Raw genomic sequence first — 57,671 nt, forward strand, 5'->3', positions numbered from 1 at the left:
TTAAGTTCAATCATGACTCGAAAACTATCGACACTAATTACTCTACCAATTAGTTGCTCTTGCATCATCTTCCACCTCGGATTCTTTGGTATCCGAATACAATTTTTTTAAAGTTGTTGCTACTTTTTCACGGTACTCCATTTCGTGGAAATTCGGCATAATCTTCTTTGAAAAAAGCTTAAAATCACCCAAATATGGTCCTGACAAAATTATAACTCGTGGATCATCTAGTTCTAAAAGGCGTTTAATCATCTCGTTTTCAGTCCCGTTGTAGTCAACGATTATTAATGTGAAACTCGGTATTGATAACGCTTGGTATATAATGTCATTTATATGTTCATCAAAAAAGCTATATCCGACACAAAATAATACTGACTGTGGTTGAGTAATAACTGCAGCGAATTGCCTAAATAGTTCCGAGTACGGGAAATCTAGTGAATATCCTTTTTTATGAGCCGTCGGGTATATAATGATATCTCCAGCTGCACTTAAATTGCTTCTTATCCAATCAATATGCCGTTCGACTAATCCATACTGATTTTGTGCTGAATTATCTTCGCGAACCCAACTGATTGAGCCATGAAGTTTGTAATATTTTATCATTCGTTCGATACGTCTTACTTTGCCTTCTGTGGTATTTCCTGGATAATATAGGTCATATTCATATACCTCTGGCTTAAAAGTTCGTTTATGAAAACCACTAAATCCGTTCGTATAATAAATACCTAACTCATCAAATGAATTCTCGAACGCCAAATCATAATTTGTTGTAAAAATATTTGCTCTTCTTAAGTTAAGAGGACGTTGCAAAAGAGATTTTATAAAACTATTATGGTAAGTGTACTTTCCATTTGCATACATTTCCTCTCTGGACTGATCATCAGGAGGTCGGGATTCAAGGCTATCAAGATCACATAATTTGAACAACTCTGTTTTAATCTTTACAATTAGTGCTTCTATTCTTTCAGTTGTTATTTCAATATACTTTTCTTCGCCTATATAATTGTAATTAAATCCCTTTATGACATCTCTGGAATGCTCCTGAACAAACTGTAACGCTAGTAAATAATCCAATAATTTTTCCAAGGGAACTTTTATTTCAAAAGGTTCATTTTCTTCTCTTTGAACGTTCTCAGAGTTTTGGTGCTGTTTTATTAAATGGACAAATAACGCATAAAGCTCCTCATCATCCTCCTTCAAAGCATTCTCAATTGCTATTGGAAAGTTACGTATTGATGTTGTTCCCAAATGTAAAGATGCTCCAGTGCCAAACAAAAAGCTAACATTATCTAACTGTAAATAGTTCATTAATAGCAATCTGATTTTGTCTAACAACTTTTCAGGACTCTTGCTATGTTGCTGTTCAGAGAAAAATTCCTCAACCCAATTCTTTGAACCTACATAGAGTTTACTTCTTTTTAATTTTCCAAGGTCATTGTCATCCATACTCAAACCTCCTAGTTCAGATTCTTACCTAATTCTAATACAAGAAGTACTTTTAAGAATTATTCTTCGATTTTGTGTTTCTTGCAATAGCACTTTCTATAATGAAATATGTTGCATTAAGCTCTGAGAATTAAACCCGCCGTAATTATTAGAGACATTTACTACGTATTCGACAACCTTTGCATTAATCCTGCCAGTATATGTATTTAAAATAATGCATTTTGAATACAAATAAAGCCTAAAAAACCAAGTACATCATGGCTTTTTAGGCTTTATCACATTTTATTTTACTTACCAAATATTGATGTATGGGACAATGGCCTTCTCCGACTTGATGTTGCAGTTGCGGTTTCTGATGTAGTACCACCTTGAGCCACAGAAAATATATCTACTATCTATTCACATTTAGTGAGGTTGTTGATTTCAAAGGGTTTAGTAATATGACTTTCTCCAGATAATATCTCAATTTCAACATCCCAATAAGGATAAAATTGACATTCAAATAAGCATTAAAACAAATAGTTTAGCCGTTATTTGTGATAAGGTTCCCCTCGTTTGATCTTCAACTGCCGTTAGCCAGATTACTGCTGACAACCTTTTGCAAGAAAGTAGACCAGTCCCTATCGAGCGTTCGAACGCCTACGTGAATAACAGATAATTTCAATGATTCTCTACGGTTGCTACATGACTTGTTGACTCCATGTTAATTTCACTCACGGTATTGAATGCACAAAGAGTACATCGCCTTATTAGCGATGTACTTGGAGTCACAACCTACATGTCAATTACTCCTTCTCTTCGTCACCAGTCACAATCGGATTCTCACTGTAAGAAATCCAGTCACTCCAGCTGCCTGCATATAGTTTCACTTGCTCAAAGCCCGCTTCTCGAAGCGACAGAACATTCGGACATGCTGACAGGCCGGAGCCACAGTACACAATGACTTTGTTCGCAGGGTCTAGGTTTCTGAAGCGCTCACGATGCTCATCTGAGGACTTCCAAGTTCCGTCATCGGATGCTCCATCCTTCCAAAAGGCAAGCGTAGCACCGGGAATACGACCAGCGACTGGATCAAATGGTGCCTCAACACCAAGATACTGTTTCAAATCTCGGGAATCTACAAGTGTTACATCATCTCGTCCTATCGAAGCTCTTACTTCATCTACATCTGCTAACCAGTCATTACGTAGGTTGACTTCGAATGTACGTGAAGGGGTTGTTGTCACTTCAGACGTTATCGGTAGTCCGGCGTCTTCCCAAGCTGTGTAGCCGCCATCGAGGATATACACCTGTTCATGCCCTAGATAGTTCAGAATCCACCATAATCGTGTCGCTTCTGGTCGAACCGAATCATCATACACGACAATCCGAGTCGTCTGATCTATGCCAAGTTTACCGAATTTGTCAGCGAGACGCTCTGGGTCAGGCAATGGACTTCTACCCCCATGCTCCCTGGGCGGATCAACCAAGTCTTCCTTGAAATTAATAAATACGGCACCTGGAATGTGATTTTCTGTATAAGCGTTCAGCCCATGTGATGAATCTCCGGGAGCAAAACGTACATCTGCGATAACGAGATCATCTGAACCGAGCTGCTCGAACAACCATTCCTTTGTTACTAAATTAGACATATGAGAATCCTCTCCCTTTATTTAGATAGTGAATTCCAAGTCCTCTTCCGTCTTAATATCATAGATGGCAGCATAGATTTCATTCTGTATCTTGAGCAGGCCGACATCATCTCGCTTACGGGGATGCTGACTAGGGATATTGAAGATCGAATGAATGATACCTGGTCTTGGCGAAAGCAACACGATCCGATTTCCTAGAAATACGGCTTCTGACACATCGTGGGTCACGAATACGACCGTCTTCTTCTCTTCTTTCCATATGCGTAGCAGATCATCCTGCAGTTGTAACCGGGTTAAATGATCTACCGCTCCGAACGGCTCATCCATCAGCAGCACCTCAGGGCTTCCAACTAGTGCTCTTGCTAATCCAGCACGCTGCCTCATTCCCCCAGACAAATGATGGGGATACTTCGAACCGAACCCCTCTAGCCCAACCATTGCCAAATATTTGTCAACACGTATTTTTCGCTCTTCTTTCTTGACTCCACCAATTTCAAGCCCAAGTCCTACATTCTGAGATATGTTTCTCCATGGATATAACGAAGGATCCTGAAATACAACCCCAAGCTTGCGGCTCGGGCCATCTAGCTTCTTGCCATCGAACAGAATATCGCCTTCCGTAGGCTGTTGGAGTCCTGCCAGCATCTCGAGCAATGTGCTTTTACCGCAACCGCTTGGACCTAGAATACAGAGAAATTCTCCTTCGTTCACCGTTAGATTAATATCTTTTAACGTCACCGTAGGAACCGTACCTTCATACACCTTGGAGACGCGTTGCACTGTATAACCAGCCATGAGAAGACCTCCTGTCGAACTTATTTTGTCGGTATATAACGGAGATCTACGATAGCATTAACGTCGTAAATCTCGTCCTGAAAGCCAAGTTCCTTCTGGATCCGCTGCGTTTCATTCAGATCGTCAATGTTGACATCTGGATTATTCTCCCACAGTACGTTCTCACGTTCTAGCGCCGTGTCCAACGCCTCCGCATCTACATCCATATTCGCTAAATAGTAAGCTTTAAATTCATCTGGGTGACTCTTTGCGTACTCTTGTGAATGGAAGTAGGCACGTAGCAGCTTCTTTAATAGCTCTGGCTTTTCCTTAATAAATGCATCTCGTGATGCCAGTACACCGGTGTGGAAGTTCGGAAGGTAATCCCAACCTGTTGCCAACAATTTGCCCTTACCTTCCTTTTCAACTAATGAAGCGAAGGGCTCATGGATGATCGTTGCATCTACCTGACCCGTTTCCAGACTTGCATAAGCCGATTGATGCGTACCATTTGCAATGAGTGTAACATCATCAGCGCTGATCCCATGTTCCTGCAGAATAACTCTCGTGTATACTTCTAGCCCACTACCATTAACTGCGATGCCCACTTTCTTACCTTTCAGATCTTCAACACTTTTAATGTCTGAGGATGCAATCAGATAGAATGGCCCCTTCGTACGGAACATCGAGGAGACGATCTTGATAGGAGCCCCTTTACCCGCTGCTATAATCGCAGTTGTCGTTGCCACGTCCACCACATCAATATCCCCACTGATAAGTCCCGTTACAGGGTCTTTCGTGCTAATAAATTCAACATCTAATCCTTCTTCTTCAAAAAAACCTTTCTCCGCACCAAAAGATACAGCCAGTCCACTTGCTCCGCTTAATGGAGCATATCTAATTTTCTCCAACTTCACCGTTGCTGGGGAATTAGCATTTCCCGATTCATTGCTACTGACGTTATTATTGCCATCAGCACATCCGGCTAGAATTGAAATCATTAATATTACAGTCAGTAACGCGATTGATTTATGTTTATAGGTTTGTTTCATCGTTAACTCTCCCCCGAAAATCTTATGATTCTCTATTTAAGATGCCTTCCATTTCAGAAATACCTTCAGCTCTAGCAGATCGATTAAAGCAATGATCAGAATGGATATGACGGTTACAAGTACTACAATCGCAAAACCTTGCGCGGTATTATAGAGCGAAGTTGCATTAACTAATAAATTACCAAGCCCTTCTTTCGATGCAAGCATCTCACCGAACAGTGCTCCCACAAGACCACCTGCCGCCGCAATTCGTAACCCCGCGAATATCGTAGGTGCCGCGGAAGGTAAGATAACCTTTGTAATCGTCTGAAGCTTGGATGCTTCAAATACTTTAGCTACCTTAAGATGATTATCCGCTGTCTGTTTAATGCCTGTCATCGTATTTAAAGCGATGGTGAAAAAACAGAATAAAAATACAACACCTATCTTGTGCGTAGCTCCAATTCCAAGCCATAGCGCTAACAAAGGAACAATCGTTACTTTTGGAATCGCCATGAGCGCCGATAAGTAGGGACGAAAGAACGCTTCTGCCCATGGAACCAGCACGAGAAACATACCAATCCCAATGCCAGACACGACAGATATTCCATAACCAATGAGGAATTCCGCTAAGGTCACATATAAGTGCTTCCAGACGTCACCCGCCGCGAATAGTTCTATCAACTCCATGAATACTTGAGAAGGAGCAGGCAGATATAGACTACTTATCGTTTCGCTCTTCACTAGCAGTTCACAGATGCCTAGTATAACCAGCAGCAGAACAATCTGCCCAAGACGTATTTTCTTAAACTGGCGAGAGTTTCTGTTGCTCATTTAACTTCACTCCTCTACCTGCTGCTCGAATCGGTTGGCAGGTCGATCCAGTCCAAGATGATCTCGGAATGTGCTACCTTCATATTCGGTACGGAATATGCCGCGCTCCTGAAGCTTCGGTACAACTAGATCCAAGAATAGGTCAAGTCCACCCGACATATAGGGCGGGCATACGTTAAAGCCATCTGCAGCTTCCTCTACGAACCATTCTTCTATAACGTCTGCAACTTGCTCCGCGCTACCCACTATCAATAAATGTCCTCTAACAGTGACAGTGAAATAATAGAATAAATCACGAACCGTTAGTTCATCGAATCCTGTAGCTTTACGGGCAAGCTCAGCCCAATGCTGTGCAACATCAGATGATGAGAGATCCGGCAGCAGCGCATCCAACGAGTAACCCGTTAGATCAATTCCTATTTTTTGCGACAGCGGAGTAAGATCATAATCTGTCACAACGAGTGAATTCAACTCATTATACTTATCTCTAGCTTCCTGCTCTGTTCTTCCCACGATGGGTACAAGACCAGGGAGAATCTTCAATTCGTTAGATGTTCTTCCGTACTCTGGAAGCCGTCCTTTAATTTCTTTGTAAAATTTCTGCGCTTCCTCTTTCACATTCTGACCGGTAAATACGATGTTAGAATATTTAGCTCCGAGTATTTGACTCCGAAGAGAGGTTCCCGCAGTTACAAGTGGAAGTTGACCTTGTACCGGGCGAGCAACATTAAGTGGGCCAGCAACGGAGAAGTGCTCTCCAGCATGGTTCAAGGGATGAACCTTACTTCCATCTGCAAACACACCCGTTTCTTTATCCCGCGGCATCGCATCGTCTTCCCATGTATCCCACAGACCCGTTACCACATCAATAAATTCTTCAGCATAGTCATAGCGTTTCGCATTATCCCAATGCTTCTCACGGCTGAAGTTCAGCGCGGCACGTGGGTCGGAACCTGTAACAATGTTCCATGAAGCCCGTCCACCGCTTAGATAATCTAACGATGCCGTATAGCGAGCAATATTATAAGGTTCTGCATAGGTCGTATTCACAGTAGCTATCAATCCAATTTTTTCTGTAACTGCGGCTATATATGAGAGCATAGTGAGTGGTTCCAAACGCGACATCTGTGAAGGAAATAAATATTGCATATCGGCACTCGTCGCCAGTCGATCACCAAGGAAGAAGAAATCAAACTTTGCCTTCTCTAGCTTCTTCCCTACTTCGCCAAGAAAAAGAGGATCATATGCGCCATCGGTCCGCCCTTCAGGCAACCTCCAGCCTCCCGGATGATAACCTGTTCCGAATAGAAATAAACCAAGATGCAATTGACGTTTCTGTTGTTTTTCGCTCATGTGATGTTGACACCTTCCTGAGTCTTATTTTTGTGATATTACAATTTCATTTAGTAGCTTACTGATCAATTAAGATATCTTATTAATAAGTAAAGTTACCACATTGATTTAGTCGGTTTAATGAGAATAAAAAATCACCAACTTGACTGTAACCCCTAATCCTGCCGCAAGTCCTACTATCGTTGGACGTATAAAGCTGTGAATCATCACTTTTACTTAAAACTGTTCTGTTATATGATCAATTTCTTTCAATTCTTCTATGGTTAAATATTCATTAACCTTATCCAGCGTGTCGCGAATATGTTCTGGTTTGGATGCTCCAATTATCGCCGAGGAAATGCCAGGTTTGCTTAATACCCATGATAGTGCGAACTGAGGAAGTGTTAAGCCTCGTCGGTCTGCCAGTGGCTGAAGTACATTAACTAATGCCAGAGCATTGCTCTGATTCAAAAGCACCTTCAGTCGTTCTTCACCATGAGCCAAACGTGAGTCTACTGGAGCAGCAATGCCTTCACGGTACTTACCTGATAGAATCCCTCTTCCAAGTGGACTGTATACGATTACCCCAACCCCTTCAGACTGCGCAAACGGTAAGATTTCTTGCTCAATCCCTCTCGTAATTAAACTGTATTCTGGTTGAATAGTCTCGAATCGGTTCAGATTGTGTAGCGCACTTATACCGTGAGCCTTAGCAATCTGCCAAGCCGCATAATTCGAACAACCTATATATCTAATTTTCCCTTGTTTAATCAAATCGTCGAGTGCTCGTAACGTTTCTTCAATTGGCGTATCAGGGCTGAACCGATGAACCTGATAGAGATCGATATAGTCGGTCTGCAGGCGCTTCAAACTACTCTCAAGTGCCCGGTAGATGTGATAGCGACTCTGACCTCCGTCATTCATTCCTGAACCCATACTTGAGTTAAATTTAGTAGCTAATAAGACCTGATTTCGTTTAGCCTTTAGAATATTTCCGAGAACCTCCTCAGATTCTCCTAATTGTGACAACTTCCCGGTATCCATACCTTTCCCGTACACGTCGGCAGTATCAACCAGATTAATTCCCTTATCCAAAGCGAGGTCTAATATATTGGCTGACTGCGCCTCATCGATCCAGCGTCCGAATGCCATTGTTCCTAGACTAACCTCTGACACCTTTAGACCTGTTCTTCCAAGTTTTCTATATTTCATGTTGCCCCCCTATGTATGTATCGAAGAGTATAAAATCTGTCTTTCTATCTTTTAATCATTTAATTCCGATAAACTAACTAGAGTATAGCATTTGCATATTTTATACGTCAATCTATTTTATTAATCACGAGATTAATCGTTACGTGTTGAACGATTTTGAGAACTGCTTGACGAAATTTACTATTATCTTTCAGCTCGTCGTTATCTCAGCGTGACATACAGGGATTTTGGAGACAAAAATCAAAGAATAGATTCTATCAATTCAATTACGATACGGGGTTTTAAAGTACATTTCTACATACAAATAAAAAGAAGGGCGTACTAAGACAGAATCATGTCTTAGAACGTCCTTTTTATCTTTAACATTTTCTAAAGTTTCATATCTTACTGAACGGTATCACGAATACTCTTAATGTATTCTTCGTTACCATCAGTATTGTACTTGGACTCATGTGAACGCGTCGCTTCCTCTATATCCCCGAATCCCCATGAAGTGCTTGGAACATCCGGGAAAGACGGCGAGATGTTCATTAAAGGTCCACGGAACATCATATGGTTTACCATCGTTACCGCTTCTCTACGAGTAATACTGTTTCTCGGCTTAAATGTTCCATTAGGATAACCAGTAATCAATCGATTCCGATATAACGCTTCGATTGACGATGAAGACCAACGATCCATTGCATCAGCAAAATGCGTTTCAATTGGCTGGGATATCTCTAGCTTCAGAAATCTAACCATAACCACAGCCAGCTCTTCTCTTGTTACAGGAGCATTGGGGTGGAAGCTTCCGTCAGTATATCCCGTAAAGATATTGTGACGTGTCACCGTCTGGATATACGAGCTCGCCCAGAACTTCTGAGGAACATCGGAATACTTCATCGTAACGTCTTCATCGTATTCACCGATAAGACGCGCAATAATCGTTGCCAATTCAGCACGAGTAAGAGATTTTTCCGGCTTGAATGTATGATCTGGATAGCCTAAGATGTAGCGGATATGTTGAATATTCCCGAAGCGGTTGGAGAACAGCATTACCTTCACGGACGCTATAGCATTCAATGGATGCACGAGTTCTCCTTTAACCACAAATTGGCCGTTAATCGATACAGCTTTCTCAGCAGAATTACTTGTCGGGAATTTAAGGCGGATTTGGTGACTACCACTTTGACCGGTTGCCAAATCCTTTACTTCCCAAGTTATCGTGTTCCCCTTTACAATTCCTCCATCGCCATCGATCACCATAACATTGTCAGGTAACGTTATTATGATTTGTCCCGAAGGCAACAGTTGATTCGCTTCATTTTTATAGATAATCACGAATGGAGCTTCACTGCCTTCTTCATAAGTACTGCGCTCAGTCACAATATTTATCGATACATCCGGTTTAGAGACTACCATTGGAGGAGTTATACTAGTATTATTCGATCCCCCGGTTTCGCCGTTGTTCCCGGAATTACTCGTGCTGCCAGAATCTTTAGTGATCGGTTTCATCTGAAAGTCCCAACGGACAATGTCATTGTCGATTCCAATGACTACACTACGATAATCTTCGTAACCTGTAGCCTTGGCTTCTATGATGTAATCCGTATTGCCATACACCATGTAGGCATAGTTCCCATTCGAATCGCTAAATTGCGGGTTAGCGTTATTAGCAGGCGGGAATCCCAGAAGCTCCGGCAATACAACGGATGTACCTGGCGTAATTCCTTTATTGCGATTTCTCTCCGTATTGGCATATTTCAGGATAACTTGAGCATTCGCAATCGGAAGATGGGTCAAGCTGTCCGTAATGATACCGAACGGATCGATCAACTCTTCATTTATGTTCATTTCACCATTTTTACTGATGCTTATCTGTTTCCTAGCAATAACGATATAGTCCCTCACGACACCTTTTTCTGTTTTTACATCGTAATAATACCGAACTTCCAAATCGTAAGCTGTTCCTGCCGTCAAGCCCCCGGCAACGAACCCTCCATTTCCATCGATTGAGAAGCCATCGCTTTCACTTGGTACAGCAACCGTTCCTTTCGACGATGTAACATAATTCGATCCATCTTTAAGGAATACGGCAAACATCGGGTGTACTTCAGCAGTATCGCGAGTTACGAAAGTACCGAAGTCAATCGGTTGAACGGTACCAACCAGACTTTTGCCAGCGACGATTCCCGCAATTGTCTGATCGGATACAAACTCTTGCCCTAGACCAGTGATATCATCGTTAACCATAGCTTTTTGGAGATAAGTTACGACTTTTTCATTACTACCTGTTCCTATTGTTCTCGTCACACTTATCCAATAATCTTTATTCCCTTCCGTAACAGGGATAGAATACTTTCCATCAGCATCCGTTGTAGATGTATGTCCAGGAATCGGAAGACCATCAGCATCCAGAAGTGTTACGATTGCCCCTACTACCGGTTTATGATTCTCACCATCTGTAATTACGCCAGAGACGACAGCCGGTTCAAAAACCATTGTAATCGCTGCAACTGCATGAATTCCATGCACAAGATCGTGAACAACCGCCTTAACTTCAATCCTAACGGGATTAATGCTGTTTATTGCTTCCGATTTGAAGATGATTGTTGCAATGCCGTTGTACGTTGTAACTCTTGAAACAATCACATTACCTAAATTGTCTACAAATGTTCCTTTTGACGTCAATGTGTTTTCAATCAATGCGCTGAAGTCCACATCCACATTCGATATCAGATTTCCGTGATTGTCTGTAACTATAGCCGTCAGGACGGAAATAGATTTGCCATCTGCGACAAGCATATCTGGGCTTGCCTTCAAGTTGATGAAATAGGAAACCGCTACTTGTGTATTTACAGTGAATTTACTGTTGTCGGTCCCTATGTTGCCACTCGGATCGGTACCTTCCACCGTTACCGAATACTCACCATCCATAAGCGGTGCGGTCGGTGTAAATGTCCAATTGCCTGTCACTGAATCAACTACCATTGTACCTGGTACTGTATCTCTAGCCTTGTCGTACACTGCTACTGTCACTGTTACACCCGGGTCACTTGTACCCGTTACAACGGTGTTCTTGTTGTTCGTCGTCACTCCGTCCGCTGGTCCGACAATCGCTACGTTAGGCGATTGTGTATTCACCGTGAACGTGATGTTGTCCGTTCCTTTGTTGCCACTCGGAGCGCTACCTTCCACTATTACCGTATAATCACCATCTGTAAGCGGTGCAGTCGGTGTAAACGTCCAGCTTCCCGTCGCTGGAACAACGACTATTGTACCTACTATGGGATCTCCATTCTTGTCTTCCACGGTTACTACCACAGTTGTACCTGGCTCACTTGTTCCCGTGACAACGGTGTCTGGGTCGTTCGTCGTCGCACCGTCTATTGGACCGATAATCGCCACGCTCGGTGCTACAGTATCCACCGTAAACGTGCTACTATCCGTTCCTTTGTTACCACTTGGATCTGTAGCTTCCACCGTTACCGTGTACTCATCATCGACGAGCGGTCCGGTCGGTGTAAACGTCCATTCACCTGTTGTTGGATCAACCACTGTTGTACCTACTATGGGATCTCCATTCTTGTCTTCCACGGTTAATTTCACCGTTGTACCTGGCTCACTTGTTCCCGTGACAACGGTGTCCGGGTCGTTCGTCGTCGCACCGTCTATTGGACCGACAATCGCCACGTTCGGTGCTACCGTATCCACCGTAAAGATGCTACTATCCCTTCCCTTGTTACCAATTGGGTCTTCGGCTTCAACCGTTACCGTATACTCACCATCCGTAAGCGGTGCCGTCGGTGTAAACGTCCAGTTGCCTGTCGCTGGAACAACAACAATTGTACCTGGTACTGTATTTCTATCCTTGTCATACACTGCTACTGTCACGGTTACACCCGGGTCACTTGTTCCCAATACTATGGTGTTCTGGTTGTTCGTCGTCGCACCATCTATTGGACCGACAATCGCCACGCTCGGCGCTACCGTATCCACTGTAAACGTGCTACTATCCGTTCCTTTGTTACCACTTGGATCTGTAGCTTCCACCGTTACCGTGTACTTACCATCGACGAGCGGTCCGGTCGGTGTAAACGTCCAGCTTCCTGTCGCTGGAACAACGACTACCGAACCAGGCACGGGATCTCCATTCTTATCTTCCACGATTACTGTCACGGTTGTACCCGGGTCACTTGTTCCCGTGACAACCGTGTTCTTGTCGTTCGTCGTCGTGCCATCCGCTGGGCCGACAATCGCCACGTTCGGCGCTACCGTATCCACCGTGAACGTGCTACTATCCGTTCCTTTGTTACCACTTGGATCTGTAGCTTCCACCGTTACCGTGTACTCATCATCGACGAGCGGTCCGGTCGGTGTAAACGTCCAGCTTCCTGTCGCTGGAACAACAACAATTGTACCTGGTACTGTATTTCTATCCTTGTCATACACTGCTACTGTCACGGTTACACCCGGGTCACTTGTTCCCAATACTATGGTGTTCTGGTTGTTCGTCGTCGCACCATCTATTGGACCGACAATCGCCACGCTCGGCGCTACCGTATCCACCGTAAACGTGCTACTATCCGTTGCTTTGTTGCCACTCGGATCGCTACCTTCCACTGCAACCGTATACTCACCATCCGTAAGCGGTGCAGTCGGTGTAAACGTCCAGCTTCCTGTTGCTGGAACAACGACTATTGTACCTACTATGGGATCTCCATTCTTATCTTTCACGGTTACTGTCACGGCTGTTCCTGGGTCACTTGTTCCCGTCACCACCGTATTCTTGTTGTTCGTCGTCACTCCGTCCGCTGGACTGACAATCGCCACGTTCGGCGCTACGGTATCCACCGTAAAGGTGCTACTATCCGTCCCTTTGTTGCCACTCGGATCGCTACCTTCCACTGCAACCGTATACTCACCATCCGTAAGCGGTGCAGTCGGTGTAAACGTCCAGCTTCCTGTTGCTGGAACAACGACTATTGTACCTACTACGGGATCTCCATTCTTATCTTTCACGGTTACTGTCACGACTGTTCCTGGGTCACTGGTTCCCGTCACCACCGTATTCTTGTTGTTCGTCGTCACTCCGTCCGCTGGACTGACAATCGCCACGTTCGGCGCTACCGTATCCACCGTAAATGTGCTACTATCCATCCCTTTGTTGCCACTCGGATCGCTACCTTCCACTGCAACCGTATACTCACCATCCGTAAGCGGTGCAGTCGGTGTAAACGTCCAGCTTCCTGTGGCTGGAACAACGACTATTGTACCTACTACGGGATCTCCATTCTTATCTTTCACGGTTACTGTCACGGCTGTTCCTGGGTCACTTGTTCCCGTCACCACCGTATTCTTGTTGTTCGTCGTCACTCCGTCCGCTGGACTGACAATCGCCACGTTCGGTGCTACCGTATCCACTGTGAACGTGCTGCTCGCTGAACCCTCGTTCCCAGCCGTATCGCTTACTTGAGCTGTGACCAAATACGTGCCATCTGTAAGCGCCGAACTCGGTGTAAACGTCCAGCTACCCGTCGCCGGATCAACTACTGTCACGCCTGTTACTGCATCTCCATCCTTATCATTCACCGTAATCGTTACGGTCTTTCCAGGGTCACTTGTTCCCGTCACAACGATGTTCTTGTCGTTCGTCGTTGTACCATCGACGGGGCCAACAATTGCCACATTAAGTTTGTACTGATTTTCTACAGGGAAATGACTCAACCATTCTAGGTTTCGTTTACTTCCGGTTTTCTCCCTTACATCAACGTTTGCAATCGTCGAATCGTAGTCCAACTGCACAATATTCCCAAATGGTACACCCTCTGTAGGCAGATGGGGGCCTGCCAACGTCAGAATAAGTGTTTTGCCAGTAACATCCGAGCTATCTACTATAATATTAGATACATCTATAAGTTCGATCTGACTGTCTATTCCAATCTTCAATGCACTTGCCAAGGTTGCTACGGTACCTTGTAATTCAACTTCAGATGCGAAACTCACTTTCACCTTGTTACGAGCACTGTCGTTGACAACAACAGCCCTGATGGGCGCCATTTGATTAACGACACTAAAATCCGTCAGTTGCTTCATTGAATGGTGTCCCGTACCCAGACCACTTGTGGATACGTTGGTAATTTTTCCTCCAGTAGACGGAATATTGTAGTTTATCGTAACAGTCGCTCCTGCAGGAATTGCAGAATTCAAAGTCAATAGAAGTTTCTTAGAATCAGAAGCATCTGAAGTGACTCCGGTTACCGCTACCGGAGTCCTACCTAATCCATTATCGTAATATAAACTAAACGAACCCGGAACGATGTTATTAGTTAGGACAGGAAAATCAAAATTCACCTCCACCGTCTTTCGAGCCTGATTATTTACAACCATGGCACCCTTAGGAATGAATGGATAGTCATCTATCAGGATCGTTTGGTTTATCATTAGATTGGTTACAACATCTTGAATACTACCATTTACCTTTATATACTCAAGTTGAACATCAAATCCATGGGGAACAACCTCGCCATTAGCCAATTCTAGCAGGAGCGGTTCATCTGGCGCACCACTTCCTCCAACGATGATTGTAGGTACCCTGATAGAGCTACCTGGGTTATCCTTGTCGGGAATAAGAATCGTAAAACCTCCCGTATTCCATGTGCTCGGAGTGTTAGTATGCCAGTTTTCAGGTTGATTAGTAACCAATGGGTAAATAGCATCTTCACTAAGGAGGACTTTGACATGATTGGGATTGCTGACATCCGCCCCAGCACTTGAAATAGTCGGCGGAGCAATATCAGCGGCAAAATCAACTGGCTCATAAGCGTAAGCCCCGCCACCATATACTCCATTTCCAAAGTGATCACCCACAATTGCTTTAACATTCGAATCATTAACAGCTGTACTTAGCATATTTGAAATTTGAATTGTAGCGATACCATTCTCATCAGACATAACAGTTGCGTATCGCATACTACTTCCTTCTGAATTGACTCTTCTCTGTTCACCTTTTAGCGAGATACGGTTATCGTCCGTCCGCGGCTTCAACGCAACCGTCTTCGTTTTACCATCCGTTGTTGTAAAAGTATAATTTTTAATTGTCCCTTCTTTGAACATAGAAAAGGTCACCGGATACGGCCCCTTGTTCCAGGTTGTCCCATCATAATTTAGGAGTTTCGCCTTTACGATTCTTGATGTCGTTGAAGTTACAGCTCCATAAGTCACGAAGTCAGTGCTTGTGATCTCAATCATAGGAGGTGCAACAACATAGGTGTAATTCGTGTTTTGAGGCTCAATGGGTAAGTCGTTATTGGTGAGGTACCACTGTAATATATCATGCTTCTCAAAAGCCGAGGCCGTTGCTGCTGTAAATCCGACATACGCCTCATCTTGCTCCAAATATTCTCTCAGGCCGATGCCCGATTTTTTAATTTTTAATTTACTTGCACTAAAATTCGCATCTTTACCCAAGTACACTTCCATCGTATCTGTGGGACCATTATATACGATCCATGTATGATAGATTTCTCCGTTATACAATGGGTAGGCATTGTTCGTGGCCCATGTCCCGCTATCAGCGGTTTTTAAATTAGCGATCGCAGCAGTCTCTCCCACTGCCGGAGTCCCAATAATGTTTGGATTTGAATTAGTATCTATCGATGCAGGAAAAGGTGTGCCTTTGGGACTCGTCGTTGACACGCTGTGGTCCATATTTCCATTGGCCACAATGGCGATATGACTCGTATCGTATAGATCTGCCTTCCCTGTTCTTGAACTATTGGGAGCGCTTCCAATGTTCACACTTATCGCCTTTGGATCTCGCGGAGCGCTCGGGTTGGCGAAGGTATCGAATTCGATCCCAAAGCTTCTTGTAAGACCACCGTATCCCATCCCCCCTCCCTTAGCTCCAGCTTCCTTGGAAAGCGTCTGAATCGAAAATACTAATCCATCACCAGCGGCAAATTCGTTTGTCGCAGGATCACTCATTCGAAAGGAAAAATAAGTGCTGAATGAACGTTCCTTACCAAAGGAAATTTGATCACCGTAAAAGGCGCTACCGACCATATTCGCTAAGTTCGGTGTCAACCGAAGCACATTCCTGCTTGAACTATCAGTCACAAGAGCTGCAACTCCGTTTCTTTGCAACCACTTTTCGTTCGTTTTCCCTGGTATATTACCGTCAATATCAATTGTAGAGCTGAAATCATCGTGTTTAATAGTCAGAAATCTAGTCTCAGGTGTAGCTGCGCTTACTTGCTCCGGATAGAATCCAGCCGAGGTAAATGCAAAAATGGTTACTAACATTAGTATAGCGATTTTTCTTAATCCTCTATTCAATTCAACACACCTTCCTTTGATAGTTAATAGTTTCTGGCTCATATCGTGTATAGTTCAAAATACCTTGGTCGCCAAAGGACCGATTTAGTAAGAGTGTACGTGTCAGTTCATTTCTTTCTTTCATCGGACAGGTCTTAGTCCCTATTAGTAGATACATTGATCTATTTACTAGCAAGAATAATTTACTGAGCGCAAACGTTTGTCCCGATAGTTCCACTTAAACATATTTGGTAATATTTTGTCTATATGTTTCACGAATTTTGTTGAAATTTGGTGTGTCTAGGGGACTAATAGGCTTCAATAAATGTTAATTATTCCATTAAATATGGTTTCATGTTTATGAAATTACAATTTAGTTATAGATTGAATGCGCTAGGCTCTACCGTTTATACACGTCCAACTATTTTCACTAATCATTTGTGTAAGCGCTGCTGGAAGAAAGGTATTGTTAGGTTTGAGTCTGCCAGATTAATCAGATTGCAAACGTAAAAAAGAGTACTACCCAGACACGCCAAGGTAATACTCTTGATTTAAACATGAATATTGAACAAGATCATCTTCTATCACTTACAAGTTACAGGTCGAACATCCCTATACATTCTGCTCACTTATACCCAAGATAGGGTCGAAGGTAAGCATCTTTGTTGCTATTTTATCAATGAAGAATCGATCATGGCTTACCGTAATAACGGCTCCAGGGAAATGGATTAGCGCTTGCTCCATGACTTGAATGCTAGTCAAATCTAAGTGATTGGTAGGCTCGTCCAAAATAATGACAGCTGCTCCTGAGAGGAGGCATTTGGCTAGAGCTACTCTAGCTTGCTGTCCACCAGATAGATTCCCAATGACTTTACTTAAATCCATTTCCGAGAATTGCAGCATCGATAGAAATTTGTTCACTTTTTTTCGTGTAGCATTCAGACCAAGCCCAGAAATATTAACCGCATGGCTTACGGTATCTTTGAGATCAAGCTCATCCCACATTCGGTTAAAATAGGCATAACTGACCCCCCTCTCCCAGATCACCTCGCCGGAGTTCGGGTGTTCCTGTCCCGTAAGTACCTTAATGAGCGTTGACTTCCCGCTTCCGTTAGGTCCCACAATGACCAGTCGATCTTCCTTCTGAACGTCGAAACTTATGTTCTCGAATATCGACCGATCATCATAAGTCTGTCCAATTCCCTTCACTTCACATAATCTGTCTGGGAAACGTAAATTTTCATAAATATCGGTAATCAGTACATTCACAGGATGAGGCTCAACTTGTTTCTTCATATCCGCTAACTTACGTGAAAGTCGGTCTTTCGATGTTTTCTTGCTCGAACGATTATCGATGGCTTCGGACTCCATAATGAGAAGTTCTTCCTCCCATTCGAACTGACGATCCAATACTTTCTTGCGCATCTTCTTCTTCCGGATGTAATCGGTATAATTACCTTCGTATTCTTGAAAATGATAATTCTCAATCTCAATTGTACGCGTAACGACTCTATCAATAAATTGCCGATCATGCGACACCAGAATCATGGCGCCCTTGAAACGATGTAACCATTGCTCTAACCATACAAGCCCTTCTAAATCCAAAAAGTTTGTCGGCTCATCAAGCAACACAACATCTGGCATCTCAATTAGAATTTTGGCTAGCGCTGCGCGGTTCCTCCAACCTCCAGATAACTCATCAACAGGCTGATGACGTGACCGATCATCGAAACCAAGTTTGGTTAGCACCGTGTCAATTTCAACAGAAACATTCCAACCATCCAAATGCTCCATTTGTTCAAAAAGCTCCGCTTGCCGCTCTAATAATTGATCCATCTGAGCACCATCCGTTACTTGCCCCAATTGTTCCCCTATTTCCTTCAGTTCTTGTTCGATAAGTGCAACCTGTTCAAAACAACATTCTAACTCCTGCTGAACAGACAACCCTCCGCTCAGTTCTGAGAATTGAGAGAAATAACTTATTTTAACCTGTGGATCTAATTCAACTTTTCCCGCTGTAGGCTCTTCTTTACCCATAATTAATTTGAAAACAGTAGACTTACCTGCACCATTTCGCCCAATCAGCCCAATCCGTTCCCCTTTGCTAACCCGAAAGTAGATATCACGAAAAATTAATGTATCTTCATATTTCTTAGTTACATTCTCCAGACGAATTAAGCTCACGTTCTCTCACCCCTATATTTCCTCTATACAATCTAATAAATGTTGTGTATGGCAAAGTGAACGCTGTGAACACTCATGCGTGATTATAACACTAGATCTCTATTCACACATAACTTCAAACCCCAAATTTAATAATATATCTCCAAAAAATAGAGCAGAAATACACGGTTTTAGAGGAAAAAGTATGCTCTTATTCCAACCTCAAAGACCTACTAAGTCACCGTTAGCTCAAAAACGACCAAGTGGATACTATCCACTTGGTCGTTAAGGTTTGATTATGGAATATCGGTTATGCGTTATCGATTATTCCTCATCAAATAAGATATATTTTTCGATTCAATAAGTTATTCTGTCACGATATCATAGATAAGGACAGGTGGCTCCGCATGGTCGCTAATTCGAATATTTTCATAAATTTTAGATACGATGTCGTCTACATTTTCTCGGTTAGCATGAATGGTTAGCAATGATTCTCCCACTTTTACGGAATCCCCAATTTTCTTGTTCAGCATAAGGCCAACGGCTAGATCGATTTCTGATTCTTTTGTCGCCCGTCCCGCGCCTAACAACATAGCTGCAATACCAATCTCATCCGCTACAATTTCAGCCACTACACCAGCTTCTTTAGCTGGTACTTCGATTAGATATTTCGCTTGTGGTAATTTCTCCGGATTGTCTACGACCGACGGATCTCCACCTTGGTTGGCAATAAATTCCTTGAATTTATTTAAGGCTTTACCATTACTTATCACTTCTTTAAGCATATCTTCAGCTTCTTCGAGCGAGCTTGCTTTATTCGCTAAGAACACCATTTGTCGACCCAAGGCAAGACATAGTTCTTCCAAATCTTTTGGGCCTTTTCCTTGTAATGTATCAATCGCTTCTTTCACTTCTAGTGCATTTCCGATAGCAAAACCGAGGGGTTGACTCATATCAGAGATAACGGCCATCGTCTTACGGCCGACATTATTTCCGATGCCCACCATAGCATGTGCCAATTCCTTAGCATCTTCTACAGTCTTCATAAATGCACCAGCACCCGTCTTCACATCTAGAACAATAGCATCAGATCCAGCAGCAATTTTCTTACTCATAATAGAGCTAGCGATGAGTGGTATCGAATCGACCGTCGCAGTTACATCACGCAGGGCGTATAACTTCTTATCTGCCGGTGTAAGATTGCCCGATTGACCAATGACCGCTATCTTATCCTTGTTCACAAGGTTCACGAATTCTTCTTTATCAATCTCAACATGGAACCCTGCAATGGCCTCCAACTTATCGATTGTTCCCCCAGTATGACCTAATCCACGACCTGACATCTTAGCAACTGGAATATCCAGTGCTGCAACAAGTGGAGCTAATACTAGTGTCGTTGTGTCTCCCACTCCGCCTGTAGAATGTTTATCTACCTTCACGCCTTCAATCGCCGACAAATCAATCGTATCCCCTGAATTCACCATAGCCATGGTCAGATCAGCGCGTTCTCGCACCGACATGTCTTGGAAATAAATAGCCATCGCCAAGGCACTGACTTGATAATCTGGAATCTCATCTTTCGTATAGCCTTCAATAATGAAATTGATCTCTTCTGTCGTTAGTTCTTTACCATCGCGTTTTTTTGCAATAAGATCGACCATTCTCATCGGATATTCTCCTCACATTTGCTTTTTATGTTGTGTCTGATTATAGAGAAATAACGGTATCAAGAGCTACTTCCATCATGTCGTTGAAAGTGCTTCGGCGTTCTTCTGAACTTGTCTCTTCTCCAGTCAATAAGTGGTCACTGACAGTTAATATAGTCAGAGCATTGACACCATACTTCGCTGCCAATGTGTATAGAGCGGTTGTTTCCATTTCAATAGCCAACACACCATGACCCATTAATTTCTCAACAATGGATTTGTCATCTCGATAGAATGTATCGGAACAGAAGATATTACCTACATGCATTTTCAACCCTTTTGCTAAACCACGTTCATAGGCTGCCTTTAACAATGAGAAGCTAGCAATGGGTGAGAAATCATAACCTCCAAAAACATGCCGATTCACACTTGAATCTGTACATGCCGCCTGCGCTAGAATAACTTCACGAACATGGACACTCTCCTGCATGGCGCCACAAGTACCTACACGTACCAAGTTCTTCGCACCATATTCCTGAATTAATTCATTGACATAAATACTAGTCGAAGGAACTCCCATTCCAGTTCCCTGTATGGATATTCGTTGACCTTGATAAGTACCCGTAAAACCTAACATACCTCGAACCTGATTGTAGCAAATGACATCTTCTAAGTATGTCTCAGCGATAAATTTAGCTCGTAGTGGGTCTCCTGGTAATAATACAGTTTCAGCAATTTCGCCTGGTTTGGCTCCAATATGTGTACTCATGTATATTTGTCTCTCCTTCTACTTGGTTATTTCAATTCAGATAAGAAGCTGGTGCCATGCTGCGGCATCGTAACTGCAAAATTCTCCGCAATGGTTGCACCAATGTCCGCAAAGGTATCCCGTAAGGGTAGCTCCTGCCCTTGTTTAAACCGTGGAGAATAAGCTAAAAGCGGTACAAATTCACGTGTATGATCCGTCCCCCGATAGGTCGGGTCATTGCCATGATCTGCAGTAATGATCAGAAGATCATCGTCTGTCATCTTAGCGAACACTTCTGGCAAACAGGTATCACAATCCTCCAAAGCTTGACCATACCCACTAGCATCTCGACGATGTCCATAGAGCGCATCAAAATCGACTAAATTTAAGAAGCTAAAACCTTGAAATGATTCATCAAAAGTGGCAATGAATTTATCCATACCATCTGAATTAGAGACTGTACGAACAACTTTCGTGACTCCTTCACCATCAAAAATATCTGATATTTTTCCTAGTGCAATGACATCATAACCTGCATCTTTTAATGTATTCATGACTGTCGGACTAAAGGGTTTCAATGCATAGTCATGACGGTTGGAAGTACGTTTGAAATCTCCTACTTCACCCGTAAAAGGTCTCGCGATGATTCTACCTAACATATACGGATCATCTAAAGTGATCTCTCTGCAAAATTCACAAATCTCATATAGTTCCTTTAACGGCACAACATCTTCATGTGCTGCAATTTGCAGCACAGAATCCGCAGAAGTATAGACGATTAAAGCACCTGTCTTCACGTGCTCTTCTCCAAGTTCCACAATAATTTCTGTGCCACTAGCTGGCTTATTTCCAATGACTTTGCGGCCCGTTTTCTCTTCAATCCGTGTAATTAATTCATCAGGAAAACCATGCTCAAAGACGCGAAACGGCGTATCAATACGGAGTCCCATCATTTCCCAGTGCCCTGTCATGGTGTCTTTACCACTGGACGCTTCTTGCATCTTCGTGTAATAAGCGAGGGGTTGATCCGCTATAGGCACTCCTTCTATTTCCTTAATATTAGATAATCCGAGTTTAGACATATTCGGCATTTTGAGCCCTCCGCATTCGCGGGCAATATGTCCTAAAGTGTCCACATCAAAGTCATCAAATTGAGCAGCATCTGGTGCTTCACCGATTCCTACCGAGTCCATGACTATGAGATGAATCCGTTTAAATGTTGTCATTGTATGATTCATTCCTTTCTTATAAGATCATCTCTATAACTTCTATTATAAATGTTACTCTCATTACCACCTAATCGTTGATGCCAATATCATTCTAATGAATGAATATGCCCGCCACGGTTGCGGATAGGATACTTACTAATGTTGCTCCGTATAGCAATTTAAGTCCAAAACGAGCCACAACATTCCCTTGCTTCTCATTCAACCCTTTCACAGCACCCGAGATAATACCGATGGATGAGAAATTTGCGAACGATACAAGGAACACAGAAACAATACCAACGGTCCGTGCAGATAACTCGGAGTGTTTACCAAGTTCAAGCATGGCGACGAACTCATTCGATACCATTTTTGTAGCCATAATACTCCCAGCATCCACTGCTTCTTTCCATGGCACACCCATCATAAAAGCAAATGGCGCAAAAACGTACCCGAGTAGTTGTTGAAAGGACACACCGAAGATGCCACTAAAGAGCCCATTAATCATTGCGATGATCGCCACAAATCCGATCAACATCGCTGCAACCACAATAGCAACTTTGAAGCCATCCATGATATATTCCCCAAGCATTTCAAAAAAGGATTGTTTCTCCTCTTCCTGTACCTCCAGAATATCCTCTTCTTTCTCGACGATATACGGGTTAAGAATAGAAGTGATAATAAACCCACCAAACAAATTCAGAACAAGAGCAGTTACTACATACCTAGGTTCAATCATAACCATGTATGATCCAACGATGGACATGGATACCGTAGACATTGCAGATGCACACAAGGTGTACAGCCGATGTTTCGGCAACAGATTGATTTGTTTTTTGACAGATATAAATACTTCAGATTGCCCTAGAACAGCAGAAGCAACTGCATTGTAGGACTCCAACTTACCCATACCATTCACTTTACTTAGAACAAGACCAATATATCTAATAATAAACGGTAACACTTTGACATACTGTAATATTCCAATCAGGGCAGAAATGAACACAATAGGTAATAAAACAGATAAAAAGAACGTTGATTGACCCTCGTTGAGGATCCCACCAAATACAAAGTTAACACCTTCCGTCGCATACTCCATCAATTTCTCAAAAACACTTGAAAAAGCTTTCACGACGACAGATCCAACAACGGTATTTAATAACACAGCAGCTAAAATGATCTGTAGGATAATCATCAGTATCAACGGTCGATAGCGAATCTTCCTTCTATCATTACTCGCAATGTAAGAAAGTCCAAAAACAATTAGGATACCAAGTATAGTAATTAAATATCTCATGATGTTATGCTCCTAACAATCAATTGTAATATGTTTCATTTCTATATGAACCGCTTTCATTACATTTATTCGTACCCTAATTATTTCATCATATCCTTAGATCGAAAAGCTCCCGGTAAGAGCTGCGCTATGGTCCATTCTTCTGTGTTCCCATGAAGATTCGTCAAATAAATTTGGGTATTCTCATCACAAAACTCTGCTAATACTTGCCGACAGGCACCACAAGGTGAGACAGGTCCTTCCGTATCCGCTACGATAGCAATAGCCTCAATAACATGTTCTCCTTCTGAGACTGCTTTAAAAATAGCTGTTCTTTCGGCACAATTCGTTAATCCAAACGAAGCATTCTCAATATTACAACCTGTGTATATACGTTTGTTACTAGTTAATAAGGCAGCTCCCACCGCAAAATTGGAATAAGGGATATGAGCATACTTGCGTGCTTCTATAGCTTCTTTAATTAACTGTTCCTTCATTATTATTCCCCCAGAAGTGCTGTCCTATGATAGACAGCACTGGTATCCATTTCAAATATAGTATTAATAAGACGAAGTTGATTGATCACCTTCCATTATTTTCACACCTGAACTCGCACCTATTCTGGAAGCGCCTGCGGCGATCATTTTTTCCATATCTTCAAGACTGCGAATGGCTCCAGAAGCTTTAACTCCGACATTCTTGCCAACAGTTTGACGCATAAGAGCTACATCTTCAACCGTTGCTCCTCCAGTGGAGAATCCAGTCGATGTTTTCACAAAGTCAGCACCTGCTTTAACAGCTAATTGACAAGCGGTTCTCTTTTCTTCATCTGTTAGGATACAAGTTTCAATAATCACTTTCACAAGTGCCTTCCCAGCTGCTGCATGAACGACTGCTTCGATATCTTGTTCAACATATTCATGATTGCCATCTTTCAAAGCACCAATGTTAATGACCATATCAACCTCTGTCGCTCCAGCCTCAATGGCATTCTTTGCTTCAAAAGCTTTGGTAGCACTAGTACTCGCCCCAAGTGGGAATCCGATTACCGTACACACTTCAACTTGGCTATTAGCCAACTGCTCAGCTGCGTAAGATACCCATGTTGGATTAACACATACGGATGCAAATTCATATTTCAACGCTTCTTCTGTTAATTTAGTGATCTCGACTTTCGTTGCATCTGCCCGTAAAAGTGTATGATCGATCATTCCTGCTAATTGTGAATTCAACATTTCCACATCACCCTTCTCTTATCCGAATCCTTAATCTCATGAATAGAATAACACCCATATGAACATTTGTAAATAAACTATTGAAATTATGTTCATAAATTAATAAACCTTGAATTAATCGCTCTTTAAGTTACATAGATTATCTATCTCAACAAAGCTTGTGCAGTGAACTGATCCGTTATTAATATATTCGCGTATTTGCCAGCAAGCGCAGCTTGAATCGCTTCAATTTTACGCTGCCCTCCAGCGACAAGAATAGATTTCTCCTTTTTACTCAATTCGGAAAGATTAATCCCAACCGTACGATTATTGATTTCTTCACTGCAAATCTTCCCTTCGGCATCGAAGAACCGGGAACAGATATCCCCTGCTCCCGTCCGTCCAAGCAACTCTTTCTCTTCTTCATTAAAGTAACCTAGACGGAAAAGTAGCGCGTCCTCTTGGACTGTTCCAACCGTAAAAACAGCGATATTCGCTTGTCTACCCAGATCAATAATTCGCCCGATATGACGGTCTTCCTCTACCATGGTCTTAACCTCGACACTATCAAATATAACAGGTAAGGGTAAATACCTTGCAACGGTCTGGAATGCATCTGCAAACAAATTCACGATATCAGCCGCGTATGTATTCACTTGGGAATGGCTCACGCCGCCCTTTAATTGAACAACTTCCACTGCCTTTAATGGTTTGGATTGCAATTGAAGAGCAACCGCATGCATGGTTGTGCCCCACGTCACTCCAATAATATCTCCATCCTGCACGATATCATGTATAAACTCAGCCGCTTTTTTACTGATATGTTTCTTGATTTCTTCATAATCATTTAAGGGTGAATCACATAACTGAACCGTATCTAATTGATAATGCTTCTTGAGTTCACTGGCTAGGATATTTAAATCTTCACGAGGATCAATAATATCTATTCGCACATATCCTTTATCTTTGGCATGCTGTAGTAATCGTGAAACCGTCGGGCGTGATAAACCCAATTGGACGGCAATCTGCTGCTGACTATAATCGGATTGATAATAAAGCCGAGCCGCTTCAATACTTAAGCGTTGTTTCTCATTATCCATTGTTATCCAACTCACTTCTTTTATTTGTCTTACTATATTAGAAAGAACTGATGACGAATTCTTATATTCATGATTATACTAAGATCACTGTTTGACTATTGTCAAAACCACTTTACACTAAATATACCATGTTGCACATATTCTTGAGATCCATGATTATTCCTACTTAAATAGCTTTCGTGAAAATAATCTCTAATGGCTCATTATCTAGCATTAAGCACCCAGAATCCTTATAGCCTAATGTTCGATAGAAATGCTGTGCTTCTTCATTGGCCATGCTTGAAGTCATGACCATACTACAACCCTCTAATTTCATTTCCCTCTCCCAAAAAAGAACAACTTGCTTCCCTAGACCTTTTTTTCGATATTCATCGTCTATCCATATCATATTCATAAAGGGCGTGTTATCCCAAAAGTAACCATACCTCATCCATCCGATATTTAGATCTTCCTGATTACGCAACATGAATATTTCATTATTATTTATTTTTCTTACTATTAAGCTCTCTAATAAATGTCTGTCATGCTCGACAAGGTATGTGTAATCTAACTCCGTTGCAAGTTCAATCTTCATTCTATATCGCTCCTCATATGAAGAATAATGGGACAATGATCACTACCCATGATTTCACAATCAATTTGGGCATCCAATAAGAAGGGACTTAATCTAGAAGAGACAAGGAAGTAGTCAATTCTCCACCCAATATTCCGCTCTCTAACCTTTGCCATATAAGACTACCAACTATAAGCATCTGTCTGCTCTGGATAGAAATATCTATACGTATCAATAAATCCAGCATCAAGCAATTGAGTCATCTTACCCCGTTCTTCTGGGGTGAATCCCGAATTTGTCAGATTGGATTTAGGATTCTTCAAATCTATTTCTCGGTGAGCCACATTCAAATCACCACATATGATAACCGGCTTGTGCATGTCCAACTGTTGAAGGTAACTTAGAAATCGATCTTCCCATTCCAGTCTATACGGAAGCCTTGCCAGATCGCGTTTAGCATTGGGGGTATATACATTCACGAGATAGAAAGATTCAAATTCCAACGTGATCATTCTTCCTTCTGGTTCTTCATCTTCCTCCATGCCATATCTTACTGAAAGGGGCTTGATCCTTGTAAAAATAGCAGTACCCGAATACCCCTTCTTATGCGCATAATTCCAATATTGCTGATATTCCTCACCTTGATCCATATCAATTTGTCCTTCTTGCAACTTTATCTCCTGAACACAGAATATATCGGCATTCATTTCCTCAAAATACGCATTGAATCCTTTAGTTACACATGCTCTTAACCCATTCACATTCCAAGATACTAATTTCATTATCATTTATCTCCTTGCCACATTTATATTTTTCTAGTGTATCATACGCAACAGCTATCCATGGTAAGAGTTCTTTCTTCATGAATTAAATGAAGCATGATACAATAACAAGACTGTAAAAGACATCATGACGTCAAATATGCAAAGGACATTAACTTTATGAAATCAGCGGCACCTGTAAAAATGTTTAATTTTTTGTATTTTGCTCTTCTCGCTTTATTTATCCCCTTCCTGCCTGTATTTCTAGATAATCAAGGATTGAGTCCTTCACAGATCGGATTCATTGTAGGTACAGGGGGGTTCATTACGATCTTTGCCCAACCTCTATGGGGAATGATCAGTGACCGAACTAAAACGATACGTAAAGTGCTTTTATTTCTACTTATAGGAGCGACCATAGTTGGATATTTCTTATTCGACTCCACAAGCTATGGCATGCTTATTTTATTCGCTATGTTAGTCTATTTCTTCTTAATGCCGATTGATCCGCTCACAGAAAGTTTAAACTTTCGTGTATCCGAGGGATTGGGTATTTCCTATGGATCCATTCGTACATATGGAGCACTGGGTTATGGCGTGATGTCCCTTGTCACGGGATATCTTATGTCTTATTTCGGAGCCCACAGTTTAGCGTTGACCTTTGCCGGAATTGGGATCTGTTGCTTTATCGTCATTCTCAGAATCCCCGATGCACCGGTTACTTCAAAGCCGGTAACAATAGAGGGTCTCAAGCGTTTCTTGAGTAATCGCGAAACGCTTTTATTTCTATTACTCGTATTCATTAGCTCTATTCCAGCTCGTATGAATGACACATTCCTAGGTGTATACATCCGTGAACTTGGAGGGAGTACGGAGTTAGTAGGACAATCCTTTTTTCTAGCGGCAGCTTGCGAGATTGTTGTATTCGCCCTAAGCTTTTGGTGGTTACGACCAGGTAAAGAACTTTTGATCATCACCATTTCTGGAGCCTTTTACTTTATTCGTTTCTTTCTCTCAGCTTGGATCACCGATCCACATTTACTAGCCTATTTACAGATTCTTCAGTTGCTTACCTTTCCGGTATTCTATTCTGCAGCGATTCAGTATCTTTACCGTATCGTTCCTAAGGAATGGCGAGCTACAGGTCAGACGGTACTGGCGTTATTATTCTTCGGTATATCTAGCATCATCGCCTCATTCGTAGGCGGTGCCGTATATGAAGCCTTCGGCGCCCATACGATGTATCTGTCCGTCTCTGCCATGTCTTTTGTAGGCATGCTTTTCGGATTCTTACTGTTTCGAATATATGGTAAATCCCAGCTAACTGAATCCCAATCAGCTGAATAGTAACATAGCAAAAAGCTCATTGCCTTAGGCAATGAGCTTCTCTAGTGTTTGTTCACCTTGTTTGTTCACCTTGGTTTTTACATTGTTCGCATAAATTTATCTAATGAATACGGTTATGCCTCATATTGATCAACCATAATAGGTTGATCATATACTCCGGGAAGGACGCGTCTTTTATTCAACACAGCTTCAGGGGGTTCTACTGCTGGAGCCATTGGATGTAATAGCCATGATTTCACAAAGTGAGTATCCGATACTTTAAACAGGGGAGCTTCTCTTTCCGAATCTATTTTCATAGCATACGTACTCCGCAAGGCAAAGGCATCTCCTTTAGGTGGCTTAATGAGATCTGGAGGTGTTCCAGGAATCGCTGTCAGCATCTCACCATTCTTACTATCCAAGCTAGGCATAGAAGCCAACAATCCCCATGTATACGGATGTCTTGGATCATAGAAGATTTCCTCAACCGTACCTGTCTCCACTATCTGTCCAGCATACATAACCGCTACACGATCAGCCATTTTGGCAACAACGCCAAGGTCATGTGTAATAAAGATGATGGATGTTTCAATTTTCTGCTGTAATTCTTTCATCAATTCTAGAATTTGCGCTTGAATTGTAACGTCTAGTGCCGTAGTTGGTTCATCTGCTATTAAGAGCTTCGGGTTAGCTGCAAGAGCCATTGCAATCACAACCCGTTGACGCATACCGCCACTGAATTCATGTGGATATTGATTATACCGCTGTTCAGGTTTCGGAATACCCACAAGCGTAAGCAATTCCACCGCTCGTTTATGTGCTTTGTCTTTCGATATTTTCTCATGTTTGAAAAGTACTTCTGTAATTTGATGTCCTACTTTCATCGTAGGATTGAGTGAGGTCATTGGGTCTTGTGAGATCAGGCCGATCTCTTTCCCGCGAATTTTCTGCATTTGATTCTCTGTCTTGTTGATTAGATCATGACCATCAAATATAATTTCTCCGCTATTATAGATACCCGGGGGCGTGGGAATTAGCTTCATGACCGATTGTGAGGTTACACTCTTACCTGAACCTGACTCACCTACAATTGCTAACGTCTCGCCCTTATCCACATGAAAACTTACTCCTCGGATGGCTTGTACTACTCCACCATGAGTCTTAAATGACACGGCTAAATTTTTCACTTCCAGAAGATGTTTCATTCGATCACTCTCATCCTAAGTTTTATTAGTCACAGTATATACAATTATTTCCGAACATATAATGAACTCATTCATCAATGCTCAACCTCAGTAGTTATAAAGCCTCAATAAATTGCATGGACGACGGCTTTTTCAGGAATATTGTACTTTCTATTATAACAGTTATATATCCCTTCACAGCAAATACAAAAAAAGGAAACCACGAAATCACATAGCTCATTCCATGGCATTCCCTTTTGAAAATATATCATTACGTTATCAAGTGTGGATGATCCATAGTAGATGTACGAGAGTTTTTACATCTCTCACAACATTTTTTCATATCTATACTCCATCTATTCAATCCGGTGAGCATTGAAACATAATCTAACGATTGTTGTAATGGAAGACTCCCTCTAGGAAATACATGTTTACGTCCTCTTAGCAATGTATACACTTCTATTTCTTCCGCAGGGACCGAAACCTTTTCTATACGTGCGGAACTCGCTACCCTCGTTAATTCTTCGACGATTTTATTGTGAACACTCCAATAATGTAACGGATGATCGAAATCATCCATTTTTCGCGGCCAATGCCGTTCGATCAGATATTGTATGGAAATCTCTTTACGCACTTGAGGCGCAAGTGTATAGAAATCGTTAAGTGCATGACCTACAGCATACTGTGCTCGATGGCGCCAGTTAAGGTTGCTTGTGGAGCAAGTACATTTCTTAACGTTATCGCATCTAATCATTTCTTCAATCTCAAAGTCATGTATCTCTCTATCATTATCCATAAGTGCTCTTTGCCCTTTGCCTTTCCGCGTGGTCATCGTCTTTAAGATAAGGTGTTACAAACATCCGCAAAATTTATACCAAATACACGGCATGCATCTTGCTCTTCCTTGTATGGTCAGAATTCGATTTTAAGGCTTTTCTGAACTACACTCGCATGACATTCTTTTATTTTATTCTCTAATACATCTACAGTCCCACAATATATGCTATAAGTAGTGTCTCCACTACCAAAAACGGCTGCTCTGCTGCCGTTCAAATTAACTTCATCCATTTCTTCAGTGAAATCAAGGAATTCATCGGGTAACTCCCCATCCCCCCATGTATAAGCTCCAAGTACATAACCATCATATGATAGTAACTGTACAGCATTGCAATCATCTACACATTTCACATCAACACTTGCACCAGTCTGACGGATCCCATCAGCGATGAGTTCGGCCATTTCCTCTGTATTTCCGGTCAAGCTAGCATAAATCACGATAATTTTCGTCGTCATAATTATTTGACCCACTCTTCTACAAATATCTCTATACCCCATTTTCACTTATCCGATCTTTCACTACGCCAAGCTTTCTTTGTAAAGACTGCGTAACACTACATTAATTTGGTGATAAATAGAAGTATACATTTGTATATCTAGACATAGGTTTTAACTTTAGAGAACATGAGTATGATTAGTCTATTATCAAAGTTCTTTTGTAACAGATTCCTAATAGAACAATAAATTTCGGAGAGGAGTGCAATAATGAGGGGGATTGATTTCTTCAAACAATTATACAAGAAAATAAAAGATGACGATGTACAAGCCATTAGTGCCCAATTGACCTATTATTTAATTCTATCCGCCTTCCCTTTTCTCATTTTTATTATGACTCTAATAGGCTACGCGAATATTTCTATCGAAGATAAAGTTAGTACCTTAGAAGATATTGTGCCTGCTGAAGCCATCTCTATTATAGAGGAGATTCTCAAAGAAGTTGCTCAAGGTAGGAGCCAGACTATGCTCTCATTTGGTATGCTTGCTACTTTATGGGCTGCTTCAAGAGGGATTAATGCAATCATTAAAGGACTTAATAAAGCGTACGATATTGATGAGAATCGATCTTTCTGGAAAATACGGGGGATTTCTATACTAGCTACCCTTGTACTAAGCATCGTTATATTACTAAGTGGACTTCTACTCGTTTTTGGAGGATGGGTCGGAGATCAACTTTTCATCCTATTAAGCTACCCTTCCGGTTTTCGCGAAGTTTGGGGATTGCTTCAATATGTAGTTCCCCTTTTAGTCATGACTTCGGTATTCACATTGCTATATTATATTGCGCCAAGTCGTAAAATGACATTTAAAGAAGTGATCCCCGGAGCTATTTTTGCTACTATAGGTTGGATTACAACCTCTGTCTTATTCTCAACTTATGTGAACCGTTTTGGAGATTTCACAAGAACTTATGGAAGTTTGGGTGGTGTAATGATTCTTTTAATCTGGTTGTATATTAGCTCTATCATTATTCTGATCGGTGGGGAGATTAACGCTACTTTGGTATCTCGAAGAGAGAGCTGATTATGATAAAATGTTACAAACCCTTCGATTTAGGTTAATATTGTAAGTGCTTAAATATATATAAGATTCATAAAGGAGTGGGATTTTTGAAAAAAAGAATTAACATTATGATTGCCTTAGCTTTATCATCATCTCTTCTACTCACCGCTCTTCCTTTTAACACAGCAACAGTCGAGGCTGCATCTACAAAAAAAGCTCTAAATGTATCTTCCCAAGTCACGTATTATGGTGAAGTGAAGAACGGTAAACCTCATGGTAAAGGAACGATGAAATGGGGGACCAACAAAACGTATTCTGGGGACTGGATCAATGGTGTAAGAACAGGGCAAGGAAAATTCATTGCAACAACGAAGAAGGAGGATCTAACCACCTCTATCGTGTATACGGGAGATTGGAATCATGATCTAAAGAGTGGCAAAGGAAAGCTAATTGAGAAAATAACAGAATCAAGTGGTGTTCTCAAGTCAAGCAGCATCCAAACTGGTACGTATCACACGGATAAACTAGTGACCGGATACACTGTTACGCATGCCCTAGCCGATCCTCCCTATAGTTTCCGATACATCGCACCTAACTACTTATTGCAAGTGTATGGTGAAAGCAAAGATATTGAGAAAAATTTATTAGCGGGGCATATGTTCGATGTTGACTATCGTAAGGGAAACATTGTGAAGGAATTCTCTGTCTTTCCTGATGACAACAATGCCTCTTCTTTGAAGTATTTCAACAGCATCCGTAAAGAATTGAAGCCACATTTAGCTGAATTCGAGAGATTATCTAAATATGTAAAAGAGGGTATTAACGGCTAAAGAACAAGAATTGAACTGAGTCTTATTCACGTGATTCAATAGTAAGAAAAGGTAGAGCAGCATCTCCGACTGTACACTCGGAAGTGCTGCTCATTTTCCCTTTGTAATTTCTGCAACAATTAATTTATCAAGTACGTCTACAGAGATAAGAAAACCAAATCAATATAAAATTGGAGTGTAGTCATGATGAAAATCAAAACGATAGTAACCACCCTGTCCGTAGCTTCCATTCTCTCCTTCTCCATCGGAGGCCCGTTATTTGCAGCAGCGCTAGATTTCGCTGACATAAATAAAACGGTTGCTAAAGAAAAAATTGCCGCATTACACGATCAAGGCATTATTGAAGGCGTCACCGCTACCGAATTTAGACCTGAACATAAGCTTAGCAATGCTCAAGGTGTTCAACTGATCACAAAGGGTCTACAACTTAACTTGTATGCTATTGATTTCGTCAAAATTCCTCTAGCCAGTGATGTGTTCGCTAATATTGAGGATAATACTTGGTTCTCAGAAGCATTCATCAATGCCTTTTATAATGACATCGACCTTCCGAAAGATATTACCCCATCCAAGACCATGACTAAAGAGCAATTCACTTATTACTTAGTACGTGGAGTTGAGAAGGCTGGCAATTTACCTATGATTAATATTGTTCCTACGAACATCGCGGATGAGACTGATATTACCCCTTCTTACCAAGGGGCTGTTCAGCGCTCATTAACTTGGAAAATAAATACCCTTAACAGTGTAGATAAATTTAATCCTACTAGTGAAATTACCCGTGCTGAAGCAGCAGTTATGCTATTCAATGCGATTGAGTTCCTGAATGAACGTCAAGCATAGGTACAACAGTAGGATTACTATTTCTATAGCCTCATCATCCACCAGAATCTGCTTCACTCACAGTAAAAACACACCCCTTAAACGTTCATCGCTTCTACCTACCACAAGGTATCGATGCTCATTTAGGGGTGCATGATTAATTTACTTCATTTATGCCCATTTACCTTTCCGAAATACAGGTTCAATCGTTCCATCTGCCAGTTCACCATCAATCTCTAAATCAGCAGATCCAATCATGAAGTCCACATGCGTCAAACTGACATTTACACCTCTGGCTAGCAACTCTTCCTTGCTCATCTTCGTCCCGCCTACGATATTAACTGGATATGCACTCCCTAGTGCAAAGTGACAAGATGCATTCTCATCAATGCCTGTGTTATAAAAAATGCGGTTCATCTGCGAAATCGGTGAATCATGAGGTACAAGCGCCATTTCACCTAGATAAGATGCGCCTTCATCCGTATCTAGTAACGAGGTCAAATGCTCACGACCTGATGCAGCATCATATTCTACGACTCTACCTTCTTTAAAGACGAGCTTAATTCCTTCAACCAGTCGCCCATTTAAATTTAACGGAAGCGTGCTTCTTACGGTTCCATTCACACCTGTACGTAACGGCATGGTATAGATTTCTTCTGTTGGCATATTCGCCACAAAGTACACACCGCTCTCGTTCTCCCCGCCGCCGCCGGCCCACAAATGACCCTCTGGCATTTCGACATGTAGATCGGTTCCTGGGGCACGATAATGTAGACTCTTGTACCGTTTGGCATTCATTCGCTCGTGACTTTGCTGTAAATGATGGATATGTTCACGCCATGCCGCCACGGGATCTTCATGATCAACGCGGTTCATCAGGAATACGGCATCCCACATCGCCGATACACGTTCTTCTTCTGGGAGGTCAGCGAATACTTTATTAGCCCAAGCCACTGTCGGGGCTTTAATCAAGGACCAACTTATTTCATTATTTCTTACATAACCTTGGTAAGTCTCACGTGCTACTGCCGCCGCTCTTACCGCTGTGGATACTTTGGATGAGTCAATGTCCTTAAACAGTTCTGGATTAGGCACTTTTATATGTAGAATTGCCCCTCCCCCTTCAGCCAACTGCTCCATCATATCTGCCTGCCACTTGGGGTAGTATCCGAAAGAATCATCCGAAGCTTTCTCATATCGAATACGAGTGACCTGTTCATCTTCCCACTCCACCTGTACATATTTTGCTCCAGCCTCATATGCTTTGGACACGATAAGTCTTGTCAGATCTACAGTCTCTATTGGGGACTGAACAATTAAGACTTGTCCAGGTTGTATATTCACGCCTACTTTCACGACTAGTTCAGCATATTTATCTAACATCCTATCGAACTCTTTCATCATCAAATTCCTCCATAATATTAAAGATTCACCCTACTTTGACGTATTTGATACTACAACTAACCATCCACAAACCGATCCCAACCCTCGGCCAAATGTTCATGTACCCACCGGGTATGATCCTCGTTCTCATACTTACGAGAGTAACATTCAATAACAAGAATCAGATCTAGATATAGATCATAAAGCAATCTTCGTTCTCTCTCCTTCGGACTATCGCATCGGCTGCCATATCCCTGAAAGAAAGCTTCTGAGTTCTCAAAATGACGGAAATAATACTCTAGTAGTGGATCTCCCCAGAGCGCTCTTTCCCAATCAATAATGGCACTAATCTTTCCGTCTTTTACAAATAAGTTACCATTCCATAGATCCCAATGGACTAGGCAAGGATCGGTCACCTTGTCTAGAATAAATAACCGCTGTAAGATTTCTTCTTCGATCGTTTCATAAGGAGCAGGCATTTGTGCACCTAAACGTCGCCCATCGGCTAGCAAATCCACGATCATTTGCCTGAAATTCTCACGCCAAGTCACTACATCAGGTTGTTGTTTCGGATTAAAATATCCGAACCTCTCTCCGCGGACTTCGTTAATCAGCCGGCTATATTCTCCGAGTTCGTTCTCAATGTCGTTCCGTTCCTCTGATGACAAGCTGTCTTTGACTTGATTGTATGGCTGTCCATCTATTTTCTCCATGAGGAAATATTCGAAATCGATCAGTGCATGGCTATAGTCATAACCATATACTTCAGGTACCGGTATGGTTCCTAAGTTAGCCATAAGAGCAAGCGCTTCTACCTCAGTCCTCATAATGTTCTTCTCACAGCTCAACGTTTCAACTTCATTTGAGGGTGCAACCTTCAATATAACAGACATTCCGCCCCCTAATTCAAGGTCGTATCCTGTATTGAACCAGCCGTCTGTTAACTCTCTGCTATTCACAATTACTGTATCTTTTCCGAAGGCCGCTTTGATTACAATATCGAGTTGATCATTCGTTAATTTTGTTTTCGACAGACTCTCCACTGACGACACCACCAACTTAAAGTATCCCCATAGCTATGGAACCTGCTGTTATTGTAAATGAATTCGATATATTGAACAAGAATAATCAATTCAGAATATACCCTGGATTTCGATCGCTATGGATCTGGATATGGATATTGCAATCATTAAGCGAACTTAAGACACCTCTTCGACAGAGGTGCCTAGTTCATCAGTTCATTGCTCAGCGGTAAGCGATCCCACTCTACCTACTCGAATCATTCATATGACCTGCTATGGAGCTAAGGAGACTTTGTAATACTCGTAAGATTTCTTACTCTAACGGTATCATCACCTTTAACGGCTTCATCTGTGTACTCAATTTGAACAAGATCATCTTCTTTAAGCTTATCAATATCGAGTTGTAGTTCCTCACCAAATTGGAAATTCTCAGCCTTACCATCGATCAAAATCTCAACCGTGTGGCTATCTGCTAATCCAACAAAGGTTCCCGTGCTTTTTTGTATTACCGGCTCTTCCCTCAGAACATCAGTTTCACTTGTTCCATCAGAAGAAGTTCCTGTAGCATTGGTTTCAATTGAATTTGACGTATCTAATGTTGTGTCCTTACTACAAGCAGAAAGAACAACAATAATAGATAAAAGTGAGATCATTATAAATAAGGATTTACGCTTAGTGGATACAAGTCTGTGCAATAGAATCACCTCTGGGTTGATATTATATTTAGGTTAGCCGAGATTGTCTCACCTTATATAATTACCCAATAATACGAAAAAGACTCGCAAAATTCAAAGATTTCCACAACATGCTCACAGTATGAGTAAGTCATAAAATATGAAGAATTGTAAGATGAAGTGCGACAGCCCCCACTCGTAGAAAACGGATATCCAGGGCGAAAATTCTCATCATTTTCAATCATTTGCTGTATGTTCTAAACACAAAAATGTCAAAAGGCAGGTTTATCCTCCTGCCTTTTGACGGTTTTGATACTTACGTTCTAAACTGTTTGTTCCTTACGGAATAACGTACATAACAATTGCGAGAGTAACACGATTATCACACAGAATAGTGCACCAGCTACAGTATATCTGAAATCTAAATAGCTGAAATCCATCTGTAACAAGTTGACGGCCGGAAAAACCGCTACAATACCGATCAAGGTCATCACGCGATAGGTTTTTAGCACAATCTCGTTACCGTTAGTTGCCCATACGATAGAATTAGCCAAATACAAAAACGCCGCTATTCCTAGAAATATGGTAAGAAGAGAAGACACGATACTGATGCTCCAGACAAGATGAAACCCTAATACGGTAAATAATAATAAAATGATACATCCGTTCATTAAGGTCATAACCATGACCTTGAGCATAGCGAACAACCACACAGCAACAATAATTTTTGTTGATTTGGACACAGCAACAAATAAGTAACTTAGATTTTTCTCACTTTTTTCTTTGGTAAAGAACTGTAATAGATGTGGTATACCTACATAGAGGCAAAATACGATTGCAGAAGCATGAAGGCCAACGGCAATCAACGCATTCGAAAACATAAGTCTGTACTCCAGCGTCTCATTCAGAATATGCAACAACGGTACCAAACCATCAATATTCAGCCCAATCCTTTGTTCCAAATTTCCTAATTGACCAATAGAAAGAACCAAGAATAAACCAAGTAGTAAAAGCTGCATTGTCAGTGATCTTTTGATATTCATTGTGTGCAAATCTTTTCTCATTAGCGATACAAGCATATACTTCCCTCCTTCACTCCAACCAGCTTAACTTATATGGCTAACAGATTTTTTTGTCTTCTTATAGAACTCCTCTAAGGTGTGTTTTTTCTTGAAAAACTCATCTACCTTAATGCCGTGTTCCATAAGCGTCCTTAGCGGATGAGGCACAAGGTCCATCTGAACGGTGAAGGTCACGGAACGATCATCATGCGTAACAACATTCATTCCTTGTATAGCAGCCATAGCTTCGGCCGTCTTTCCAGGATCACTGGTTGTTACAATATATTGCTCACTACTTCCGACAATGTCCTGCAGGCGCTGATCGGCTATTATGCAGCCTTGCTGTATCATGACAACCTGATCAGCTATTTTTTCAATATCAAACAAATCATGAGAACTAATAAATACTGCTGTTCCCTGTTCTGTACAAATTTCCTTCAGCTTATCTCGCAACAATATTCTGGCATCCGGATCAAGCCCGTTAAAGGGCTCATCTAGTATAAGTAACTCTGGATCATGCAAAAGCTCACGAATCAACATAAGTTTTTGCTTCATTCCTTTAGAATAACGGCCTACCGGCTCTGTAGACTGAAGTTCGAAATGTTTCGTAAGCCGTTCAAAACGTTTAGCAATCGTAAGCTTATCTAACCCACGTATACGCCCAAAAAAAAGTATATGCTCCCAAGCGTTAAGCTCACTATATAAACCACCTTCATCCAGTACCACACCAACACGGTTTCTCGTTTGCTGGTTCATCTTATAAGCCAACTGTCCGAAGACGCTACACTGACCTTCCGTAGGAGGATACAAACCGATAATAGAACGAATGGTAGATGTTTTCCCTGCTCCGTTCTCTCCAATGAAAGCGCATATCTGTTTCTGATTCACAAGCAAATTAACCTTGTTTAATATGGACTTTCCTTGAAGAGTTAAATTCAAATTTTTCACTTCAATGACCGGACCTGCCATATTTACCCTACCCCCTTGGTTTTCCCGAAATGATCCGGTTCATGTGTAATTGTGAACAATGGTCTTGTTTACTGTCTCCTCAAGATGAACTATTCGACCATATATGGTAATATATTCTATGAATATCATAAATCATTAGTTTAATATTTAGTATAAAATTTGTTACACTAGTACACCAAGAACCAGCGAGTTGTAAGGGAATAACACTAGGATTAGGCGAAAGTAGCTTGGACAACTTTCGAGTTAAATCCTTTGTCAGCACCTGTGGGCAAAGATAACTTGGAAGAGCTGATTCGTGGAGGGATCATGTTGAATACAATAAATGAACAAGACTTAATTCATCTTGTTAAAGATGACGAATGGATGATGGATATACTAATCGCTGCAAAATCTTTGAATTTACCTGATTGGTGGGTCTGTGCTGGATTTCTGCGTTCCAAGATTTGGGATGTGCTTCATGGTTTCACTGAAAGAACGCCCATGCCAGATGTAGATGTAATCTATTTCGATAACAGCAATCTAGATGAACATATAGAAAAGGAATTGGAAAAGAAACTACGAACTATGAACCCAAACATTCCTTGGTCAGTCAAAAATGAAGCGAGAATGCATTTAGTCAATAACTTGCTCCCTTACTCTTCATCCGTTGATGCGATCTCAAAGTTTCCAGAAACAGCAACAGCTTTGGGGCTTAAGTTAGATGACCAATATAATGTTATCTTAGCAGCGCCTTACGGCATTGAAGATCTGGTTAACTTGGAGTTAAAACCTACAGCGTTCTTTGCAGAGTCAAGCGAAAGAGTTCTCATTTATGAAGAACGTATTGTAAAGAAGAATTGGCAAGCTGTTTGGGATAAACTAAAGGTTACTCATCTCTAGCAAAATACTTACCGTCCTATATATGCCAAACAAAGCCAACGGTTATCCGCTGGCTTTGTTTACATACTCATTGGTCAATTTCGTAGCGAGAATTACAAGAATCATCCAGTTATTCAAATCCAGTATGGAACTTGTTCTCAATGGAAGATGAATGTTTGGACTCGCCCTTACGCTGCTTCTCTTCTTTCTTCTCCATCGTCAGATCTTCCATAGGTATAGGGTCTACCATTACTTCAGAGAGAGCTTTCCCAAACAGAACCTATTCTAATCCCAGCTTATCTTGATCCTATATTGATTCTTTTATTGGATCTATTCTTGAATCACCCTATTTAAATGCACTCACACTCAAACCTACAAATGAAACACGCTTCCCTTCCGGATGGCTAATCTGAATTGTCCGTTCCTCATTAGGCAGTAGGTCAAAGTAATTATCGCTAAAGCGAACGCGACCTTGCGGTAAATCGATTGTTACCATACGTGCTAAAGTACCTTCTGCTGTTATGCTTACAGTCTGCAATACCTCATCTATTACGACTGTTAATTCCGAAGCCTTCATGAGCAAGTCCTTCTGATCTCGTAGATAATAGAGATTATCTGGTGCAGCAAATCCGTCTGCGGATAGCTTGACCACCACCTGTTCAGCTGAATAACCGTTAAGGATTTCCACTTCATCCACATGACCTAGACTACTAGCTGCATTACTCTCGATACTAGCATCGAAGTCTTTACGATATACTTCCTTACCTTCAAAATTAATCACTTGTAATGTCACTTTTCCCTCATATGAGTCTATTGTATCGTTCACAACCCATAGTTCAAGTGACTCACCCGGCACATGATTAATAGATAACAATAGTGGATGATAGAATTTTTTGGCATAATAGTAAGAAGCCTTAGGTAACAACTCATAATCAATCATCGACCAACTCGTTCCTGGCCAACTATCATTCAATTGCCAAATCAACGTACCACTTGTCCGTTTCTTATTGCGCCGGAAATGCTCAACGCCATATTTCAACCCTTCGGCTTGTGTCAACATTGAGAAAGCCATATACTCTTCAATGGTTTGCGGAATCCCTGTATACCCTTCCATCAACAGAATTCCCTTCTGATGATTCGTGTCCTTATTCCGATATGCCATCTCTACACTACCCCAATAGAACTGTCCTTCAGGGATATTCTTCTCTAACGTGTAGCGGTTGGCTGAAGCGTGCATCCCAAATTCACTATTAAACAAGGTGAAGTCTTTTTTGAAGTTTTTGAAAGTTACACCTTCAATGCTATAATCCAGCACAGGCTGATCTCCGAATTGCCGTGGATACACGGACCCATGCCATACCTGCCAATTATGCCGATCCCCCACATTTGGATCATTATCATCATTCCCACCGTAAGGCGAAGAAGGCCAGTATGCACGGCTATCATCTAACTCTTCAAGCACTTCAGGAATCAATTCATGATAAATGCTTCTGCCATAGAATGGCGTCGTAATATCACCGCTAGATGATTTCATATCATATAACCAATCAATCTCATTGTTCCCACACCATAAGGCTAGAGAAGCATGATTCCGTAATCTTTTGACATTATAAATGACTTCGTTCCTTACATTCTCCATGAAATCTTTATTGAAGTCTGGAAATAACGCATTAGCAAACGCGAAATCCTGCCATACGAGTACACCACGTCGATCACATTCGTTATAAAAAATGTCCTTCTCATATATTCCGCCTGCCCACACTCGAATCATATTCATATGACCTTCAATAGCCAGATCAATCAGCTCACAATACTTTGCATCAGGTGCAGAACCGATGAAATGATCTACGGGTATCCAGTTGGCACCCTTTGCAAACACTTTGGCACCATTCAGCAGAAAAGCAAAGCTAGGATTATCGCTCTCGTCTATTAATTCCAGTTCGATTGTACGGATACCGAGAGATTGCTTGTGACTATCTACTTTCTCTCCATCGGCGAGTAGGTTAACTTGTAATTCATATAAATAAGGATCACCTAAATCATGTGTCCACCAAAGCTGAGGAGAATCCACGAGTATAACCTCACACTCTACATGAAGATGTTTGTGATAAGATTTCACATCTATATCCACTAAGATTGTTGCTTCATCCGATCCAGCATCTACGGTTCTAGCAAATATGGTATCAAGCTTAGCGACCCTCTTCCGCTCTATACGGACATTTCCCCAGATCCCGACCGTGACCATACGTGGACCCCAATCCCAACCAAAGTTCATCGCAGCTTTACGGAGCCACGGACGTTCTTTCGTATAAGATGACCATTGGAACAGTTCCTTCTGCTCATGATGCATACGTAATGGGTCAAATTTCACTGCGATACAGTTCCAGCCGTTCCGGATAATACGAGTCACATCAAAGGTATGGGCCATCAGCATATTCCTTGTGGTCCCCACTTCAAGTCCATTCACGAATACGGTTGCAAAAGTATCTAAACCTTCAAAAATCAATTCATGTCGTTCATCCGACTTCTCTTGGACTACATAGTTAAACTGTCCCCGATACCACCATTCTTGATCTTCAATCCAAAGACTCTTCGCATCGTTATGTCCAAAATACGGATCATCAATAATATTTCTCTCTATAAGAGCGCTATGTACATCACCTGGGACGCTCGCACTTATCCAGAAACGATCATCGAATCCAGGAAAAGCAAGTTCAAAGGGTCTCATCTGTCCTACTGGGAAATGCTGAATCTTCCAATCCGCAGCTATTTGCATTCGCTCCATCTCCTTAAAGGTATTAGCAAGTTGTGTTTTCACGAAATTCACTAGGCGTTTTGCCTGTATGTTTATTAAATATTTTACTAAAGTATTTAACATCACCATAACCAATTTGTGCAGCCACGTCACTAACTTTAGCAGGTGATTCAGATATAATCTCCATCGCGCGTTGTATCTTGATACGGGTTACGAAATCTCCAAAGGTTGCCCCTGTCTCTTTCTTGAAGACATCGCTTAAGTGATTCGGATGCACATGAACATGTCTCGCGACACGTTGAAGGCTAACGTCATGCTCTAAATTCACCTCAATAAAAGCTCTCGCTTTGTTGATATGCGCAGCTTGACCTTCACCCATATGCGTGTGATACATGCTCATGACGCTATATAGTTGTTGGAACAATTCATCTTTAGAAACAGTCGTCATGTGGGTTTGCAGTTGGCCGGATCGTCCTTCAGGATGTTCCCTCGCCCCGTAACCTTTAATAATCGATCTAACCAGCGTTGTGATAATATCGTAACGGATTGGATGGAAGCTGCTAGTGATTCTAGTGTTAATTGTGGATCATCGATCAATTCTTGAATATACTGCTGGACCCAATTCTTTAGCGCGACCACGTCATTCTCTAGAAGGATCGTGAATAAACGTTGTTCCTCTTCTCTAGTACAAATGCTCTTGCCACCCGACCGTTGCTTGATGTCATCATAACCCCATATTTTCTTATTCAGGAATGATTTATATCCTATCGTATATTCGGCTGATCTATAAGATTCATGAAGTTCCTCCGAAACTTAACAGACACGCCTACCGCAACATAAAGGATACACTTAAGCAAACGTTCTATTTTATGACAAATGAATTGATCATGTTGAAAATCACTATTCCATTGAAATGTGTTAGGGGTCAAATTACAGCTCCAGGGTAGACAAATATAAGGTTCGCTTCTAATGCTCTTATTCTCTATACTAACGAAAACCCAAGTGTCTGTCCTGTTGGACGTTCACTTGGGTTAATATAACCGACTATAGCTATCATTTTAGGCACTCATGTTACGCTTGGTCAATGATTGTCATTCTGTCCGTTGCGGGTACTCTGTTCTGCGGATTCGGAACTTGAGCTGCATAACCCACATGTAAGCTGCCTACAACTTTTTCACCTGGTTGAACACCTACGGCTTCTCTGAAGGCTGCTTCATGCATAAATCCATAACTCTCCCATACCATACCAATTCCCTGTTCCCAAGCAAGTAAACCGAAATTCTGAATGACACAGCTCGTTGCAGCATAATCTTCTTCTCTAATCGCAATCACTGGGTTTTCTTTCATCACAACAATGACAAACATCGGAACATTCATCATTTTATGATAGAAATTCGTTCCCGCTTCTTTGGCTTTCTCAGGATCACTTTTCAAGAGACCCTTCCCTTTGGGGTTGATTTCTGCGATGCGCTTCCGTCCTTCTCCGTGTACAATAACAAAACGCCAGGGTTGAGTCATTCTGTGGTTAGGTGCCCATACAGCCGTATCCAGCATGTCTTTAACGATTTCCAGAGAAACCTCGCGTTCCTCAAATCGATGAATTGATCTTCTTGCTCTAATGAGTTGTGATAACTCCATATTATGATTCCTCCTCGGACGGACAACCTAACGATTTCTGTTGCTGATTCATTGTAAATGATAATCTTTATCATTCTAATTTATGAATACTGAAATGTCCAATCTTTTTCACAAACTGCTCGCAATGATTCCCTGGTTAGTTGCTATTGCTATCTTAGAAAAACCATCGAAGTAACATCATACAAACAAGTCCAACGATAACAGTGCCTAGTAGACTTCGAGTCCATATGGCAACTGCAAATGTAGGTAGCGCAGCCATCCAATCCAATCGGTTGTTAACGAACGCGAACTGCCCCTCTGAAATGAACAGTTCTTGGGCAATTAAGGCTGACATGACAGCAACCGGGATATATTGTAGCCAACGAATCAGACCCATCGGTAATTGCATTCGACTTAGGATAACCAACGGCAGCACACGCGGAATAAACGTGACCAGAGCTGAACCGAGAATAATAATTAAGATACTCCATCTGATTTCCATCTTTCAAACACAACTCCTATCGTCGAACTTAGTACGGCCGCCACAATAATCCCCATACTACCGTCAATCATATAACTGGCACCAATCACGATAAGTACCGAACTTAATGCCACGATCATATGTACGAACAACTTTTTACTATTATGCAATTGAAGTACAAGTAAGCCAATAAACATAGCCGGCAGGGCAAAATCGAGTCCAAATGCTTCTGGATTAGGAATCCATTTACCAAGCAATCCTCCTGCAATCGTTGCCAACAACCAGTTAAGATACGCTGTAATATTTAATCCTAGCATCCATTTATATCCGAGGGTCTTCCCACTTGAGACCCGATTCATAGCCACACCGAACGTCTCATCTGTTAATTGAGAACCGATCACTAGATTATTTCAAGCCGAAAGTCGCTTGAATTGGGGAGCAAGTGCAGCGCTTAATAGAAGATGACGTAGATTAATGAAAAAAATAGTAAAGATGATCGCGGACACGGAAGAGCTTGCAGCAATCATACCCGCGGCGATAAACTGTCCAGAGCCCGCATAGAGTAATGCACTCATGAGCGCTATTTCAGCTATACTGAGCCCTGAGGTATTTCCTACAACTCCTGCCGCAAATCCAATACTTAAATATCCTAACAATGTAGGTACACAATCCTTAACACCCTGTAAGAAGCTATCTAGTGAATTTAAAGTCTGCTGATCGATTCCCCGATTTATATCCATGTATCTTAACCTCTTTAATATTTTTTTGATAGGAAGAGCCCATTCACGATTAGAAAAAGGGTAAATCCTAAGATCTACCCTTTTTAGCAGTACACGATTGTAAGTGAACGTATAGATGATTTCTATTTCCACCCCATATTAACGGTGTTGTTCGTAGCGATCTTCTTTACTATTCTGACGAATGAACGATACTTCCTTCTCTGATAGTGGTGCAGTATCGCCAGCTGCAATGTTATCTAGAAGTTGTTGTAATGAACTAGCGCCCGGTATGACCACCGCGACTGCGGGATCTGATAACACATATCGAAGAGCAATGTGCGCCATACTCCGATGTTCATGAACTAGGGATTGTAATCCTTTACGTAAGCGCTGAAGTTCTTCCGCGCTATAGTTCATATATTTCTTTTCTACTTTACGATCCCCAGCAGCAGATAAGATCCCTTTAGCAATGGGTCCTCGAACAATCATACTCATACCATGATCTGCTAATAAGGGTAGAATCTCCTCTTCGGGACGTCGGTCTAGAATACTGTACTGACTCATCACACTTACTAGGTTAGATTTCTGAATATACTCACGAATCACATTGGGACGGATCGATGAAATCCCATAATAACGAATAAGCCCCTCTTGTTTTAATTGTTCAAAAGCTTCAATCGTCTCATCAATGGGATCTTCCAAAGTTCCACCATGTAATTGATATAGATCAATATAATCAGTCTGCAAACGTCGCAGACTTTCTTTAACTTCAGCGATGATATATTTCTTAGACGCGTCCCAGATCCAGTTATCTTGACCTTCAACACGACGATTTCCAACCTTAGTACTGAGTATGACTTGATCACGACGACCTTGAATAGCCTTTCCTACGATTTCTTCATTCCGCCCCGCATCGTATAAATCAGAGGTGTCTAAGAAATTCACACCCTGTTCCAAAGCTTGATGTATCAATGGTATGGCGGATGACTCGTCTGTCCCGAGTGACATACAGCCCAGACCTACCTCACTTACAAATAGATCTGATGATCCCAATTGTCTTTGCTTCATCTTCATACCCCTTTCAATGACGTCCCCAATCTAGATTAAATCAACATATGGAGCACAGTGAGAAGGATTCCGATAATAAAACCACATAAAGCCCCATTCACTCGGATCCATTGTAAGTCATTTCCTACTTTTTCTTCTAACATGTTCACTAACGTTTTATCATCCATTTTGTCCAAATTATCTTTGACTAGAAGCGCTATACGATAATAATTAGCTTCTACAAGGTTGCCGATCAGGTTCAATATCCCTTGCTCCCAACGATTCACTAATTCTTCTTGCTTATTTAAAGTAGTGACCACCCAACGGAATGTGGATAACACGATCCTTCCTCCATTATCGTATTCTTTGTCCAATTTAAGAAGTAACTTATCTCTCAGTTCCACTAATTGAGCCAAAATGAATCTCTCTGTACTTTCATCTGTGAGCTTGGTCTCTAACCATGATTTAATCTGATGAGTTACAGAAGGATTTAGAGCAGCCGTTGTTAGTTGGACTCTTATCTCCCGTAGAATACGTTCCCGATAGGCACTATCCGACGAAGATAGATCATCTATCGAAGAAACCAATAAACCTGTAAGTAAGGAGCCTAACTTCTCCTCACTCATGAAACCAAGGAATGCCTGAATCGCAAAACCCTTCATGCCTCCAACCTGAAGCTCTTGTAATTTACTGTGCACAATTTGACCCAATAAAATTTCCGTCTCAGGTTTAATAGCCCACTTCTTACCATAATCCAAAGCATAGTCTAACACGCGCTCGTCATATTTCTTCTCAACAATAGAAATGGCTATTTGAGCGACTAGAGGCTCCAGTTCTTTATTTCTTACATACCCTACCACGGCAGTCTGTACAGAGGTTGCCACCTTCTCTAGTGGAATGGCTTCAACCAGTGATTTCGTAGAAGTAACAATATTTCTACGAACTTCGCGCTTCCGAATCATTCTGAAAGCACCCGAAGCTAATGATTTAAATATCTTAGCCTGACGCAATTTGTTCTTGATACTTTCTTTATTCAACAGTTCAGTTTCCATGGCTCCAATCAGCGAATTTACAATTTTGGCCCGATTGTTTATAAGCAAAGAGGTATGTGGAATGGGGATGCCCATAGGGTGACGGAATAACGCTGTAACTGCAAACCAATCTGCGAAACCACCCACTAACCCAGCTTCAAAACCACCCTGCATTAGACGAACCACAATATTCTGAGGCATAAATAAAGTAAGTATAAACCCAATCCCCATGACGATGAGAGAGGATGTAGCGATATGCTTGGTTCTCATGTGTATCCTCCTAATCATTAGTCACAACCACTAGTGTGATTATGAACTTCTTTTTCTCTGTCTTATACTTGTGACAAGCATCCCTATAATGATAAGTATTACCCCAAAATTGATCGCTATATCTGCTATGTTCATAATCCCAGTTTGAGAACCTAACACAATAAAATCAGTAACACTACCACGCCATGCTCGATCTATGGCATTTCCAATAGCACCACCTACCAACAATCCTGTACCCACATCCATGAATAACCCACGTATTTCACCCTTCTTACGATAGTACAATATGACGACAACAACGAGAATAGCAAAGATAACGAATAAACGACCATATCCCTGAAAAGAGCTAAAAGCGGCTCCACTATTCTCATAGTAATTGAAGTGAACCAAATCATTCCCAAAAAACTTGAGCTCTCCTAACTGCATTTCGAAACGAATCCATATCTTCGAAACCTGATCTAACAAAATAATGAAGATAGAGATCATGTAAAACAAATCTATTCCCCCATTCAACCCATGAAATTTCATAAGTACATTTAAAAAAACAGGAAGTCATGGACTCCTGTTCTTCTATCTATTCAGTTACATCATATAAGTAAAAAGCTGAACTATACTTCTTCCGAAGCGGTCGGCTCCATCGCATCCAACGCTGCATCTAGCAATTGATCGAATAAGTCATCATCTTCTTCAATCATCTTATCGATCGTGAGTAGATCCTCTTCCTTGCCGGATTCCTTAGCAAAGTTAATACTATAATCCCAATTTGTACCTCTTTTGCTAAAGAAGGTTAACTCATAGGTGTCTTTATAGCCCTCGATCCTAAATTGCGTGTGACCAATGAAATGCCCTTCTTCATTTTTCTTCAAATCTGCACTTTCAATATGTACATTCATTTACGTTGTTCTCCTTTAATTAAAATATGTTATTATAGTATACCATTTTGACGATAAATACATGTCAGTTTTCATTATGCTATCCAATTTAGTACAATAACTATTGAATAACTAAAAATGTGGAGGGTTACATATGACTGATTTACAACAACAATTACACAAATATGCCGATTTGGCTGTTAGAGTCGGAGTAAATGTACACAAGGGCCAGACACTCGTAGTGAACGCCCCGATTAGTTCTGCCGAATTCGTTCGGTTAATCGTCAAGAAAGCGTATGATGCTGGTGCCAAAACAGTGAAGGTCAACTGGAACGATGAAGTGGTGACTCGTTTACAATATGAATTAGCCGCAGATGAAGCATTCTTGATACCACCGAAGTGGTATGCAGGTGAATTAATAGAACTTGTGGAGAATGGCGCAGCTGTCCTGTCCGTTCTGTCTGAGAACCCCGATCTCCTTAAGGGAATCCCGCAGGAACGAATTGCGACTTCTCAGAAGACTCGAGGCGAAGCATTAGCCAAGTATCGGGCTTATGTACAGTCAGATAAATTCAGTTGGAGTATAGTCGCTGTACCTTCACCAGAATGGGCAGCGAAAGTGTTCCCTGAGCTTCCACCCGAAGAGCAGATTCAGAGCTTATGGGATGCTATTTTCCATACCGTTCGTGTAGATCAAGATCAGCCTGTAGAAGCGTGGAAGACTCACTTGGATACACTTGAATCCAAATCGAAAGCTCTCAATGCCAAGAAATACGCCAAACTTCATTATACTGCTCCTGGAACAGATCTCACGATTGAACTACCCAAAGGACACATCTGGGCAGCAGGTGACAGTATAAATGAACAAGGTCATCGTTTTGTAGCAAATATGCCTACAGAAGAAGTATTTACAGCGCCCCTTAAGACAGGCGTTAATGGTACGGTAAGTAGCACTAAGCCTTTGAGCTACAGTGGGAATATAATCAACAATTTCTCTGTGACTTTTGAGAATGGACGTATCGTGAGTGTGTCTGCCGAACAAGGGCAAGAAGTTCTTGAGCATCTAGTGGCTATGGATGAGGGTTCTCATTATCTAGGGGAAGTAGCGCTTGTACCTCACAAATCTCCGATTTCAGAATCGAATATTCTTTATTACAACACCTTGTTTGATGAGAATGCATCGAACCACTTAGCGATAGGGAGTGCATATGCATTCTGCATCGAAGGCGGTAAAGATATGAATAAAGATCAGCTCGCCGAACATGGATTGAATACGAGTATCACACATGTCGACTTCATGATTGGGTCAGCTGAGATGGATATCGATGGCATTACAGAAGATGGCACAGTAGAACCTTTATTCCGTAACGGAAACTGGGCATTTTAACGAATAATGATAACGGAGGAACATTCATGCTAAATTTTGAACAAAAATTAGATAATTACGCAACCTTAGCTGTTAAGATAGGTGTCAATATTCAGCCGGGTCAGACGCTAGTGCTGAACGCTATGATCGACTCTGCAGAACTAGTCCAACTTATTGTGCGTAAAGCATATGAAGCGGGTGCGAAGCTTGTTAAGGTAAACTACACAGATGAAGCGGTATCACGGATGCGCTACCAATATGCATCGGATGATTCTTTTCTAGAAGCACCTACGTGGTATGCAGGAGAAATGGAGGAATTAGCTGAGTCAGATGCTGCCTTTCTAACGATTCTCTCCTCCAGTCCTGATATGCTCAAAGGGATTGATCCTGAACGTATTGCTAACCATCAGCGATCTTTCGGTCAAGCGATGTCTAAGTACCGCCAATACCAACAATCTGACAAAATGAGCTGGAACGGCATCGCCTTCCCTTCCCCAGATTGGGCAGCGAAAGTATTTCCAGAAACAGCACCAGAAGAACAGGTGAATAGACTATGGGATGCTATTTTTGCAGCTGTACGTGCAGATCAACCGGACCCTATTCAGGCTTGGAATGATCACATTGAGATCCTCCAAGCGAAGTCAGATGAACTCAACAATAAGAAGTATCACAGCCTTCAATTCATAGCTCCAGGTACAGACCTGACTATTGAATTACCTGAAGGTCATATATGGGCACAGGCGGGAAGTGTAAATGAACAAGGCGTTTCGTTTGTTGCTAACATTCCTACCGAGGAAGTGTTTACAGCTCCACTGAAAACAGGCGTGAATGGCACCGTTAAGAGTACTAAGCCTCTAAGCTATGGCGGAAATATTATTGACCGCTTCTCGCTGACTTTTGAGAATGGACGCATTGTGAGCTACATCGCTGAAGAAGGTCAAGATACGCTTGATCGACTTATAAATATGGATGAAGGATCTCATTATTTAGGTGAAGTGGCTTTAGTCCCTTTCCATTCTCCTATTTCGCAAAGTAATATTCTATACTACACGACATTGTTTGATGAGAATGCGTCTTGTCATCTTGCTATTGGTAGCTCATATGCCTTTAATATTGAAGGTGGCAAGACTATGACTTCCGAACAGCTTGCTGACAAGGGCATGAATGCAAGCATTACCCACGTCGATTTCATGATGGGTTCACCCGAAATGGACATCTTCGGTGTAACACAAGCTGGCGTAAAAGAACAAATCTTCATTAAAGGTGATTGGGTTGTCTAACATATAATCCTTGGGAGGGTTGAACTTAGATGTTGAATGTAAATCTGCAAGGTAAAACAGCATTAATTACAGGAGCTACCGGCCAACTGGGAAGAGTTATGGCACGTACATTGGCTGATTGTGGCGCCAATATAGTGGTTCACTATCGAGGTAATGAGGCAAAAGCTACTGAATTGAAGGAAGAAATCGAGTCGATGGGTAACCGTTGCATGATCGTACAGGCTGATGTGACGCAGTTTGATGAGGTGTTACGTATGCGCGATGATATATTCAGTCATTTCAAGACTGTTGATATCGTAGTCGCCAATGCCGTGATCCAGTATGAGTGGAAATCGATTCTAGATCAACCCCTCGAAGATTACGCTGGTCAACTAGATTCTTGTGTCATGCAAAGTGTATATTTGTCCAAAGCCTTCGTGCCTTCCATGATCGAACGTAAACAAGGTCGTGTCATCGGGATCAATACCGAATGTTCGATGCAGAATGCACCTGGCCAATCAGCCTATGTCGCTGGTAAACGAGGTATGGATGGTATCTACCGCGTACTGGCCAAAGAAATTGGAGCGAGTCAAATTACGGTTAATCAGGTTGCTCCAGGCTGGACAATCAGTGAACATGATCGCGAGAATAATTCAGAGCATAACGAAGTATATGAGCAATCAGTTCCATTGAAACGTAGAGGTACCGATCAGGAAATTGCAAATGTTGTAGCTTTCCTTGCTTCTGATTTAGCTAGCTTTATTACCGGAGCTTATATTCCGGTTAATGGCGGTAATGTCATGCCTGCGATCTAATTAACTCATAATGAGACGAATCTAGAAATCTAGAAATTCTGGAATCTAGGAATTGACGATCCGTCGTCAGTTTCTGGATTTTTTATTGTATATGTATGCATAACAAAAACGCTTGGAGTACCAAGCGTCTTTACAATGTCGTGACGACAATTATTCGTCTATTCTTTAATCCGATTGTTCAACTTCCAGCACATCCAACAGGAACATAAATATCGGAATTCCAATAATTAAGCCCCATATGCCCATGTAATGCTGTGAGAAAATGAGAATAATAAACGTGTAGAACATAGGTAATTTCGTCTTGTGTGCATATAATTTGGGGTTAAGGAAATAGGTCTCGACAGCATGAATCACCAAGATCATCGCAATCGTCCAGAGTACCAAAGTGAAACTACCGATTTGGTAAGCAATGATACCGATCGGAACGAACGAGATCATCACACCCGCTACTGGAATAAGACTAAATAGGAACACCATAATTGTTAGTGCGAATAAATACGGAAAGCCCATAATCCAAAGACCTATAACGGTTAGAATAGTATTAAAAACAGCAATAAGTAACTGTACTTCTATAACTTTACCGAAAGAAGATGTGAATTTTCTTCCGAAATAATTGAACTCACTATACAACCAACCGATTTTACTTTTACGAAACTTCTCAGTGAACTGATCCACCTTGTTTTTTTGCAACAAATAAAAGAAGCTAAGTATGATAACAAACAGAATAATTTCCAGCCATTTTGCCAAATTCATAATATAAAAGACTGTACTACCTAAATATTTCTGGTAATCAACTTTCTCTAGCGCATTAGTAAGCATCCGGACGACATCATCGTTCTGGGAAGAATTAAGAAATCGGGTGATGTTATTAATCATATCTACGACTTGATTCACAATTTTTGGAGCGTAATTGAAAATGCCATAGACCAATGAGGAAATAAGTATCAAGTACAGAATTACATTCACTAAGGTTGGTGAGACGGTGAAGAAACGACTAAGCTTTTTGGTTACGTAGCCTTCAAGACGACCCATTACAAATGTTACCAAGAACAGTAGAAGTAATAAGTTGAGCATATGACGCAGGCTATACAACAATAATACGACCAGCATCAAGAATAAAACCCTTTTTACAATCGATTGAGCAAAAAATGTGCGTAAAGATTCCATTGGCTACCCTCTTTTTCTCTTTTATTCATCATCCTTACTACGGATATATTATCATGACGTTTCACTTTAAAGCGAAAAATTTCTCCAAATCCACAAATATTTAAATTTTTATTGTCGAATTGAATTATTATTCCTTTCTCTACATGTACTTCCTAATATTCGTGTTATTTATGTCCATTATTTAGAAGAAGCCTTCGACATAGCGTCGAAGGCTTCTGTATTCGAATATTGCAACAATTTAATCATCGGAACAGCTACTTCAAAGTATTTTTTTGAATAGTGTGATAACTTCCTCTTTTGTCGGAATAAATGGATTTCCTGGAGCGCAAGCATCCTTCATCGCATTCTCAGCGAGCAAGTCCAGATCAACCTCATTTACACCCAGTTCAGACAATTTAGTGGGAATTCCAACCTCCTTAGACAGATCCTTAATGGCTTGAATAACAAAGTCAGCACATTCCTTGTCACTTTTGCCTACAATTTGAAGGCCGATCGCCTTCGCAATCGATCTGAATTTCTCAGGTACATATTTGGCATTCTCTTCTTCCACATACGGCAATAACATAGCATTACATACGCCGTGAGGCAGATCATACACACCACCGAGCTGGTGAGCCATCGCATGTACATAACCCAATCCAGCATTATTAAAAGCCAGTCCTCCTAGGAATATGGCATACACCATCTGCTCACGTGCCTCAATATCGTGACCGTTCTTCACTGTGCGAGCCAGGTTAGCAAAGATTAACTCAACCGCAGCCAGTGCTGTGGCATCCGTTACCGGATACGCACCGGGAGTAACTAATGCTTCAATAGCGTGCGTTAATGCGTCCATACCTGTAGCCGCTGTCAGATCAGCCGGTTTATCGATCATGAGCTCAGGATCATTCACAGAGATGGTCGCAAGGCTGTTCTTGTCAACCATCACCATCTTCACTTTACGTTCTTCATCGGTAATAACATAGTTAACCGTCACTTCACTGGAAGTACCTGCTGTAGTGTTAATAGCAACAATCGGGAGAGATCTAGATTTGGATTGGTGGACGCCTTCATATTCCGTAATATGACCACCGTTTGTAGCAATAATGCCGATTGCTTTGGCTGTATCCTGTGGCGAGCCACCGCCGATGGAAATGATGTAGTCACAATCATTTGCCTTCAAGAACGCAACACCGTCATGTACATTTTTGCAGGTAGGATTCGGTTTCACATCATCATAGATGACATACTGGATGTCTATCTTATCTAGAACTGCCAAAAGTTTACCCGCAATACCGCTCTTAACGAGGAATTTATCTGTTACAACCAGTGCCTTATTTAAATTCAGTTCCTGAATGTAAAGACCGATATCCTGTAAACAACCTTTGCCCATGATGTTGATTGACGGAACATAATACACATGAGTACTCATTTTTACCATCCTCCTGATTTTATTCTAACTAGTCGCCTATTCAAGCTGTATCTCTGTGAATCTTCGAAACAAATCCATATATGGTCTCAGGTTCGCCTCTGTTTGTCATGCGCTTTGTTAGCAGATTTTTATAAGATTATCGTAACCTCATAAATCTTTATTGTAAACAATATAATGATTATTTATGTTGTTTTATTTTGTTTTATGTCTGTTGTGTGAAAGGTTAAAATACGGGATATAGGTTGTTCATAGACAAATCAAAGAAGCTGATATCGTTTCGTGATTAATATCAGCTTCTTTGAAATAGTTTTCCTTCGTAAAACCCTTCTAATCTATCGGTTGGATTGTAAATTGATAGTTATATAAGACTGGAATCTCAATCAGATTCTTCAATGCATATATCTATGAATTCATACAGGCTTTTCGCTTCAATAGAGCGCATTCCCCAATCGTGCCAACAATATAGTACTTGCCCTGCAACTCCAACTTCAGATGGATCTGTATCAAGACACAAGTAATCTCCACCGCCGTTGTCTGCAATTGGAATCCACTTAGAATTCCAAAGAAAAGGCTTGATTTCAAATCCACTACTCAATTCTAAATCATCCGGCTCAAATTCTTCCTGTAAAAACAACCAATTATCTATAATCTGGGAGATCGGAGATAGCGTTAGATTTCTGATAAAAGAATGCCCCCCCACTTTCCAATTCTGCCCGTTATGTATTCTATAGAAACTTTTCATTTCTTCGGGAAGTGTGACGTTAAGCATGCTCTCGATTAGCTGGAAATCTTCATCTTTTGCACTAGGTTGTAGATTTAATGATTCTTTGAAATCCTCTTTCTGACTCGTTCCTTTCTCGATAATACGCTGCCATAGCGACTCCGCACGGTTTATCATTTCTTATCCTCCAATTATTCGTCAAGTAAATAGAATGAGATTCCTTGAATACCCATAGATAGTCTACCCTCTAAAATATCTTTTTCAAATAGGGAATTTTTCTGATTATGAAATGGCTAATTAAGAAACTAATTACAACTCCCAGGACGATGACTATAATAAATTTGAAGTATGCAGATACAGGTAGAGATTCAACGATATATTGTAAACTAACAACAACAGGCACATGAAAAATATAGATAGAAAAAGCATTCGATGACAGCAATTGCAACGTTTTATTAGTCTTATTGGCTTTTAGTTGAAACAAGAATATAAGCCCAATACATAAGCCTGAACATAAGAATGTTTCAGTCATGGAATACCCCAGACTTCCCCAATTCAACCCACCCGTTTTAATAGAATTCAAATTACCTGTATATAGAAATAATGCAATGATTACCCCCACTAAGAGCCACGTCATTCCAACAACTTTAGGGATTTTAGTAAACCAGTTATTTCTAGCTGCAACAATACCGACCATGAAGAAACACATATATTGTGGAACATGAGCAAATTCAGTTTGAATAATTCCTAGAAATCCGATCCAAGCACTGATAGGATATTGAATGCGAACTACAAAAGTTAACAAGCCTACAATAAGGGTGAAGAGTATGATGACGAGTTGAGTTGGAAATGGTTTGTGAACGTATTGATTTTGATTTTTTTGATTTTTCCAGATTAGCGTCTGAATAATGGCGTAAAGTACACTATAAATCAATAGATGTTCGAGAAACCACAAGTGACCAAAGTGAATCACTGGCCATGAAAAGGGTATTAACAATACAAATCCGATAACTAGTGGAATTCCCAATCGAATCAATCGCTCTCTGATGAAAGGACCCAGACCTTTCTTCTCGAGAGAAGCTGGCACAAAATAAGCTGAAATCAGAAAGAATAGACTCATAAAAAAAGCCGCATTCACAGCAAAAAATGCTCCAAAGTAGGCTGAGTCACTTGTTGTGAAATACCACCACCACCCCCCACCTGAATAGGGTTGACCCGCATGATGAGCGATGACAAGAATGATTAAAAATACTTTTAAATTGTCTAAATAAAATAGTCTCTTTCTTGTATCTATCAAGATTAATATCTCCTCCATTTTTCAATCAAGATCTTCCTGGGTTACTACTTTTCTATCACTATGTCTACTATGTATTGTTGTGTTCCTCGAGCGGATGTAGCATTACAATATTAATCTTGTACAACTCCAATTCTTCGAGCTGTATTTATTGATTTCTTTCCAGCCTCTTCTTTTTAATTCTTTGTAAATAAATAGATTGATAAATCCATGTCCGACTAGAGCCACCACACCATCCTCGGCAGTTCTTATAAGTCTATTGCTAGCAATGATCGCTCTGTTCTTAACTTCTTCTATTGTTTCATAATCTTGAATTAATCCACCATACCAACATAATCCTGTCACAATCGTCCACCATCTAGTATTTAATCTTATGCCCTTCAAGTTAGGAGGTCTAAAGTACACTTCATTGAAAATTTCATCTTGAGTTTCATTCATTCCTGCTCTTAATAAAGTTAAAGAATGGTATGCTCTAAATAATGTACTTGTAAACAGATAATCCGCTCTTTGGATGTGATTATTTGCTTCTAAAAATTTATTGCACTCTGACTCTACTACCCCTAATTTATCGTATTCCTTCTTCCAATTCGTATAATCATGAATATCTTGATTAGGAATATTTGAACGCTCAGATCTTCCATGTCTTATCAATATGATCTCCATATCATTTCCCCTTATTTACTTCTTCGGAAATCAAACTCACATCTTTATTGATTCAAGAAATAGATTACTTTGTTTAATTCGATATATACCATAATATCCCTCCATTGTCACATAAAAAAAGGAGAGCACCCTATATAGGGTGCCTGTCCCAAGGCTTCCAACACTTTCATTTGAACAATAAATACTAGATTTCAGTTCCTTCGTATTTCGCATTTCATTTAACAATGCTACCCATTTCCATTTTTAGTATCTGATCTGCCTTATCAAAGTATCGATCATCATGTGTGATGGCAATGACACACTTTCCTCTTCTCTTCAAATCTGGCAGTATAACATCATAGAAATAGTGTCTAAACTCGGGATCCTGATCCGCAGCCCATTCATCCAAGATACAAATTGGACGATCCTCCAAATAACTTAACATAAGCGCCAAGCGCTTTCTTTGCCCTGTTGATAGTTTAACTGTGCTTAGTACCCCATCTTTCACGCTAACCTT

The 57,671-nt window shown here is 41.2% G+C and carries 48 protein-coding genes and 3 pseudogenes (2 of these 51 cut by a window edge); 8 read left to right on the forward strand and 43 right to left on the reverse strand.

Features of this window, described 5'->3' with window-relative positions; all coding sequences use genetic code 11:
• From J2T13_RS11140 to J2T13_RS11230, 19 genes and pseudogenes are all read right to left on the reverse strand, one after another.
• On the reverse strand, window positions 1-65 hold the 5' end (the start) of the coding sequence (locus J2T13_RS11140) for an ATP-binding protein (protein WP_429371206.1). It extends 2,053 nt beyond the left edge of the window; 65 of the gene's 2,118 nt are visible here — the first part of the coding sequence; its start codon is at window positions 63-65; its stop codon lies off the left edge, out of view.
• Entirely contained in the window at window positions 43-1,446 is a 1,404-nt protein-coding gene (locus J2T13_RS11145; protein WP_429371208.1) for an SIR2 family protein, read from the reverse strand. Before J2T13_RS11145 ends, J2T13_RS11140 begins: the two co-directional genes overlap by 23 nt.
• Window positions 1,447-2,231: 785 nt before the next feature.
• Window positions 2,232-3,077 carry a sulfurtransferase gene (locus tag J2T13_RS11150; RefSeq protein ID WP_429371210.1) on the reverse strand — a complete coding sequence of 282 codons (846 nt, stop codon included), beginning with the start codon at window positions 3,075-3,077 and terminating at the stop codon, window positions 2,232-2,234.
• Between the two features lie 21 nt (window positions 3,078-3,098).
• Window positions 3,099-3,872 carry an ABC transporter ATP-binding protein gene (locus J2T13_RS11155; RefSeq protein ID WP_429371212.1) on the reverse strand — a complete coding sequence of 258 codons (774 nt, stop codon included), beginning with the start codon at window positions 3,870-3,872 and terminating at the stop codon, window positions 3,099-3,101.
• 20 nt (window positions 3,873-3,892) lie between these two features.
• Window positions 3,893-4,903, reverse strand: a complete 1,011-nt coding sequence (locus tag J2T13_RS11160) for an ABC transporter substrate-binding protein (protein WP_429371214.1) — start codon at window positions 4,901-4,903, stop codon at window positions 3,893-3,895.
• A gap of 36 nt (window positions 4,904-4,939) precedes the next feature.
• Window positions 4,940-5,716 carry an ABC transporter permease gene (locus J2T13_RS11165; RefSeq protein WP_429371216.1) on the reverse strand — a complete coding sequence of 259 codons (777 nt, stop codon included), beginning with the start codon at window positions 5,714-5,716 and terminating at the stop codon, window positions 4,940-4,942.
• A 6-nt stretch (window positions 5,717-5,722) separates the two neighbouring features.
• Complete coding sequence (locus J2T13_RS11170; RefSeq protein WP_429371218.1) at window positions 5,723-7,069, reverse strand: LLM class flavin-dependent oxidoreductase; 1,347 nt, start codon at window positions 7,067-7,069, stop codon at window positions 5,723-5,725.
• A 216-nt stretch (window positions 7,070-7,285) separates the two neighbouring features.
• A complete protein-coding gene (locus J2T13_RS11175) occupies window positions 7,286-8,260 on the reverse strand; it encodes an aldo/keto reductase (protein WP_429371220.1) in 975 nt (324 codons plus the stop codon).
• Between the two features lie 384 nt (window positions 8,261-8,644).
• Window positions 8,645-16,576 (reverse strand): Ig-like domain-containing protein, encoded by a 7,932-nt coding sequence (locus tag J2T13_RS11180; protein ID WP_429371222.1) that lies wholly within the window; start codon window positions 16,574-16,576, stop codon window positions 8,645-8,647.
• Between the two features lie 591 nt (window positions 16,577-17,167).
• A complete protein-coding gene (locus J2T13_RS11185) occupies window positions 17,168-18,739 on the reverse strand; it encodes an ABC-F family ATP-binding cassette domain-containing protein (RefSeq protein WP_429371224.1) in 1,572 nt (523 codons plus the stop codon).
• 344 nt (window positions 18,740-19,083) lie between these two features.
• Entirely contained in the window at window positions 19,084-20,385 is a 1,302-nt protein-coding gene (locus J2T13_RS11190; protein WP_429371226.1) for a pyrimidine-nucleoside phosphorylase, read from the reverse strand.
• A gap of 40 nt (window positions 20,386-20,425) precedes the next feature.
• A complete protein-coding gene (gene deoD / locus J2T13_RS11195; RefSeq protein WP_429371228.1) occupies window positions 20,426-21,133 on the reverse strand; it encodes a purine-nucleoside phosphorylase in 708 nt (235 codons plus the stop codon).
• A gap of 26 nt (window positions 21,134-21,159) precedes the next feature.
• Window positions 21,160-22,338 carry a phosphopentomutase gene (gene deoB, locus J2T13_RS11200; RefSeq protein WP_429371230.1) on the reverse strand — a complete coding sequence of 393 codons (1,179 nt, stop codon included), beginning with the start codon at window positions 22,336-22,338 and terminating at the stop codon, window positions 21,160-21,162.
• A 94-nt stretch (window positions 22,339-22,432) separates the two neighbouring features.
• A complete protein-coding gene (locus tag J2T13_RS11205) occupies window positions 22,433-23,614 on the reverse strand; it encodes a NupC/NupG family nucleoside CNT transporter (RefSeq protein ID WP_429371232.1) in 1,182 nt (393 codons plus the stop codon).
• Window positions 23,615-23,694: 80 nt separating this feature from the next.
• Window positions 23,695-24,090, reverse strand: coding sequence for a cytidine deaminase (locus tag J2T13_RS11210; RefSeq protein WP_429371234.1), 396 nt, complete (start codon window positions 24,088-24,090; stop codon window positions 23,695-23,697).
• Between the two features lie 63 nt (window positions 24,091-24,153).
• Window positions 24,154-24,828, reverse strand: coding sequence for a deoxyribose-phosphate aldolase (gene deoC, locus J2T13_RS11215; protein ID WP_429371236.1), 675 nt, complete (start codon window positions 24,826-24,828; stop codon window positions 24,154-24,156).
• A 143-nt stretch (window positions 24,829-24,971) separates the two neighbouring features.
• Window positions 24,972-25,907: a sugar-binding transcriptional regulator gene (locus J2T13_RS11220; RefSeq protein ID WP_429371326.1), complete on the reverse strand. Its 936-nt coding sequence runs from the start codon at window positions 25,905-25,907 to the stop codon at window positions 24,972-24,974.
• A gap of 166 nt (window positions 25,908-26,073) precedes the next feature.
• Window positions 26,074-26,481, reverse strand: a complete 408-nt coding sequence (locus J2T13_RS11225; RefSeq protein WP_429371238.1) for a GNAT family N-acetyltransferase — start codon at window positions 26,479-26,481, stop codon at window positions 26,074-26,076.
• Window positions 26,478-27,242: pseudogene (locus tag J2T13_RS11230) on the reverse strand (exodeoxyribonuclease III). The gene J2T13_RS11225 and the pseudogene J2T13_RS11230 overlap by 4 nt, the downstream one beginning before the upstream one ends.
• 159 nt (window positions 27,243-27,401) lie before the next feature.
• Here J2T13_RS11230 and J2T13_RS11235 point away from each other — a divergent pair.
• Window positions 27,402-28,568 (forward strand): MFS transporter, encoded by a 1,167-nt coding sequence (locus tag J2T13_RS11235; RefSeq protein WP_429371240.1) that lies wholly within the window; start codon window positions 27,402-27,404, stop codon window positions 28,566-28,568.
• A 113-nt stretch (window positions 28,569-28,681) separates the two neighbouring features.
• Here the strand turns inward: J2T13_RS11235 and J2T13_RS11240 are convergent, their stop codons facing one another.
• The 3 genes and pseudogenes from J2T13_RS11240 to J2T13_RS11250 form a co-directional block, all read right to left on the reverse strand.
• On the reverse strand, window positions 28,682-29,752 hold the full coding sequence (locus J2T13_RS11240; RefSeq protein ID WP_429371242.1) for an ABC transporter ATP-binding protein: 1,071 nt from the start codon (window positions 29,750-29,752) through the stop codon (window positions 28,682-28,684).
• A 250-nt stretch (window positions 29,753-30,002) separates the two neighbouring features.
• Window positions 30,003-30,527 carry a hypothetical protein gene (locus J2T13_RS11245; RefSeq protein ID WP_429371244.1) on the reverse strand — a complete coding sequence of 175 codons (525 nt, stop codon included), beginning with the start codon at window positions 30,525-30,527 and terminating at the stop codon, window positions 30,003-30,005.
• 119 nt (window positions 30,528-30,646) lie between these two features.
• Window positions 30,647-31,024 (reverse strand): annotated as a pseudogene (locus J2T13_RS11250) (flavodoxin); the annotation flags it as partial.
• A 249-nt stretch (window positions 31,025-31,273) separates the two neighbouring features.
• Between J2T13_RS11250 and J2T13_RS11255 the strand changes: the two are divergent.
• The 3 genes from J2T13_RS11255 to J2T13_RS11265 all read left to right on the forward strand — a co-directional run bounded on the left by J2T13_RS11255 (window position 31,274) and on the right by J2T13_RS11265 (window position 33,741).
• Window positions 31,274-32,089, forward strand: coding sequence for a YihY/virulence factor BrkB family protein (locus J2T13_RS11255; RefSeq protein WP_429371246.1), 816 nt, complete (start codon window positions 31,274-31,276; stop codon window positions 32,087-32,089).
• Window positions 32,090-32,175: 86 nt separating this feature from the next.
• Complete coding sequence (locus J2T13_RS11260; RefSeq protein ID WP_429371248.1) at window positions 32,176-32,898, forward strand: hypothetical protein; 723 nt, start codon at window positions 32,176-32,178, stop codon at window positions 32,896-32,898.
• A 183-nt stretch (window positions 32,899-33,081) separates the two neighbouring features.
• Window positions 33,082-33,741, forward strand: coding sequence for an S-layer homology domain-containing protein (locus tag J2T13_RS11265; RefSeq protein ID WP_429371250.1), 660 nt, complete (start codon window positions 33,082-33,084; stop codon window positions 33,739-33,741).
• A gap of 150 nt (window positions 33,742-33,891) precedes the next feature.
• Here J2T13_RS11265 and J2T13_RS11270 read toward each other — a convergent pair whose 3' ends face one another.
• From J2T13_RS11270 to J2T13_RS11290, 5 genes are all read right to left on the reverse strand, one after another.
• Window positions 33,892-35,121 carry an aminopeptidase gene (locus J2T13_RS11270; protein ID WP_429371328.1) on the reverse strand — a complete coding sequence of 410 codons (1,230 nt, stop codon included), beginning with the start codon at window positions 35,119-35,121 and terminating at the stop codon, window positions 33,892-33,894.
• Window positions 35,122-35,180: 59 nt separating this feature from the next.
• Window positions 35,181-36,146, reverse strand: a complete 966-nt coding sequence (locus J2T13_RS11275; protein WP_429371252.1) for a phosphotransferase family protein — start codon at window positions 36,144-36,146, stop codon at window positions 35,181-35,183.
• A gap of 260 nt (window positions 36,147-36,406) precedes the next feature.
• Window positions 36,407-36,778, reverse strand: a complete 372-nt coding sequence (locus J2T13_RS11280; protein WP_429371254.1) for a hypothetical protein — start codon at window positions 36,776-36,778, stop codon at window positions 36,407-36,409.
• A gap of 344 nt (window positions 36,779-37,122) precedes the next feature.
• A complete protein-coding gene (locus J2T13_RS11285; protein ID WP_429371256.1) occupies window positions 37,123-37,878 on the reverse strand; it encodes a hypothetical protein in 756 nt (251 codons plus the stop codon).
• 27 nt (window positions 37,879-37,905) lie between these two features.
• A complete protein-coding gene (locus J2T13_RS11290) occupies window positions 37,906-38,829 on the reverse strand; it encodes an ABC transporter ATP-binding protein (protein ID WP_429371258.1) in 924 nt (307 codons plus the stop codon).
• A gap of 306 nt (window positions 38,830-39,135) precedes the next feature.
• Here J2T13_RS11290 and J2T13_RS11295 point away from each other — a divergent pair, with 306 nt between their 5' ends.
• Window positions 39,136-39,708, forward strand: coding sequence for a nucleotidyltransferase family protein (locus tag J2T13_RS11295; RefSeq protein WP_429371260.1), 573 nt, complete (start codon window positions 39,136-39,138; stop codon window positions 39,706-39,708).
• A gap of 325 nt (window positions 39,709-40,033) precedes the next feature.
• Here the strand turns inward: J2T13_RS11295 and J2T13_RS11300 are convergent, their stop codons facing one another.
• From J2T13_RS11300 to J2T13_RS11345, 10 genes and pseudogenes are all read right to left on the reverse strand, one after another.
• Complete coding sequence (locus J2T13_RS11300; protein ID WP_429371330.1) at window positions 40,034-42,463, reverse strand: beta-mannosidase; 2,430 nt, start codon at window positions 42,461-42,463, stop codon at window positions 40,034-40,036.
• A 22-nt stretch (window positions 42,464-42,485) separates the two neighbouring features.
• Window positions 42,486-42,890, reverse strand: a complete 405-nt coding sequence (locus J2T13_RS11305; protein ID WP_429371262.1) for a helix-turn-helix transcriptional regulator — start codon at window positions 42,888-42,890, stop codon at window positions 42,486-42,488.
• Window positions 42,887-43,081 (reverse strand): hypothetical protein, encoded by a 195-nt coding sequence (locus tag J2T13_RS11310; protein ID WP_429371264.1) that lies wholly within the window; start codon window positions 43,079-43,081, stop codon window positions 42,887-42,889. Before J2T13_RS11310 ends, J2T13_RS11305 begins: the two co-directional genes overlap by 4 nt.
• Window positions 43,082-43,513: 432 nt before the next feature.
• Window positions 43,514-44,080, reverse strand: a complete 567-nt coding sequence (locus tag J2T13_RS11315) for a nitroreductase family protein (RefSeq protein WP_429371266.1) — start codon at window positions 44,078-44,080, stop codon at window positions 43,514-43,516.
• A 154-nt stretch (window positions 44,081-44,234) separates the two neighbouring features.
• Window positions 44,235-44,561, reverse strand: coding sequence for an AzlD domain-containing protein (locus J2T13_RS11320; protein ID WP_429371268.1), 327 nt, complete (start codon window positions 44,559-44,561; stop codon window positions 44,235-44,237).
• Window positions 44,537-45,280: pseudogene (locus J2T13_RS11325) on the reverse strand (AzlC family ABC transporter permease). The gene J2T13_RS11320 and the pseudogene J2T13_RS11325 overlap by 25 nt, the downstream one beginning before the upstream one ends.
• 138 nt (window positions 45,281-45,418) lie before the next feature.
• Window positions 45,419-46,327 carry an aldo/keto reductase gene (locus tag J2T13_RS11330; RefSeq protein WP_429371270.1) on the reverse strand — a complete coding sequence of 303 codons (909 nt, stop codon included), beginning with the start codon at window positions 46,325-46,327 and terminating at the stop codon, window positions 45,419-45,421.
• 35 nt (window positions 46,328-46,362) lie between these two features.
• Window positions 46,363-47,607: a DUF445 domain-containing protein gene (locus tag J2T13_RS11335; RefSeq protein ID WP_429371272.1), complete on the reverse strand. Its 1,245-nt coding sequence runs from the start codon at window positions 47,605-47,607 to the stop codon at window positions 46,363-46,365.
• A 39-nt stretch (window positions 47,608-47,646) separates the two neighbouring features.
• Window positions 47,647-48,135 (reverse strand): signal peptidase II, encoded by a 489-nt coding sequence (gene lspA, locus J2T13_RS11340; RefSeq protein ID WP_429371274.1) that lies wholly within the window; start codon window positions 48,133-48,135, stop codon window positions 47,647-47,649.
• Between the two features lie 80 nt (window positions 48,136-48,215).
• Entirely contained in the window at window positions 48,216-48,500 is a 285-nt protein-coding gene (locus J2T13_RS11345; protein ID WP_429371276.1) for a hypothetical protein, read from the reverse strand.
• A 133-nt stretch (window positions 48,501-48,633) separates the two neighbouring features.
• Here J2T13_RS11345 and J2T13_RS11350 point away from each other — a divergent pair, with 133 nt between their 5' ends.
• Genes J2T13_RS11350 through J2T13_RS11360 form a run of 3 tightly spaced genes read left to right on the forward strand, consistent with a single transcriptional unit; the run spans window position 48,634 to window position 51,919 of the window.
• Complete coding sequence (locus J2T13_RS11350; protein WP_429371278.1) at window positions 48,634-49,866, forward strand: aminopeptidase; 1,233 nt, start codon at window positions 48,634-48,636, stop codon at window positions 49,864-49,866.
• A 26-nt stretch (window positions 49,867-49,892) separates the two neighbouring features.
• Window positions 49,893-51,125, forward strand: a complete 1,233-nt coding sequence (locus tag J2T13_RS11355; protein ID WP_429371280.1) for an aminopeptidase — start codon at window positions 49,893-49,895, stop codon at window positions 51,123-51,125.
• Window positions 51,126-51,154: 29 nt separating this feature from the next.
• On the forward strand, window positions 51,155-51,919 hold the full coding sequence (locus J2T13_RS11360; RefSeq protein ID WP_429371282.1) for an SDR family NAD(P)-dependent oxidoreductase: 765 nt from the start codon (window positions 51,155-51,157) through the stop codon (window positions 51,917-51,919).
• A gap of 165 nt (window positions 51,920-52,084) precedes the next feature.
• On the opposite strand, the gene J2T13_RS11365 is transcribed toward J2T13_RS11360, so the two are convergent.
• From J2T13_RS11365 to J2T13_RS11390, 6 genes are all read right to left on the reverse strand, one after another.
• Window positions 52,085-53,086 (reverse strand): AI-2E family transporter, encoded by a 1,002-nt coding sequence (locus tag J2T13_RS11365; protein ID WP_429371284.1) that lies wholly within the window; start codon window positions 53,084-53,086, stop codon window positions 52,085-52,087.
• Window positions 53,087-53,345: 259 nt separating this feature from the next.
• A complete protein-coding gene (locus J2T13_RS11370) occupies window positions 53,346-54,497 on the reverse strand; it encodes an iron-containing alcohol dehydrogenase (RefSeq protein ID WP_429371286.1) in 1,152 nt (383 codons plus the stop codon).
• A gap of 376 nt (window positions 54,498-54,873) precedes the next feature.
• Window positions 54,874-55,395 carry an SMI1/KNR4 family protein gene (locus J2T13_RS11375; protein WP_429371287.1) on the reverse strand — a complete coding sequence of 174 codons (522 nt, stop codon included), beginning with the start codon at window positions 55,393-55,395 and terminating at the stop codon, window positions 54,874-54,876.
• Between the two features lie 70 nt (window positions 55,396-55,465).
• Window positions 55,466-56,515, reverse strand: coding sequence for an acyltransferase family protein (locus J2T13_RS11380; protein WP_429371288.1), 1,050 nt, complete (start codon window positions 56,513-56,515; stop codon window positions 55,466-55,468).
• A 102-nt stretch (window positions 56,516-56,617) separates the two neighbouring features.
• Window positions 56,618-57,175: a histidine phosphatase family protein gene (locus tag J2T13_RS11385; RefSeq protein WP_429371290.1), complete on the reverse strand. Its 558-nt coding sequence runs from the start codon at window positions 57,173-57,175 to the stop codon at window positions 56,618-56,620.
• 214 nt (window positions 57,176-57,389) lie between these two features.
• Window positions 57,390-57,671, reverse strand: partial view of a cyclic peptide export ABC transporter gene (locus tag J2T13_RS11390; protein ID WP_429371291.1) — the 3' end only. 2,802 nt of this gene lie beyond the right edge of the window; the window shows 282 of its 3,084 coding nt (coding positions 2,803-3,084); the start codon falls outside the window, past its right edge; it ends in the stop codon at window positions 57,390-57,392.

It is taken from the genome of Paenibacillus sp. DS2015, from assembly GCF_050433705.1.
GTDB lineage: Bacteria > Bacillota > Bacilli > Paenibacillales > Paenibacillaceae > Paenibacillus_AQ.

Coding starts and splice junctions, on each gene's coding strand:
- J2T13_RS11265 (WP_429371250.1), top strand. CDS start 33,082: ATGATGAAAATCAAAACGATAGTAACCACCCTGTCCGTAGCTTCCATT.
- J2T13_RS11355 (WP_429371280.1), top strand. CDS start 49,893: ATGCTAAATTTTGAACAAAAATTAGATAATTACGCAACCTTAGCTGTT.
- deoC (WP_429371236.1), bottom strand. CDS start 24,828: ATGTTGAATTCACAATTAGCAGGAATGATCGATCATACACTTTTACGG.
- J2T13_RS11295 (WP_429371260.1), top strand. CDS start 39,136: ATGTTGAATACAATAAATGAACAAGACTTAATTCATCTTGTTAAAGAT.
- J2T13_RS11190 (WP_429371226.1), bottom strand. CDS start 20,385: ATGAGAATGGTCGATCTTATTGCAAAAAAACGCGATGGTAAAGAACTA.
- J2T13_RS11235 (WP_429371240.1), top strand. CDS start 27,402: ATGAAATCAGCGGCACCTGTAAAAATGTTTAATTTTTTGTATTTTGCT.
- J2T13_RS11345 (WP_429371276.1), bottom strand. CDS start 48,500: ATGAATGTACATATTGAAAGTGCAGATTTGAAGAAAAATGAAGAAGGG.
- J2T13_RS11360 (WP_429371282.1), top strand. CDS start 51,155: ATGTTGAATGTAAATCTGCAAGGTAAAACAGCATTAATTACAGGAGCT.
- J2T13_RS11170 (WP_429371218.1), bottom strand. CDS start 7,069: ATGAGCGAAAAACAACAGAAACGTCAATTGCATCTTGGTTTATTTCTA.
- J2T13_RS11240 (WP_429371242.1), bottom strand. CDS start 29,752: ATGAAACATCTTCTGGAAGTGAAAAATTTAGCCGTGTCATTTAAGACT.
- J2T13_RS11205 (WP_429371232.1), bottom strand. CDS start 23,614: ATGAGATATTTAATTACTATACTTGGTATCCTAATTGTTTTTGGACTT.
- J2T13_RS11305 (WP_429371262.1), bottom strand. CDS start 42,890: ATGACGACTGTTTCTAAAGATGAATTGTTCCAACAACTATATAGCGTC.
- deoB (WP_429371230.1), bottom strand. CDS start 22,338: ATGACAACATTTAAACGGATTCATCTCATAGTCATGGACTCGGTAGGA.
- J2T13_RS11370 (WP_429371286.1), bottom strand. CDS start 54,497: ATGAGTACTCATGTGTATTATGTTCCGTCAATCAACATCATGGGCAAA.
- J2T13_RS11350 (WP_429371278.1), top strand. CDS start 48,634: ATGACTGATTTACAACAACAATTACACAAATATGCCGATTTGGCTGTT.
- J2T13_RS11255 (WP_429371246.1), top strand. CDS start 31,274: ATGAGGGGGATTGATTTCTTCAAACAATTATACAAGAAAATAAAAGAT.
- J2T13_RS11165 (WP_429371216.1), bottom strand. CDS start 5,716: ATGAGCAACAGAAACTCTCGCCAGTTTAAGAAAATACGTCTTGGGCAG.
- J2T13_RS11385 (WP_429371290.1), bottom strand. CDS start 57,175: ATGGAGATCATATTGATAAGACATGGAAGATCTGAGCGTTCAAATATT.
- J2T13_RS11290 (WP_429371258.1), bottom strand. CDS start 38,829: ATGGCAGGTCCGGTCATTGAAGTGAAAAATTTGAATTTAACTCTTCAA.
- J2T13_RS11220 (WP_429371326.1), bottom strand. CDS start 25,907: ATGGATAATGAGAAACAACGCTTAAGTATTGAAGCGGCTCGGCTTTAT.
- J2T13_RS11365 (WP_429371284.1), bottom strand. CDS start 53,086: ATGGAATCTTTACGCACATTTTTTGCTCAATCGATTGTAAAAAGGGTT.
- J2T13_RS11270 (WP_429371328.1), bottom strand. CDS start 35,121: ATGAAAGAGTTCGATAGGATGTTAGATAAATATGCTGAACTAGTCGTG.
- J2T13_RS11285 (WP_429371256.1), bottom strand. CDS start 37,878: ATGCTTGTATCGCTAATGAGAAAAGATTTGCACACAATGAATATCAAA.
- J2T13_RS11330 (WP_429371270.1), bottom strand. CDS start 46,327: ATGAAGCAAAGACAATTGGGATCATCAGATCTATTTGTAAGTGAGGTA.
- J2T13_RS11245 (WP_429371244.1), bottom strand. CDS start 30,527: ATGGATAATGATAGAGAGATACATGACTTTGAGATTGAAGAAATGATT.
- J2T13_RS11375 (WP_429371287.1), bottom strand. CDS start 55,395: ATGATAAACCGTGCGGAGTCGCTATGGCAGCGTATTATCGAGAAAGGA.
- J2T13_RS11150 (WP_429371210.1), bottom strand. CDS start 3,077: ATGTCTAATTTAGTAACAAAGGAATGGTTGTTCGAGCAGCTCGGTTCA.
- J2T13_RS11320 (WP_429371268.1), bottom strand. CDS start 44,561: ATGGAAATCAGATGGAGTATCTTAATTATTATTCTCGGTTCAGCTCTG.
- J2T13_RS11300 (WP_429371330.1), bottom strand. CDS start 42,463: ATGCAAATAGCTGCGGATTGGAAGATTCAGCATTTCCCAGTAGGACAG.
- J2T13_RS11145 (WP_429371208.1), bottom strand. CDS start 1,446: ATGGATGACAATGACCTTGGAAAATTAAAAAGAAGTAAACTCTATGTA.
- lspA (WP_429371274.1), bottom strand. CDS start 48,135: ATGAAATTTCATGGGTTGAATGGGGGAATAGATTTGTTTTACATGATC.
- J2T13_RS11175 (WP_429371220.1), bottom strand. CDS start 8,260: ATGAAATATAGAAAACTTGGAAGAACAGGTCTAAAGGTGTCAGAGGTT.
- J2T13_RS11210 (WP_429371234.1), bottom strand. CDS start 24,090: ATGAAGGAACAGTTAATTAAAGAAGCTATAGAAGCACGCAAGTATGCT.
- J2T13_RS11225 (WP_429371238.1), bottom strand. CDS start 26,481: ATGAAGATTGAACTTGCAACGGAGTTAGATTACACATACCTTGTCGAG.
- J2T13_RS11160 (WP_429371214.1), bottom strand. CDS start 4,903: ATGAAACAAACCTATAAACATAAATCAATCGCGTTACTGACTGTAATA.
- J2T13_RS11315 (WP_429371266.1), bottom strand. CDS start 44,080: ATGGAGTTATCACAACTCATTAGAGCAAGAAGATCAATTCATCGATTT.
- J2T13_RS11280 (WP_429371254.1), bottom strand. CDS start 36,778: ATGATCTCACTTTTATCTATTATTGTTGTTCTTTCTGCTTGTAGTAAG.
- deoD (WP_429371228.1), bottom strand. CDS start 21,133: ATGAGTACACATATTGGAGCCAAACCAGGCGAAATTGCTGAAACTGTA.
- J2T13_RS11155 (WP_429371212.1), bottom strand. CDS start 3,872: ATGGCTGGTTATACAGTGCAACGCGTCTCCAAGGTGTATGAAGGTACG.
- J2T13_RS11335 (WP_429371272.1), bottom strand. CDS start 47,607: ATGAGAACCAAGCATATCGCTACATCCTCTCTCATCGTCATGGGGATT.